This window comes from Streptomyces sp. NPDC096040, from assembly GCF_040303265.1.
Taxonomy (GTDB): domain Bacteria; phylum Actinomycetota; class Actinomycetes; order Streptomycetales; family Streptomycetaceae; genus Streptomyces.
Genome location: NZ_JBEOTA010000025.1, coordinates 55420 through 113090 on the forward strand (window position 1 = coordinate 55420; position 57671 = coordinate 113090).

General features: G+C 70.5%; 49 protein-coding genes and 2 pseudogenes (2 of these 51 only partly in view). 23 read left to right on the top strand and 28 right to left on the bottom strand.

Annotation, left to right across the window (positions count from 1 at the left end; all coding sequences use genetic code 11):
• Positions 1–114: the end of a GNAT family N-acetyltransferase gene (locus ABTY98_RS30295; RefSeq protein ID WP_352224239.1), read on the top strand. Its footprint begins 420 nt before the window's first position; the window shows 114 of its 534 coding nt (coding positions 421–534); the start codon falls outside the window, past its left edge; it ends in the stop codon at positions 112–114.
• Here ABTY98_RS30295 and ABTY98_RS30300 read toward each other — a convergent pair.
• Entirely contained in the window at positions 101–676 is a 576-nt protein-coding gene (locus ABTY98_RS30300; protein ID WP_352224240.1) for an adenylosuccinate lyase, read from the bottom strand. The genes ABTY98_RS30295 and ABTY98_RS30300 overlap by 14 nt on opposite strands.
• Before the next feature lie 377 nt (positions 677–1053).
• Between ABTY98_RS30300 and ABTY98_RS30305 the strand changes: the two genes are divergently transcribed.
• From ABTY98_RS30305 to ABTY98_RS30350, 10 genes are all read left to right on the top strand, one after another.
• The gene (locus ABTY98_RS30305) at positions 1054–2859 is read left to right on the top strand and encodes a 3-hydroxyacyl-CoA dehydrogenase family protein (RefSeq protein WP_352224241.1); all 1806 of its coding nucleotides are present in this window, start codon (positions 1054–1056) and stop codon (positions 2857–2859) included.
• A gap of 160 nt (positions 2860–3019) precedes the next feature.
• Positions 3020–3835, top strand: coding sequence for a TetR family transcriptional regulator (locus ABTY98_RS30310; RefSeq protein WP_352224242.1), 816 nt, complete (start codon positions 3020–3022; stop codon positions 3833–3835).
• Between the two features lie 750 nt (positions 3836–4585).
• Positions 4586–5929, top strand: coding sequence for a crotonyl-CoA carboxylase/reductase (ccrA, locus tag ABTY98_RS30315; RefSeq protein ID WP_352224243.1), 1344 nt, complete (start codon positions 4586–4588; stop codon positions 5927–5929).
• A gap of 17 nt (positions 5930–5946) precedes the next feature.
• Entirely contained in the window at positions 5947–7995 is a 2049-nt protein-coding gene (locus ABTY98_RS30320) for an ethylmalonyl-CoA mutase (protein ID WP_352224244.1), read from the top strand.
• Positions 7992–8957, top strand: a complete 966-nt coding sequence (locus ABTY98_RS30325) for an HpcH/HpaI aldolase/citrate lyase family protein (RefSeq protein ID WP_352224245.1) — start codon at positions 7992–7994, stop codon at positions 8955–8957. Before ABTY98_RS30320 ends, ABTY98_RS30325 begins: the two co-directional genes overlap by 4 nt.
• A gap of 5 nt (positions 8958–8962) precedes the next feature.
• The gene (locus ABTY98_RS30330) at positions 8963–9475 is read left to right on the top strand and encodes a MaoC family dehydratase (RefSeq protein WP_352224246.1); all 513 of its coding nucleotides are present in this window, start codon (positions 8963–8965) and stop codon (positions 9473–9475) included.
• 2 nt (positions 9476–9477) lie between these two features.
• Positions 9478–10683: an acyl-CoA dehydrogenase family protein gene (locus tag ABTY98_RS30335; RefSeq protein WP_352224247.1), complete on the top strand. Its 1206-nt coding sequence runs from the start codon at positions 9478–9480 to the stop codon at positions 10681–10683.
• A 169-nt stretch (positions 10684–10852) separates the two neighbouring features.
• The gene (locus ABTY98_RS30340; protein ID WP_189266580.1) at positions 10853–11509 is read left to right on the top strand and encodes a phosphatidylserine decarboxylase; all 657 of its coding nucleotides are present in this window, start codon (positions 10853–10855) and stop codon (positions 11507–11509) included.
• Positions 11510–11531: 22 nt separating this feature from the next.
• The gene (gene pssA / locus ABTY98_RS30345; protein ID WP_352224307.1) at positions 11532–12356 is read left to right on the top strand and encodes a CDP-diacylglycerol--serine O-phosphatidyltransferase; all 825 of its coding nucleotides are present in this window, start codon (positions 11532–11534) and stop codon (positions 12354–12356) included.
• A gap of 231 nt (positions 12357–12587) precedes the next feature.
• Positions 12588–13814: an alpha/beta fold hydrolase gene (locus ABTY98_RS30350; RefSeq protein WP_352224248.1), complete on the top strand. Its 1227-nt coding sequence runs from the start codon at positions 12588–12590 to the stop codon at positions 13812–13814.
• Between the two features lie 7 nt (positions 13815–13821).
• Here ABTY98_RS30350 and ABTY98_RS30355 read toward each other — a convergent pair whose 3' ends face one another.
• Positions 13822–14940: a glycerate kinase gene (locus ABTY98_RS30355; RefSeq protein WP_352224308.1), complete on the bottom strand. Its 1119-nt coding sequence runs from the start codon at positions 14938–14940 to the stop codon at positions 13822–13824.
• A gap of 160 nt (positions 14941–15100) precedes the next feature.
• On the opposite strand from ABTY98_RS30355, the gene ABTY98_RS30360 reads away from it, so the two are divergent.
• The 3 genes from ABTY98_RS30360 to ABTY98_RS30370 all read left to right on the top strand — a co-directional run bounded on the left by ABTY98_RS30360 (position 15101) and on the right by ABTY98_RS30370 (position 17485).
• Complete coding sequence (locus ABTY98_RS30360; RefSeq protein ID WP_352224249.1) at positions 15101–16204, top strand: ADP-ribosylglycohydrolase family protein; 1104 nt, start codon at positions 15101–15103, stop codon at positions 16202–16204.
• Positions 16201–16695 (top strand): NUDIX domain-containing protein, encoded by a 495-nt coding sequence (locus ABTY98_RS30365; RefSeq protein WP_352224250.1) that lies wholly within the window; start codon positions 16201–16203, stop codon positions 16693–16695. Before ABTY98_RS30360 ends, ABTY98_RS30365 begins: the two co-directional genes overlap by 4 nt.
• A 61-nt stretch (positions 16696–16756) precedes the next feature.
• On the top strand, positions 16757–17485 hold the full coding sequence (locus tag ABTY98_RS30370; protein WP_352224251.1) for an SIR2 family NAD-dependent protein deacylase: 729 nt from the start codon (positions 16757–16759) through the stop codon (positions 17483–17485).
• Between the two features lie 17 nt (positions 17486–17502).
• On the opposite strand, the gene ABTY98_RS30375 is transcribed toward ABTY98_RS30370, so the two are convergent.
• The 3 genes from ABTY98_RS30375 to ABTY98_RS30385 all read right to left on the bottom strand — a co-directional run bounded on the left by ABTY98_RS30375 (position 17503) and on the right by ABTY98_RS30385 (position 20464).
• Entirely contained in the window at positions 17503–17985 is a 483-nt protein-coding gene (locus tag ABTY98_RS30375) for a methylated-DNA--[protein]-cysteine S-methyltransferase (protein ID WP_352224252.1), read from the bottom strand.
• Between the two features lie 11 nt (positions 17986–17996).
• The gene (locus tag ABTY98_RS30380) at positions 17997–19475 is read right to left on the bottom strand and encodes an AlkA N-terminal domain-containing protein (RefSeq protein ID WP_352224309.1); all 1479 of its coding nucleotides are present in this window, start codon (positions 19473–19475) and stop codon (positions 17997–17999) included.
• Positions 19476–19570: 95 nt separating this feature from the next.
• Positions 19571–20464, bottom strand: coding sequence for an SDR family oxidoreductase (locus ABTY98_RS30385; RefSeq protein WP_352224253.1), 894 nt, complete (start codon positions 20462–20464; stop codon positions 19571–19573).
• Between the two features lie 145 nt (positions 20465–20609).
• Here ABTY98_RS30385 and ABTY98_RS30390 point away from each other — a divergent pair, with 145 nt between their 5' ends.
• Together ABTY98_RS30390 and ABTY98_RS30395 are read left to right on the top strand one after the other, a co-directional pair.
• Entirely contained in the window at positions 20610–21491 is an 882-nt protein-coding gene (locus tag ABTY98_RS30390; RefSeq protein WP_352224254.1) for a LysR family transcriptional regulator, read from the top strand.
• A gap of 68 nt (positions 21492–21559) precedes the next feature.
• Positions 21560–22459 (top strand): LacI family DNA-binding transcriptional regulator, encoded by a 900-nt coding sequence (locus ABTY98_RS30395; protein ID WP_352224255.1) that lies wholly within the window; start codon positions 21560–21562, stop codon positions 22457–22459.
• Between the two features lie 10 nt (positions 22460–22469).
• Here the strand turns inward: ABTY98_RS30395 and ABTY98_RS30400 are convergent, their stop codons facing one another.
• From ABTY98_RS30400 to ABTY98_RS30425, 6 genes and pseudogenes are all read right to left on the bottom strand, one after another.
• Entirely contained in the window at positions 22470–22979 is a 510-nt protein-coding gene (locus ABTY98_RS30400) for an O-acetyl-ADP-ribose deacetylase (protein ID WP_352224256.1), read from the bottom strand.
• Positions 22976–24385 carry a phytoene desaturase family protein gene (locus ABTY98_RS30405; RefSeq protein WP_352224257.1) on the bottom strand — a complete coding sequence of 470 codons (1410 nt, stop codon included), beginning with the start codon at positions 24383–24385 and terminating at the stop codon, positions 22976–22978. Before ABTY98_RS30405 ends, ABTY98_RS30400 begins: the two co-directional genes overlap by 4 nt.
• Before the next feature lie 86 nt (positions 24386–24471).
• Positions 24472–25319 (bottom strand): annotated as a pseudogene (locus ABTY98_RS30410) (inositol monophosphatase family protein).
• 148 nt (positions 25320–25467) lie between these two features.
• Entirely contained in the window at positions 25468–27282 is a 1815-nt protein-coding gene (locus ABTY98_RS30415; protein WP_352224258.1) for a gamma-glutamyltransferase family protein, read from the bottom strand.
• Positions 27283–27384: 102 nt separating this feature from the next.
• Positions 27385–29088, bottom strand: coding sequence for an LCP family protein (locus ABTY98_RS30420; protein WP_352224259.1), 1704 nt, complete (start codon positions 29086–29088; stop codon positions 27385–27387).
• Positions 29089–29337: 249 nt separating this feature from the next.
• The gene (locus ABTY98_RS30425; protein WP_352224260.1) at positions 29338–29700 is read right to left on the bottom strand and encodes an ArsR/SmtB family transcription factor; all 363 of its coding nucleotides are present in this window, start codon (positions 29698–29700) and stop codon (positions 29338–29340) included.
• Positions 29701–29937: 237 nt separating this feature from the next.
• Between ABTY98_RS30425 and ABTY98_RS30430 the strand changes: the two genes are divergently transcribed.
• Positions 29938–30216, top strand: coding sequence for a GlsB/YeaQ/YmgE family stress response membrane protein (locus ABTY98_RS30430; RefSeq protein ID WP_352224261.1), 279 nt, complete (start codon positions 29938–29940; stop codon positions 30214–30216).
• 236 nt (positions 30217–30452) lie between these two features.
• Positions 30453–31133 (top strand): hypothetical protein, encoded by a 681-nt coding sequence (locus ABTY98_RS30435; RefSeq protein ID WP_352224262.1) that lies wholly within the window; start codon positions 30453–30455, stop codon positions 31131–31133.
• A gap of 25 nt (positions 31134–31158) precedes the next feature.
• Here ABTY98_RS30435 and ABTY98_RS30440 read toward each other — a convergent pair whose 3' ends face one another.
• From ABTY98_RS30440 to ABTY98_RS30480, 9 genes are all read right to left on the bottom strand, one after another.
• Positions 31159–32679 (bottom strand): NCS1 family nucleobase:cation symporter-1, encoded by a 1521-nt coding sequence (locus ABTY98_RS30440; RefSeq protein ID WP_352224263.1) that lies wholly within the window; start codon positions 32677–32679, stop codon positions 31159–31161.
• A 137-nt stretch (positions 32680–32816) separates the two neighbouring features.
• Entirely contained in the window at positions 32817–33839 is a 1023-nt protein-coding gene (locus tag ABTY98_RS30445; RefSeq protein WP_352224264.1) for a TIGR03842 family LLM class F420-dependent oxidoreductase, read from the bottom strand.
• Between the two features lie 11 nt (positions 33840–33850).
• Entirely contained in the window at positions 33851–35254 is a 1404-nt protein-coding gene (hydA, locus tag ABTY98_RS30450; protein WP_352224265.1) for a dihydropyrimidinase, read from the bottom strand.
• Positions 35255–35366: 112 nt separating this feature from the next.
• Positions 35367–36209, bottom strand: coding sequence for a nitrilase-related carbon-nitrogen hydrolase (locus tag ABTY98_RS30455; protein ID WP_352224266.1), 843 nt, complete (start codon positions 36207–36209; stop codon positions 35367–35369).
• 155 nt (positions 36210–36364) lie between these two features.
• Positions 36365–37948: a PucR family transcriptional regulator gene (locus ABTY98_RS30460; RefSeq protein ID WP_352224267.1), complete on the bottom strand. Its 1584-nt coding sequence runs from the start codon at positions 37946–37948 to the stop codon at positions 36365–36367.
• Between the two features lie 162 nt (positions 37949–38110).
• Positions 38111–39394: an aspartate aminotransferase family protein gene (locus tag ABTY98_RS30465; RefSeq protein WP_352224268.1), complete on the bottom strand. Its 1284-nt coding sequence runs from the start codon at positions 39392–39394 to the stop codon at positions 38111–38113.
• The gene (locus ABTY98_RS30470; RefSeq protein WP_352224269.1) at positions 39391–40233 is read right to left on the bottom strand and encodes a nitrilase-related carbon-nitrogen hydrolase; all 843 of its coding nucleotides are present in this window, start codon (positions 40231–40233) and stop codon (positions 39391–39393) included. Before ABTY98_RS30470 ends, ABTY98_RS30465 begins: the two co-directional genes overlap by 4 nt.
• Positions 40234–40369: 136 nt before the next feature.
• Positions 40370–41791 (bottom strand): hypothetical protein, encoded by a 1422-nt coding sequence (locus ABTY98_RS30475; protein ID WP_352224270.1) that lies wholly within the window; start codon positions 41789–41791, stop codon positions 40370–40372.
• 126 nt (positions 41792–41917) lie between these two features.
• The gene (locus ABTY98_RS30480; RefSeq protein WP_352224271.1) at positions 41918–42169 is read right to left on the bottom strand and encodes a helix-turn-helix domain-containing protein; all 252 of its coding nucleotides are present in this window, start codon (positions 42167–42169) and stop codon (positions 41918–41920) included.
• 44 nt (positions 42170–42213) lie between these two features.
• On the opposite strand from ABTY98_RS30480, the gene map reads away from it, so the two are divergent.
• The gene (gene map / locus ABTY98_RS30485; protein WP_352224272.1) at positions 42214–42993 is read left to right on the top strand and encodes a type I methionyl aminopeptidase; all 780 of its coding nucleotides are present in this window, start codon (positions 42214–42216) and stop codon (positions 42991–42993) included.
• Between the two features lie 246 nt (positions 42994–43239).
• Positions 43240–45783, top strand: a complete 2544-nt coding sequence (locus tag ABTY98_RS30490) for an ATP-dependent Clp protease ATP-binding subunit (protein ID WP_352224273.1) — start codon at positions 43240–43242, stop codon at positions 45781–45783.
• Between the two features lie 18 nt (positions 45784–45801).
• Here ABTY98_RS30490 and ggt read toward each other — a convergent pair whose 3' ends face one another.
• Positions 45802–47595 carry a gamma-glutamyltransferase gene (ggt, locus tag ABTY98_RS30495; protein WP_352224274.1) on the bottom strand — a complete coding sequence of 598 codons (1794 nt, stop codon included), beginning with the start codon at positions 47593–47595 and terminating at the stop codon, positions 45802–45804.
• Positions 47596–47738: 143 nt separating this feature from the next.
• Here ggt and ABTY98_RS30500 point away from each other — a divergent pair, with 143 nt between their 5' ends.
• Both ABTY98_RS30500 and ABTY98_RS30505 read left to right on the top strand, forming a co-directional pair.
• Complete coding sequence (locus ABTY98_RS30500) at positions 47739–48503, top strand: hypothetical protein (protein WP_352224275.1); 765 nt, start codon at positions 47739–47741, stop codon at positions 48501–48503.
• Between the two features lie 117 nt (positions 48504–48620).
• Positions 48621–50219, top strand: a complete 1599-nt coding sequence (locus ABTY98_RS30505; protein WP_352224276.1) for a CocE/NonD family hydrolase — start codon at positions 48621–48623, stop codon at positions 50217–50219.
• 42 nt (positions 50220–50261) lie between these two features.
• On the opposite strand, the pseudogene ABTY98_RS30510 reads toward ABTY98_RS30505, so the two are convergent.
• From ABTY98_RS30510 to ABTY98_RS30540, 7 genes and pseudogenes are all read right to left on the bottom strand, one after another.
• Positions 50262–50776 (bottom strand): annotated as a pseudogene (locus ABTY98_RS30510) (ABC transporter permease family protein); the annotation flags it as partial.
• 134 nt (positions 50777–50910) lie between these two features.
• Positions 50911–51354 carry an ATP-binding cassette domain-containing protein gene (locus tag ABTY98_RS30515; RefSeq protein ID WP_352224277.1) on the bottom strand — a complete coding sequence of 148 codons (444 nt, stop codon included), beginning with the start codon at positions 51352–51354 and terminating at the stop codon, positions 50911–50913.
• A 185-nt stretch (positions 51355–51539) separates the two neighbouring features.
• Positions 51540–51947: a DUF6278 family protein gene (locus tag ABTY98_RS30520; protein ID WP_352224278.1), complete on the bottom strand. Its 408-nt coding sequence runs from the start codon at positions 51945–51947 to the stop codon at positions 51540–51542.
• A gap of 16 nt (positions 51948–51963) precedes the next feature.
• Positions 51964–52743, bottom strand: a complete 780-nt coding sequence (locus tag ABTY98_RS30525) for an exodeoxyribonuclease III (protein ID WP_352224279.1) — start codon at positions 52741–52743, stop codon at positions 51964–51966.
• Positions 52744–52779: 36 nt separating this feature from the next.
• Positions 52780–53415 (bottom strand): MBL fold metallo-hydrolase, encoded by a 636-nt coding sequence (locus ABTY98_RS30530; RefSeq protein ID WP_352224280.1) that lies wholly within the window; start codon positions 53413–53415, stop codon positions 52780–52782.
• A gap of 28 nt (positions 53416–53443) precedes the next feature.
• A complete protein-coding gene (pcaDC, locus tag ABTY98_RS30535) occupies positions 53444–54763 on the bottom strand; it encodes a bifunctional 3-oxoadipate enol-lactonase/4-carboxymuconolactone decarboxylase PcaDC (RefSeq protein WP_352224281.1) in 1320 nt (439 codons plus the stop codon).
• Positions 54764–55255: 492 nt separating this feature from the next.
• On the bottom strand, positions 55256–56473 hold the full coding sequence (locus ABTY98_RS30540) for a site-specific integrase (protein WP_352224282.1): 1218 nt from the start codon (positions 56471–56473) through the stop codon (positions 55256–55258).
• A gap of 1042 nt (positions 56474–57515) precedes the next feature.
• Between ABTY98_RS30540 and cutA the strand changes: the two genes are divergently transcribed.
• Positions 57516–57671 carry the 5' end (the start) of a divalent-cation tolerance protein CutA gene (cutA, locus tag ABTY98_RS30545; protein WP_352224283.1) on the top strand. It continues 171 nt past the right edge of the window, so the window shows 156 of its 327 coding nt (coding positions 1–156); the start codon lies at positions 57516–57518; its stop codon lies beyond the right edge, outside the window.

The window sequence follows — 57671 nt, forward strand, 5'->3', positions numbered from 1 at the left end:
TTCTACGAGCTCGCGGGCTTCCGGGCCGACGGCGCCGAGGAGCCGTACGAGGTCGACGGGGTGCCCGTGCCCGAGGTGCGGTATGTCAAGGACCGCGACCTCACCTCGGCCTAGGGATGTGGGACAGGGCCCGGACCGCGGCCTCGGCGAGGGTGGGGTGGGCCAGGGCCTCGCTCAGGACGCGGCGGGCACGGGTGTCGCCCAGGGTGCCGAGGCCCTCCACACAGGCGAGGGCGACCTTGCGGTAGGGGTCATGGGGGCGCAGCCGGCGCTCCAGAGTGGTGATGAGGGCGGGGACGGATTCCGGGGCGCGGAGTTCGACCAGGAGCCGGACCGGGTGCAGGGCGTAGGCGACACGGAGCTCGTTGGTGGCGAGGGCGGCGGCCGCGCGGGCGGTGCGCGGGTCCTGCAGGCGGGCGAGAGCGTGCGCGGCGGAGGCGCAGCGGGGCGGGTCGCGGTGGTTCAGGAGGAGGACCAGGGTTTCGAAGGCGCGTCGGTCACCGGCCGTCCCCAGCCGGTAGGCCGCCAACTCCCTGGCCCACAGGGGCTGTCCGGCGGCGGTGAGTACCTCCGCCAACTCGTCGTGGTCCTCGGTGGCCAGGAGCCGGTCATAGGCGGCCGTTCCCTGCGACTCCTGGCGCAGACGCTCCGTGAGTGATCGCAACTCTTCGTCCACGAAGCCCAGCGTAGAGGGGTTGCGGGAGCGGAGGGACGTACATCACAAAGTCGGAGGGCTGGCGCGCTCGTTACCCGCCGGTTAAGCTCAATCGAGCGAGTCACCCACTCGCTACCGCTCACTCCGGTTTGGTGACGCAGCCGTCGTGAGCATCAGGTCGGTTCGGTACCTCGTACCGTTCATACGACCCGGCTCCGGGACAGGGCCGGTCGGAATCAGCCGCTCCCGGGCGTGTGCGCGCCCGCGGCGACGGCACCGGGCGTGTGCGCCAGCAGCCCGGCAACACCCGCATTCACGCAGCCCTTTCCGCACCCGGTGCGCCCCTTCGGCGCACCCGGGGGCGTTCCAGTCGTCACCCTCATTCCTGGAGTCCCGCGATGGCCACTCCCCAGTCCGACCCTTCCCTGTCCCCGCTCAGGACCGTCGCCGTCGTCGGCCTCGGCACCATGGGCACCGGTATCGCCGAGGTCCTCGCGAAGGCCGGCCGCGAGGTGATCGGCATCGACGTCAGCGAGGCCCAGGCCGCCGGCTCCCTCGCCGCCCTGGAGGCCTCCACGGCCCGTGCCGTGGCCCGCGGCAGGCTGACCGAGCAGGAGCGCGCCGACGTCCTCGCCCGGATCCGCACCGGCACCGACCTCACGGCCGCGGCCGAGGCCGACCTCGTCATCGAGGTGGTTCCGGAGTCGTACGACATCAAGCACCAGATCTTCCGCGAGCTGGACGGCATCGTCCGCCCGGAGACCATCCTCGCCACCGGCACCAACGCGCTCTCCGTGACCCGTCTGGCCGCCGACTCGGCCCGCCCCGAGCGCGTCCTCGGCCTGCACTTCTTCAACCCGGCCCCGGCGATGAAGCTGGTCGAGGTCGTCTCCTCGGTGCTCACCGCCCCGAGTGCCGTCGCCGCGGTCACCGACCTCGCGGTCGAACTGGGCAAGGAGCCGGTCGCGGTCGGTGACCGCCCGGGGTTCGTCGCGGACGGACTGCTGTTCGGCTACCTCAACCAGGCCGCCGCGATGTACGAGGCGAAGTACGCCTCCCGTGAGGACATCGACGCGGCCATGCGGCTCGGCTGCGGTCTGCCGATGGGTCCGCTCGCCCTGCTCGACCTGATCGGCGTCGACACCGCGCGTACGGTCCTGGAGGCCATGTACGCCGAGTCCCGCGACCGGCTGCACGCCCCGGCCCCGATCCTCAAGCAGCTCAGCGAGGCGGGCCTGACCGGCCGCAAGTCGGGGCGTGGCTTCTACACCTACGAGGCCCCGGGCAGCGCCACGGTCGTCCGGGACGCGCTCACCCCGCTGGACGGCGCCGCCCTCACCCCGGGCCGGCCGGTCCGCTCGGTCGGGGTGGCCGGCTCCGGCACCATGGCCTCCGGCATCGCGGAGGTCTTCGCCAAGGCCGGCTACGAGGTCGTTCTCGCCGCCCGCAGCGAGGAGAAGGCGCAGGCGGCGAAGGCCAGGATCGGCAAGTCCCTGGACCGCTCCGTCGGGAGGGGGCGGATGACCGCCGAGGCCGCCGCGCGCACCCTGGACCTGATCACCCCGGCGGGCTCGTACGACGCCTTCTCCGACGTCGACCTGGCCGTCGAGGCGGTCGCCGAGGACCTGGAGGTCAAGCGGCAACTGTTCGCCACGCTGGACAAGGTCTGCAAGCCGGGCGCGGTCCTGGCCACCACGACCTCCTCGCTGCCGGTCGTGGCCTGCGCCCGGGCCACCTCGCGTCCGCAGGACGTGATCGGTATGCACTTCTTCAACCCGGCGCCGGCCATGAAGCTGGTCGAGGTCGTCCGTACCGTGCTGACGGCCGCGGACGTGCACGCCACGGTCCGCGAGGTCTGCGCGACCGTCAGGAAGCACGCCGTCGACTGTGGTGACCGGGCCGGTTTCATCGTGAACGCGCTGCTGTTCCCGTACCTCAACAACGCGATCAAGATGGTCGAGGAGCACTACGCCTCGCTCGACGACATCGACGCGGCGATGAAGCTCGGCGGCGGCTATCCGATGGGCCCGTTCGAGCTGCTGGACGTGGTCGGCCTCGACGTCTCGCTCGCGATCGAGAAGGTCCTGCACCGGGAGTTCCGCGACCCCGGCCTCGCGCCCGCGCCACTCCTGGAGCACCTGGTGGCCGCGGGCTGCCTCGGCCGCAAGACCGGCCGTGGCTTCCGCGAATATGCCCGCCGCTGAGGGCCTCGGCGACTGGTTCCGGGACGAGCAGGACTGGGGCGGGCTGCTCGACCCGGGCGGCCGTCCCCCGCCCGTCCGGTCCGGCGGTCCCCCGCCCGTCGCAGGCGGGGGAAACCCCGGACATGCCCATCAAGCTGCGCACATGCAGTACGTTCGGGTCATGCCCCAGCCCGCCAAGTCCTCCCGTACACCAGCCACGCCCGACGCGCCGGAAAGTGCCGCAGGCAGTCGCGCGGCCGCCCAGCGGCTCAAGATGCGCCGAGAACTGGCGGCCGCCGCGATGGAGCTGTTCGCGACCAAGGGGTACGAGGCGACCACCGTCGACGAGATCGCGGCCGCGGCAGGCGTGGCCCGGCGCACCTTCTTCCGCCACTTCCGCTCCAAGGAAGAGGCGATCTTCCCGGACCACGACGACACGCTGATCCGCGCGGAGGCCGTGCTCAACGCGGCCCCGGCGCACGAGCACCCCCTCGACACCGTGTGCCGTGGCATCAAGGAAGTCATGAAGATGTACGCGGGCCGGCCGGACATCTCGGTCGCCCGCTACAAGCTCACCCGCGAGGTACCGACGCTCCGCGAGGCCGAGATCGCCTCGGTGGCCCGCTACGAGCGTCTCTTCACCCGCTATCTCCTCGGCCATTTCGACGAGCACGCGCACGCCGACGACGCGAACGACGACCCGCTGCTGGCCGAGGTCGCCGCGTCGGCGGTGGTCACCGCCCACAACCATGTGCTGCGGCGCTGGCTGCGGGCGGGCGGGCAGGGTGATGTGGAGACGCAGCTGGACCACGCCTTCGCGATCGTGCGCAAGACGTTCGGAACAGGGATCGGGGCGGGCCGCGAGACAGCGCCCCGGCCGACCACGACGGCGTCGGTGGCCTCGCAGGGGGAGGTACTGGTGACGGTGGCCCGGACCGATGCGCCGCTGGACGAGGTCATGCGCACGATCGAGCAGGCGCTGAAGGAGCGGTCGTAGGGGGTCGCGGTCACTGAGTCGCCGCTCGGCCACTCAGCCGCAGACGCCGGACGCTGAATTCGACTGCGGGACCAACGCGGTCTGATGGCTCGACGCGCGGCACGGGGAGGGGCGGCCTGGGCCGCCGGAGAGCCGGACCGCGGGGGTCGCGGGACTGCACGGCCCCGCGGGGTCGCGGGGCTGCACGGCCCCTCCCGGGCGCGGCGATGGCACTGCGTGCCGGGTCACGGCCGGAGCCGGGCCGGAGCGTCTTTCCCGTGGCCGACCCGCGCGTGCCGCAGCTCGTGACGGCCGCGGTACGGCAGGAGCCGGCCCGGTACGCGGTGGCACTGCCGGCGGGCATACGCGAGCGCGAGGACCCGGACACCCCTGGCCGACCTGCTCCACATCGGACCCGCCCGACATCGGGACGACTACCGCAAGTCGGGGCGCGTTACCGTACTCGGCGGTAGCTTTGATCGATCATCGCTCATTTGTTACGTAAAGATTTCATTTGAGAGCAAGTTCTGGCACTCAGTGCCTTGCCACCTGACACGCGGTGTCATACGTTGTTGATGTCCGGCCTGTCCCGGCGAGCCCACCAGCCCGCCCGCCGGACGCCTGCGTCACAGGCAACCTCCCGCGCCACAAAGCGCTGCCGAAGCACCACCCACGCCGAACCGACGGCACCTTCCCAAAACCCTCAGCAGCAACCGACGTAACCCTCAGCACCCCTTCCCTCAAGGGGCGCACACCGCCGGAGGCAACACCGTGACCACTCAGGCCATTCTCGACGCGATCCAGTCGCCGGACTCGACGCCGGCCGACTTCGCCGCCCTGCCGCTCCCGGAGTCGTACCGCGCGATCACCGTGCACAAGGACGAGACGGAGATGTTCGCGGGCCTGGAGACCCGCGACAAGGACCCGCGCAAGTCCACCCACCTCGACGAGGTCCCCCTGCCCGAGCTGGGCCCGGGCGAGGCCCTGGTCGCCGTCATGGCATCGAGCGTCAACTACAACTCGGTCTGGACCTCGATCTTCGAGCCCCTGTCGACCTTCGGGTTCCTGGAGCGCTACGGCAGGCTCTCCGAGCTGACCAAGCGGCACGACCTGCCGTACCACATCATCGGCTCCGACCTCGCGGGCGTGGTCCTGCGCACCGGCCCGGGCGTCAACGCCTGGAAGCCCGGTGACGAGGTCGTCGCGCACTGCCTGAGCGTGGAGCTGGAGTCGTCCGACGGGCACAACGACACCATGCTCGACCCCGAGCAGCGGATCTGGGGCTTCGAGACCAACTTCGGCGGTCTCGCCGAGATCGCGCTGGTCAAGTCCAACCAGCTGATGCCCAAGCCGGGCCACCTGAGCTGGGAGGAGGCCGCCGCCCCCGGTCTGGTCAACTCCACCGCCTACCGGCAGCTGGTCTCCCGCAACGGCGCCGGCATGAAGCAGGGCGACAACGTGCTCATCTGGGGCGCGAGCGGCGGACTCGGCTCCTACGCCACGCAGTTCGCGCTGGCTGGCGGAGCGAACCCCATCTGTGTGGTGAGCAGCCCGCAGAAGGCGGAGATCTGCCGGGCGATGGGCGCCGAGGCGATCATCGACCGCAACGCCGAGGGCTACAAGTTCTGGAAGAACGAGCACGAGCAGGACCCGAAGGAGTGGAAGCGCTTCGGTAAGCGCATCCGTGAGCTGACCGGCGGCGAGGACGTCGACATCGTCTTCGAGCACCCGGGCCGCGAGACCTTCGGCGCCTCGGTCTACGTCACCCGCAAGGGCGGCACGATCGTCACCTGCGCCTCCACCTCGGGCTACAACCACGAGTACGACAACCGCTACCTGTGGATGTCCCTGAAGCGGATCATCGGTTCGCACTTCGCCAACTACCGCGAGGCCTGGGAGGCCAACCGGCTGATCGCGAAGGGCAAGATCCACCCGACGCTGTCGAAGGTCTACTCCCTGGAGGAGACCGGTCAGGCCGCCTACGACGTGCACCGCAACCTCCACCAGGGCAAGGTCGGCGTCCTCTGCCTCGCCCCCGAGGAAGGCCTGGGCGTGCGCGACGAGGAGATGCGCGCCAAGCACCTCGACGCCATCAACCGCTTCCGCAACGTCTGAGACACCCGAGGTCATAGATGACTGAGCGTCAGATCGCCGAAGGCAGGCGGGAGAAGGACCGGCCGTGGCTCATGCGCACGTACGCCGGGCACTCCACGGCCGAGGCGTCCAACGAGCTGTACCGGCGTAACCTCGACAAGGGCCAGACCGGCCTGTCGGTGGCGTTCGACCTGCCGACGCAGACCGGCTACGACCCCGACCACATCCTCGCCCGCGGCGAGGTCGGCCGGGTGGGCGTACCCGTCTCGCATCTCGGTGACATGCGCCGGCTGTTCCAGGACATCCCCCTGGAGCAGATGAACACCTCGATGACGATCAACGCCACCGCCATGTGGCTGCTGGCGCTCTACCAGGTCGTCGCCGAGGAGCAGGGCGCGGACATCACCAAGCTCCAGGGCACGACCCAGAACGACATCGTCAAGGAGTACCTGTCCCGGGGGACGCATGTCTTCCCGCCGGGGCCCTCGCTCCGCCTGACGACGGACATGATCGCGTACACGGTCTCCCACCTCCCGAAGTGGAACCCGATCAACATCTGCAGCTACCACCTGCAGGAGGCGGGCGCCACCCCGGTCCAGGAGATCGCGTACGCGATGTCCACGGCCATCGCGGTCCTTGACGCCGTCCGTGACTCCGGACAGGTGCCGCAGGAACGCATGGGCGATGTCGTCGCGCGGATCTCCTTCTTCGTGAACGCGGGCGTCCGGTTCGTCGAGGAGATGTGCAAGATGCGGGCGTTCGGCCGCATCTGGGACAAGGTCACCCGCGAGCGGTACGGCATCGAGGACCCCAAGCAGCGGCGCTTCCGGTACGGCGTCCAGGTCAACTCGCTCGGACTGACCGAGGCGCAGCCGGAGAACAACGTCCAGCGGATCGTCCTCGAGATGCTCGCCGTGACGCTGTCGAAGGACGCCCGCGCGCGTGCCGTGCAGCTTCCCGCGTGGAACGAGGCCCTTGGCCTGCCCCGGCCCTGGGACCAGCAGTGGTCGCTGCGCATCCAGCAGGTGCTCGCCCATGAGAGCGATCTGCTGGAGTACGAGGACATCTTCGAGGGCTCGCACGTCATCGAGGCGAAGGTCACCCAGTTGGTCGAGGACTCCCTCGCCGAGATCGAGCGGATCCAGGAGATGGGCGGTGCGATGGCCGCCGTCGAGTCCGGCTATCTGAAGTCGCAGCTGGTCGCCTCGCACGCGGAGCGCCGGGGCCGGATCGAGTCCGGGCAGGAGAAGATCGTCGGCGTCAACATCTTCGAGACGACCGAACCCAACCCGCTCACCGCCGACCTGGACACCGCCATCCAGACGGTCGACCCGGCGGTCGAGGCACGGGTGGTGGAGGCGATCGGCCGCTGGCGCGACACGCGGTACCAGCCGCCGTTCAACCACCCGCGGCCCTGCAAGGCGCTGGAGCGGCTGAAGGAGGCTGCCAAGGGCACCGGCAACCTCATGGAAGCCACCCTGGAGTGCGCCCGTGCCGGGGCCACGACCGGCGAGTGGGCGGGCGCGCTCCGGGAGGTGTTCGGGGAGTTCCGAGCGCCTACCGGGGTCTCCTCGGCCCCCGTCGCCGTCCCCGTCGAGGCGGGCTCGGCGCTTGCCGAGGTGCGCGCCAAGGTGGACGCCACGGCACGCGACCTGGGCAGCGGCAAGCTCCGCTTCCTGGTCGGCAAGCCGGGCCTGGACGGGCACTCCAACGGCGCCGAGCAGATCGCCGTACGGGCCAGGGACGCCGGCTTCGAAGTGGTGTACCAGGGCATCCGGCTGACGCCCGAACAGATCGTGGACGCGGCCCTCGCCGAGGACGTGCACGCGGTGGGCCTGTCGATCCTGTCCGGCTCGCACGCCCAGCTGGTCCCGGACGTCCTGGAACGCCTCCGTGTGGCCGGTGCCACAGATATACCCGTCATCGCCGGTGGCATCATCCCGAATGGTGACGCCGATCAGCTCCGGGCCGCCGGGGTGGCCGCGGTCTTCACCCCGAAGGACTTCGACATCACCGGCATCATCGGCCGCATCGTCGACGAGATCCGGAAAGCGAACAAGCTCGACCCCCTGGAGGTCCCCGCATGACCACGCCCGTCAACCGTCTCCGCCCGCGGCGCTCCTGCCTGGCCGTGCCCGGCTCGAACCCGCGCTTCCTGGAGAAGGCGCAGGGCCTCCCGGCGGACCAGGTCTTCCTGGACCTGGAGGACGCGTGCGCGCCGCTCGCCAAGCCCGAGGCGCGGCACACCATCGTCAAGTTCCTCAACGAGGGCGACTGGACGGGCAAGACGCGCGTGGTGCGCGTCAACGACTGGACGACCGAGTGGACGTACCGTGACGTCGTGACCGTGGTCGAGGGCGCCGGGCAGAACCTGGACTGCATCATGCTGCCGAAGGTGCAGACGGCCCAGCAGGTCGTCGCCCTTGACCTCCTCCTCACCCAGATCGAGAAGACCATGGGCTTCGAGGTCGGCAAGATCGGCATCGAGGCGCAGATCGAGAACGCGCAGGGCCTCAACAGCGTCAACGAGATCGCGACCGCCTCCCAGCGCGTCGAGACCATCATCTTCGGCCCGGCCGACTTCATGGCCTCCATCAACATGAAGTCGCTGGTCGTGGGCGAGCAGCCGCCCGGATACCCGGCGGACGCCTACCACTACATCCTGATGAAGATCCTGATGGCCGCCCGCGCCAACAACCTCCAGGCGATCGACGGCCCCTACCTCCAGATCCGCAACCTCGACGGCTACCGCGAGGTCGCCCGGCGCGCCGCCGCGCTCGGCTTCGACGGCAAGTGGGTGCTGCACCCGGGCCAGGTCGAGGCGTCCAACGAGATCTTCTCGCCGTCCCAGGAGGACTACGACCACGCCGAGCTGATCCTGGACGCGTACGACTACTACACGTCCGAGGCGGGCGGCAAGAAGGGCTCCGCGATGCTCGGCGACGAGATGATCGACGAGGCCAGCCGCAAGATGGCCCTGGTCATCTCGGGCAAGGGCCGGGCCGCCGGCATGCGGCGCACGTCGAAGTTCGAGATCCCGGAGGCCTGAGCGCGATGCAGTTCGGACGCACGTACGAGGAGTTCGAGGTCGGGGCGACGTACAAGCACTGGCCGGGAAAGACGGTCACGGAGTACGACGACCACCTGTTCTGTCTCCTCACCATGAACCACCACCCGCTCCACATGGACACCAACTACGCCGAGAAGACGACGGACTTCGGCAAGAACGTGGTGGTCGGGAACTACATCTACTCGCTGCTGCTCGGCATGAGCGTGCCGGACATCTCCGGCAAGGCGATCGCCAACCTCGAGATCGAGTCGCTCAAGCACGTGGCGCCGACCTTCCACGGCGACACGATCTACGGCCAGACGACCGTGCTCGACAAGTGGCCCTCCAAGTCGAAGAACGACCGCGGGATCGTCTACGTCGAGACCAAGGGCTACAAGCAGGACGGCACGCTGGTGTGCACCTTCCGCCGCAAGGTGATGGTGCCGACCGAGACGTACATCAAGGAGCGCGGCGGCGAGCAGCCGGGCCGCCCGGAGCTCAAGGAGCAGGAGAAGTAGCCATGGCCCGTCTCGCCCAGACCGCCGGTCTGACCGACGTCCAGCAGGAGATCCTCTCCACCGTCCGCGACTTCGTGGACAAGGAGATCATCCCGGTCGCCACCGAGCTGGAGCACCGCGACGAGTACCCGCAGCAGATCGTCGACGGCCTCAAGGAGCTCGGCCTGTTCGGCCTGATGATCCCCGAGGAGTACGGCGGCCTGGGCGAGTCCCTCCTGACGTACGCGCTCTGCGTCGAGGAGATCGCCCGGGGCTGGATGTCGGTCTCCGGGATCATCAACACGCACTTCATCGTGGCGTACATGCTCAAGCAGCACGGCACGCAGGAGCAGAAGGACCACTTCCTGCCGCGCATGGCGGCCGGCGACATCCGGGGCGCCTTCTCGATGTCGGAGCCGGGCCTGGGTTCCGACGTGTCGGCGATCACCTCGAAGGCGGTGCGGGACGGCGAGGAGTACGTCCTGAACGGCCAGAAGATGTGGCTGACGAACGGCGGCACGTCGTCCCTCGTGGCCGTACTCGTCCGGAGTGACGAAGGACACCCGGAGGGCACGGCGCCCCACAAGTCGATGACGACGTTCCTGGTCGAGAAGGAGCCCGGCTTCGGAGAGGTCCGCCCCGGCCTCACCATCCCGGGCAAGATCGACAAGATGGGCTACAAGGGCGTCGACACCACCGAGCTGATCATGGACGGGCTGCGGATTCCGGCCGATCGGGTGCTCGGCGGCGTCACCGGCCGAGGTTTTTACCAAATGATGGACGGGGTCGAGGTCGGCCGTGTCAACGTGGCGGCACGTGGCTGCGGTGTCGCGCAGCGGGCGTTCGAACTGGGTGTCCGGTACGCCCAGCAGCGTCACACTTTCGGCAAGCCGATCGCCCAGCACCAGGCCATCCAGTTCAAGCTCGCGGAGATGGCTACCAAGGTCGAGGCCGCGCATGCCATGATGGTCAACGCTGCACGCAAAAAGGACTCCGGGGAACGAAACGACCTTGAGGCAGGGATGGCGAAGTACCTCGCCTCCGAGTACTGCAAGGAGGTCGTGGAGGACGCCTTCCGGATCCACGGCGGCTACGGCTTCTCCAAGGAGTACGAGATCGAACGTCTCTACCGCGAGGCGCCGATGTTGCTGATCGGCGAGGGTACCGCCGAGATCCAGAAAATGATCATCGGGCGGAGGCTGCTCGAAGAGTATCGATTCCAGGGCTGATTGTCCGGATACGGGGTGTTTTCTTCGAGAAGAAGATCACACCCCGTCAACGGTCTTCAGCCGCCGACTCGTCTTCCTGGCTTGCCCAGTTGTGGCCCCCGACCGGTACGATCCCGGAAAGCCGCCGTCCCCGTTTCCCGCGCGGCATCATCCGCTACGAAGGTCATCCATGCCCCACAGCCAAACCTCTGCACATCGAGACAGCCTGGCCGGCGTACGCCTCGCGCGCGGAGCATCGCCGTGGCTTCTCCCGACCGTCGCCACCGCAGCCGTCAGCCTCCTGCGCGCCCGTCGCTCCGGCGCCGCGAAGGCCGTCGCTGTGCCCGCCACCGCGCTCGCGGCGGGCATGCTGTGGTTCTTCCGCGACCCCGAGCGTGAGATCGCCCAGGGCCGTGTCATCTCCCCCGCCGACGGTGTGGTGCAGAGCATCATGCCCTGGAAGGACGGCCGCACCCGCGTCGCCATCTTCATGAGCCCGCTCAACGTCCACGTCAACCGCGCGCCCCTCTCGGGCCAGGTGACGTCGGTGGAACACATCCCCGGTGGCTTCGTTCCCGCCTTCAACAAGGAGAGCGAGAACAACGAGCGCGTAGTGTGGCATTTCGACACCGAACTCGGCGACATCGAGATGATCCAGATCGCCGGCGCGGTGGCCCGCCGCATCGTCCCCTACGTCCCGCAGGGCACGAAGGTCGAGCAGGGCGACCGCATCGGTCTGATCCGCTTCGGCTCGCGCGTCGACATCTACCTGCCGGAGGGCGTGGAGGTCGCGGTCGAGGTCGGCCAGAAGACCGTGGCTGGGGTGACTCGCATTGACCGTGATTGATCCTGAGACCCAGGCGGGCTGGGTGCCCGAGGCCGACGAGATCGGCGACGACGAGGAGGAGATGCCGCTCTCTCTCCGCCTCTCGATAGCGGACACCCTCACGCTCGGCAACGCGACGTGCGGCTTCATGGCGGTGTACTTCACCACCACCGGCATCCTGATCCCGCACCTCACCGGGGACGACCAGTCGGCGGGCATGGCACGCCACAGCGCCGCGACCGCGGTCATCCTGATGCTCTGCGCGGCGATCTTCGACCTGTTCGACGGCCTGGTGGCGCGCAAGCTGCGCTCCTCCCCCATGGGCGCCGAGCTGGACAACCTCTCCGACCTGATCAGCTTCGGCCTCGCCCCGGCGTACTTCGTCCTCGTCTACGGCATGGTGGCGGACGACGCGTACCAGAAGGTGGCCGCGGTCGGAGCGGTCGTGGTGCTGCTGGCCGTGGTGCTGAGACTCGCGCGCTTCTCGTGCGTGTCGCCGCCGAACGGCATGTTCCAGGGCATGCCGTCGCCGTTCGGCGCCCTCACGGTCGTCTCGATCGTGCTCCTGGAGCTGCCGTTCTTCGCGACGCTGCTCGCGATCCTCGGCACGGCGTGGCTGATGGTGAGCCGGGTCGAGTACCCGAAGCCGCGTGGCCGCCTCGCGGTCGCGATGCTGTCCTGGATCGTGCTCGGCGTGGGCCTCCTGGCGGCCTGGGCGTTCGACGCCCCGGGCGGCCAGCTGCTCCTCCAGACCGGCTGCGCGCTGCAGCTGGTGACGGGTGCGGTGATCCCGCTGTTCGCCACGGCCCGCCGGGTGAACAACTTCCGCGACAACCGGCGCGAGGCACGGGCGGCACAGCTGCCCTGACCCTCGTCACGACGCGAAACGGGTGTGGCCCGAGCCTGCGAGGCTCGGGCCACACCCGTTTCGCGTTCAAGGGCGTATGGCGTTGGCCTTTGACGGGTCAACCAACCCTGGCAGACGCCGAGTTGCAGAGGGCGAGGCCGCGGAGGACGGTGGAATTGGGCTGAACTTTACGGGGATTTGTCCCCATTCGGGGAGGGGGATTGCCCCCGTCTTACGGATCGGAGGACAGCCATGACCGCACTCACTCACAAGGACTACTCGGTCCCGCACGTCTCGAAGCTGCCGGCGAACGAGGGCGACACCGTGAACCTCTTCGTCCGGGAGTACGACGGCACCGAGGGCAACCAGCCGCACGAGGTGGTGCTGATGCTCCACGGCCGGAGCGTCCCGGTTCTCGCCGGATACGACCTCACGGTTCCCGGGTCCACCATCGACTACAACTGGGCGCAGGACCTGGCCAAGCACCACTACGACGTCTTCCTGATGGACCTGCAGGGCAACGGCCGGTCGCCCCGCCCGAAGATGGACGAGCCCCGCAACGCCGGCCCCGCACAGCGCAGCGTCCTCTCCCCCAATCCGCTGTCGCCCCCGTACACCGGCCTGCCTCTGTACCCGCACCAACTGGGCAACACGGAGAGCGAGTGCGCGGAGCTGGCCACCGTGGTCGACTTCATCAGGTCGCTGCCTCACCGGGAGAAGCCCATGGACTTCATCGGCTGGTCCGCGGCGGCGGCGTCCATGGGGCCGTACACCCTCCAGCACCCCGAGGTCGTCAAGAGCCTGTTCCTGCTCGCTCCCGTCTTCCCGCCCGACGGGCGGTGGTCGGGGGATCCCGCGGATCCCTTCGCCATTCCGGCGGCCACCTCGCTGCCGGTCTCCGACCCACCCACCCTGTACGGCTTCCCCATGTTCGTCAGCGACAAGAAGGGCTTCGTGGGCGCATGGAACAACGAGCAGGGCACCCCGCCCCAACGCGAGCCCGGCATGGAGGACAAGGCGTGGGCCGCCATGATGGCGAACGACCCCGTCGGCAGCACCTGGGGCCGGGAGCTGTCACCCGGCGTGTTCGAGGGCATACACCGGTTCCGGAACTCCTACTTCTGGGGCTGGACCAAGGAGACGGTGCCCTACCAGGACGCGCTGGGCAACTACGTCCTCGGTGACCGGGTTCCCGTCGTCATCGTCTACGGCGAGCTGGACAAGACGGCCAACACCGCGCCGAACGTCCCCGTGCCCCCGCCCCTGCGCTTCTCCGTGCCGGCCCTCTACAAGGCCGTCGGCGGGCCCGAGAAGCTGATGTTCGAGCTGGAGGGGGCGGGACACTCCGTGGTCTGGGAGCGCCCCGCCGAGATCGTGCACGACATCGCGTTCCAGTGGCTCCACAACAAGCACAAGGTGTGGGGCCTCACGAGTGGCAGCTACTACCGTGACTCGACGGGCGTCCTGACGCCGGTCTAGGCCGCCCTCAGCAGAGAAAGTCCCGCGCGATCTGCTCGGCGACCCGCTCCAGGATCGGCCCGGCGTCCGCGATGCACTTCACCACGTCCGGCTCCACCGACGTCAGCGAATACGCCCGCCGGATTCCGGCCCGGCCGAGCTCCGCCGGCGGCAGGGCGAGGCGTCCGCACACCGCCACGACCTCCTTGCCTGCGGCACGCGCCGCGGCCGCCACCCCCGCCGGGGCCTTCCCGTGCAGGGTCTGCTCGTCAAGCGAGCCCTCACCGGTGATGACGAGCGACGCCCGCTCCAGCGCGGGCGCGAAGCCCAGGACGTCGAGCATGACCTCGATGCCGGGCCGGAAGCGGGCGCCGAGCAGCAGGGCCCCGTACCCGATGCCCCCGGCGGCCCCGGCACCCGGCGCGGCCGCGTACTCCACGGCGCGCGGGCCGACCTCGGCCTCCAGGACCATCGCGAAGTGGCCGAGCGTCTCGTCCAGGGCAGCCACGTCGTCCGGCGAGGCCCCCTTCTGCGGGCCGTAGACCGCGGGCGCGCCCTTCGGGCCGGTGAGCGGGTTGTCAACGTCGCTGGCGAGGATCAGGTCGACGGAGGCCAGGCGCGGGTCCAGCCCGGACAGGTCCGCGCGGGCCAGGGCCGCGAGGCCGCCCCCGCCCGGCGGTACCGGTCCGCCGTCCTCGTCCAGGAACCGAGCCCCGAGCGCCGACAGCATTCCGGCGCCGCCGTCGGTCGTGGCACTGCCTCCGACGCCGAAGACGATCGTGCGCGCACCCGCGTCGAGCGCGGCCCGCAGCAGCTCTCCGGAGCCGTAGGTGGAGGCCGTCAGGGGCGCGAAGACCCCGCGGGGCAGCCGCTGCAGCCCACTCGCCTCGGCCATCTCCACGACCGCGGTGTCGCCGCGCAGCGCGAACGTGGCGGTTACCTCCTGGCCCAGCGGCCCGGCGACCGCCCGCTCGTGCCGGTCGAACCCGGCCGCGACCGCCGCGGCCACCGTGCCGTCCCCGCCGTCCGCGACGGGCAGCGCCTCGACGTCGAGGCCGGGCACGACCCGCCTGAGCCCCGCCGTGACCCGCTCGGCGACCTGCACGGCCGTCAGCGAGCCCTTGAACTTGTCCGCGGCGATGAGCACGCGCTGTGTCACCTGTAATCCCCTTGCTCTCCGGGCCTCACGCACGTCAAGGCCAGTCGCGCCGCTGTGACCTTAACCGGAGGACACCCTTGCCGTCATTCCCCGACCGAAGCCTGGGAAAGGCCTGGGAACCGCCTGGGAAAACGGGTAGACCACAGCCATGAGCAACCACGGCACCGCCGGGCCTGACCTCGCCGACCGTGTGCTCGGCGGCTGGCTCGGCCGGATCGCGGGCAACATGCTCGGCAAACCGGTCGAGCGGGGCGACCTGTGGACCCGGGAGCGCATCGACGGCTACCTGCGGCGGGCCGCCGCCCTGCCGCTCACCGACTACCTCCCCGAGCCCGCCGACGAGAGCGACGCCCTGGCACTGCGCCCCGAGTGGCGGCAGTGCGTGCGCGGCCGGATCCACGGCAGCTGCCGTGACGACGACGTCGACTACGCGATCCTCGGCCTGGACCTCCTGGAGACCCACGGCTTCGGTTTCAGCACCGAGCAGGTCGGCGAGCTGTGGCTGCTGCGGCTGCCGTACCTCCAGACCTTCACGGCGGAACGGGCCGCGTACCGCAACCTCGCGGACGGCCTGAAGCCGCCCCTCACCGCCACCTACGACAACCCGTACCAGGAGTGGATCGGCGCCCTGATCCGCGCCGACATCTTCGGCTGGACCTGCCCGGACGACCCGCACCGGGCCGCCGCCCTGGCCCGCCGCGACGCGGTGCTGTCGCACTCCGGGAACGGGGTGTACGGCGCCATGTGGGCCGCCGCGCTGATCTCCGCGGCGTTCACCGCGCCGACGGTGCGGCAGGCCATCTGCACCGCGCTCACCGTCGTACCGGCGAGCTGCCGCCTGGCCCGGACCGTGCGCCGGGTCGTCTCCCTGTACGAGACCCGGCTGAGCTGGGAGGACACCCTCACCACCGTGTCCGAGGAGACCGCGGGCCTGGGCTGGATCCACGCCGTCCCGAACGTGGCCGTGCTCACCGCCGGGCTGCTCTACGGCGACGGCGACTTCACCCGGACCGTCGCCCTCACCGTCCGCGGCGGCCTGGACACCGACTCCAACGGCGCGACGGCGGGCTCGGTGGCCGGGGTGCTGACCGGCGCGGCGGCCATCCCCGACCAGTGGAAGGACCCCCTTCAGGACACGGTCCGCAGCGCCGTCTTCGGCTTCGACGGGGCCCGCATCAGCGACCTGGCGGAGCGCACCGTGCGGCTCGCCCGGACGAGCAGCGAGCCCGCGCTGGTTACTCTTCCTGAGTGACCACGACTGACACCTACGCCGCGTACATCGCGAGCCTCCCCCGGATCCTCGCCGGGGCGGCCGCACTCTTCCGGGACGCCGAGGGACGGGTGCTGCTCGTCGAGCCCAACTACCGGGAGGGCTGGGCGCTGCCGGGCGGAACCGTCGAGTCCGACGACGGGGAGACCCCGCGCCAGGGCGCCCGCCGGGAGACCCTGGAGGAGATCGGCCTCGACCGGGAGATGGGCCGGCTGCTCGCGGTGGACTGGGTGCACGGCACGGGCCGGCCACCGATCGTCGCCTACCTGTACGACGGCGGTGTGGTCACCGACGCCGACCTCAAGGCGATCCGGCTCCAGGAGGAGGAACTGCTGTCCTGGCGGCTGGTCCCGCGCGCCGAACTCACCGGGTACCTGCCGGGCGCTCTGGGCCGCCGGGTGCTGGCCGCGCTGGACGTACTGGACGAGGGCGCGGGTACCGCGGAACTGGAGAACGGCCACCGCGCCGGGTGATCCCGGGGGCCGGGCGATATCCGCTCGCCGCCCGCGCCCGCCCCGCCCTACCCTCGAACGCATGACCAAGCCCCTCGTCGCCATCCTCAGCGGCGCCGGCATCTCGACCGACTCCGGGATCCCCGACTACCGCGGCCCGAACGGTCTGTGGCGCAGGGACCCCGAGGCCGAGAAGCTCGTGACGTACGACTACTACATGGGCGACCCGGAGATCCGGCGCCGGTCCTGGCAGGTGCGGCGCAAGAACCGCACCCTGAAGGCCGAGCCGAACGCCGCCCATCGCGCCGTCGCCGAGCTGGACAGGTCCGGGATCCCGGTGCGGGTCATCACGCAGAACGTGGACGGGCTGCACCAGCTCGCCGGGATGCCCGCCCGCAAGGTGCTCGAACTGCACGGCTCGGCGCGCAGCGTGGTGTGCACCAAGTGCCATGCGCGCGGGCCGATGGTGGACGCGATCGCCCGCGTCGAGGCCGGTGAGGAGGATCCGCTGTGCCTGGAGTGCGGGGGGATCCTCAAGTCGGCGACCGTGATGTTCGGTGAGCGGCTCGACCCGGTCGTCCTCGGCGAGGCCCTCGCCATCAGCAAGGCGTGCACCGTGTTCATCGCCGTCGGCAGCAGCCTCCAGGTGCAGCCGGCCGCCGGGCTGGCGGGTGTGGCCGCCGACCACGGCGCCCGGCTGGTCATCGTCAACGCCGAGCCGACACCGTACGACGACCGGGCCGACGAGGTCCTCCGGGAGCCGATCGGAACCGCGCTGCCGAAGCTCCTCGCGGAGCTGCGAGCCGCCTAAGCCCTGTCGGACGCCGGTCAGAAGAGGCCCGCGCCCCGCTCGAAGTCCAGCAGGCGCTGCTTGCGGGGCAGGCCGCCGCCGTAGCCGGTGAGGCTGCCGTTCGCGCCGATGACGCGGTGGCAGGGGACGATGATGCCGATGGGGTTCTTCCCGTTGGCGAGGCCGACCGCTCGGGAGGCCTGCGGGTTGCCGAGGGCGTCGGCGAGTTCGCCGTAGGTGCGGGTCTCGCCGTACGGGATCCGCGCCAGCTGGGCCCAGACGCTGCGCTGGAACGGGGAGCCGTTCAGGCGCAGTTCGAGGGTGAACTCCTTCAACTCGCCCGCGAAGTAGGCGGTCAGCTGTTCCTCGGCCTCGGTGAAGAGGGTGTCGTCGCGGGCGCCGAAGGTCTCCTCGGGCGGGCGGTGGCGCTGGGCCTCCATGTAGAGGCCGCAGAGCGTGCCGTCCTCGGCGACCAGGGTGAGGGGGCCGTAGGGGCTGTCGGTGACGGTGTGGTTCTTCACGGCAAGGTTCCTTACACGGGAAGGAAGTTGATCGGGTGGCTGTCGGTCGCCCACAGGTACTGGACCGCGTAGGCCCGCCAAGGGCGCCAGGCGGCCGCGCGTGCGGTGAGGGCGGCCGGGGTGCCGGGCAGGCCCAGCTCCTGGGCGGCGCGGCGGATTCCGAGGTCAGTGGGGAGGAAGGCGTCGGGGTCGCCGAGAGCGCGCATGGCGATGACGTCGACGGTCCAGGGGCCGAAGCCGGGGAGTTCGAGGAGCTTGGCGCGAGCCTGGGCCCAGTCGCTCTCCACACCCAAGTGCAGGGTGCCGTCGGCGAGTTGGCCGACCAGGGTGGTGAAGGTGGTGCGGCGGGTGCGGGGCATCGCCAGGGTCTCGGGGGGCAGTTCGGCCAGCGCCTCGGGAGACGGGAAGAGGTGGGTGAGGCCGCCCTCCGGGTCGTCCACCGGAGTGCCGTGGGCGGTCACCAGGCGGGCCGCGTGGGTGCGGGCGGCGGCCGTGGAGACCTGCTGGCCGAGCACGGCCCGCACCGCGAACTCCGCCTCGTCGACCGTGCGGGGCACCCGGCGGCCGGGCGCCTTGTCCACCAGCGGAGCCAGGACGGGGTCAGTGCGCAGCTGGTCGTCGACCGCGACCGGGTCGGCGTCCAGGTCGAGCATCCGCCGGCAGCGGCTGATCGCGACGGGCAGGTCCCGCAGGTCGCTGAGGGTGAGCCGGCAGGCGATGTGGTCGGGCCGCGGGGCGAGGGCGGCGATGCCGTGGCCGTACGGCAGCCGGAGGGTCCGCCGGTAGGCGCCTTCCCGCCACTCCTCGACGCCGGGTACGGCGGTGGCGGCGAGGTGGCCGAAGAGGTTGTCGGGGTTGAGGGGGGCGCGGAAGGGCAGCCGGAGGGTGAGCACTCCCGGGGCGAGATGCGCCGAGCGTGGGCGGCGGTTGCGCAGGTCGCTCGGGGACAGCGCGAAGACCTCGCGGACGGTGTCGTTGAAGGTGCGGATCGAGGAGAAGCCGGCCGCGAAGGCGATCTCGGCCATCGGCAGGGGGGTCGTCTCGATCAGCAGGCGGGCGGTCTGGGCGCGCTGGGCCCGCGCGAGGGCCAGCGGGCCGGCGCCGAGTTCGGCGAGGAGCTGGCGTTCGACCTGCCGGGGGCTGTAGCCGAGGCGGGCGGCGAGACCGGGCACGCCGTCGCGGTCCACGACCCCGTCGGCGATCAGCCGCATGGCGCGGGCGACCAGGTCGGCGCGCTGGTTCCACTCCGGGGAGCCGGGGCTGGTGTCGGGGCGGCAGCGCTTGCAGGCACGGAAGCCGGCCTGCTGGCAGGCGGCCGCGCTCGGGTAGAAGGTCATGTTCTCGGGCTTGGGCGGAACCACCGGGCAGCTGGGCCGGCAGTAGATGCGGGTGGTCAGGACGGCCGTGAAGAACCAGCCGTCGAACCGTGCGTCCTTCGACTGCACGGCCCGCACACAGTGCTCTCGGTCGAGGATCGTCCCTTTCTGCATGTTCTGCATGGGTCCAGCATCGGCCACCGGGTGTGGCCGATGCTGGCGGAAATCCGACACGTAGGTGCGCTGACCTCCAGGGTCCTATGTGACTCTCAGTCGAAGTAGTGGTCCTGGTCGATGTCGGCCAGCAGCCCCGGCTGCTCGGGCCGCCACTCGTAGCGCTCCCGGGTCGCGGCGCTGGACGTCGGGTTGTCGTTACCGACGAAGCCGATCATCCAGCCGAAGTGGGCGGCCGCCTCCTCCGGCGCGAGGGACACGACCGGCAGGCCGAGGCGGCGGCCGATGACCGAGGTGATGTCGCGGAGCGGTACGCCCTCCTCGGCGGCCGCGTGCAGCACGGCACCGGCCGGGGCGGTCTCCAGGGCCTTGCGGAAGAGGACGGCCGCGTCCAGGCGGTGCACGGCCGGCCAGCGGTTGGCGCCGTCGCCCGGATAGGCGGCGGCGCCCTTCTCCCGGGCGAGTTCGATCAGGTGTGGGACGAAGGCGTGGTCGCCGGTGCCGTGTACGGAGGCCGGGAGCCGGATCGCGGAGACGCGTATCCCGCGGTCGGCCAGGGCGAGGGCGGCTCGCTCCGACTCACCGCGGTGCGCGCCGGGCGCCGCCGGGTCGGGGCCGTCCGTCTCGGTGCCGAGACGGCCCGGGGTGAGCAGCCCTGTCACAGAGCTGATGACCAGGGGGCGGTGGGAGTCGGCGAGGGCGTCGCCGAAGGCCGCCAGGGCCGCGAGTTCGGTGCGCAGGGCACCCTGCATGTCGGAGAAGTCGTGGTTGAAGCCCGTGTGGACCACCCCGTCCGCCGATTCCGCCGCGACCCGCAGCCCGTCGACGTCGTTCAGGTCGCCCCGGTGCGCCTCCGCCTCCACCTCCTTCAGGGCCGCCTCGGCCGCGTCCGAGCGGGCGAGGCCGAGCACCTGGTGCCCGGCGCCGAGCAGTTCGCGGACGACCGCGCTGCCGATGAACCCGGTGGCGCCGGTGACGAACACACGCATGACGAATCACCTCACGGAGAGTGAATGTGCTGGGATGACTCCAGCGTGCGTCCGGCCCGCGGCCCCGGTCCAAGACCTGTTCCGCACCCGGCGATGCCTGTCCGGTCATCACCGCAGCTCACGACGGCGGGAGTACAGTCGAGGGGTGCCCGATTCCTTCGTACCGCCGGTGGACCTGGAGCTGCGCCTGGTGCGCTACTTCACCGTGGTCGCCGAGGAGTTGCACTTCGGCCGGGCGGCCGACGCGCTGCATCTGGCCCAGCCGTCGCTGAGCCGTCAGATCCGGCGGCTGGAGCGGGAGCTGGGGGTCCGGCTGCTTGATCGCACCCCGCGCGGCACCCGGCTCACCGAGGCTGGAGAGACCTTTCTGCCGCAGGCCAGGGAGCTGCTGCGGAGTGCCGCCCGGGCCGCCGCGAGCGCGCGCTCGGCCGCCGCGCACGGCCCGTTCACGGTCGGTTACACCACCCACCAGATCGTCACCCCGGCCGTACGGGACGTGCGCCACCGCCACCCGGAGGCCGACGTCCGCACCCTGCACGTGGACTGGAACGAACCGCGTGACGCGCTGCTCGACCACCGGGTCGACGTGGTGGTGACCCGGTTCCTGTTCACCGCCGACGGTCTGGACATCGCGGTTCTGTACGACGAGCCGCGGGTCCTGCTGGTCCCGCTCGGCCACCGGCTGGCGGGCGAGGAGTCGGTCACCCTCGCCGACTTCGCCGACGAGCCGCTCCCCCGCTTCACCGGCGCCGACCGGGTGGGCGCGAATCCCCCCGGTCACACCAACCTGGGCGCCCTGGTGGACACGCTGGAGGACAAGCTGGAGCTGGTGGCGAGCGGTGAGGTGGTGTCGCTGGCGCCGGCGGGCTTCCGGGGCAACCTGCGGCCGGACATCGTCGCCGTGCCTGTCGTGGACGCGGACCCGCTCCAGGTCGTCCTGGCCACCCGGGCCGGCGACCGCCACCCCCTGTTCCCGGCGTTCCGGCGCGCGGCCGAGGCCCATCTGGTCCCGGTCGGCACTGCCTAGACCGAGCGGCCGGAATCGATGACCGGGGCTGGGTGATGAGTGGCTCCGGGAGAGCCACGCTGAACGACGTGGCCGCCGCCGGCGGTGTCTCGCGTGCCACGGTCAGCTTCGTCCTGAACGACGACCCGCGCCAGTCCGTCTCGGCCGCCACCCGCGACCGGGTACGGCAGGCCGCGCGCGACCTCGGCCATGTCCCGCACGGGGTGGCCCGCGCGCTGCGTGAGGGCAGTTCCCGGGTGGTGGTCCTCGACCTGGACCGGGGTCTGGAGGGCAACCACTCACGCAGCTGTGTGCGGGGTCTGGACGACGAACTCGCCGCCCACGGGCATGTCCTCCTGGTGCGGCACGGGCAGCACTCGGCGGAGGCGACCCGGCAGGTGCTCGACGCGATCACCCCGCGTGCCATGATCCGCTTCGCCGAGCCGTATCTGACCGGTCACGACCTGGAGGACCTGGGCGGTGGCCGGAAGGACGGCCTCGCCGCGCACGCGGCCCTGCAGATCCGGCATCCGCCGAGCACGGGCACACCCGGATCGCGCCGGCCCTGCCGGCGGAGGACTCGGCGCCGGGCCCGGGCCCGGCGGCGGTTCGCCGAGCACACCGTGCACAGCCTCGGCCTGCCGCCCCTGGTCCCGGTCACGGTGCCCCGCCCGAAGCAGGCGGGCACCGGCGCGGTCGCCGACCTGCGCGAGGCACACCCGGACGTCACGGCGGTCGCCGCCTTCGACGACGACCTCGCCCTGCGCACCCTGACCGCCCTGCACGACCTGGGCCTGGCCGTGCCCGGCGACATCGCGGTGATCGGCTACGACGACACCGAGTACGGCGAGCTGAGCACGCCCGCCCTGACCGCCGTGCACATCGACGCGGAGGCCCACGGTCGGCCGGCGGCGCGCACCGCGCTGGGGCTGGACTCGGCGGGGCTGGTGCCGGTGCCTGCGCGGATCATCGTGCGGGACCCGGTGTGAGTGCCCGCTCTCAGGTCAGCTGAGCGGCGAACGTCTCGTAGGCCCGTTCGTCGAAGAGCACGAACCGGACCTCCTCGACGGCCGTGTCCGTCTCCCGGACGGTCGCCACGGCGATCCGGGCGCCGTCGTCGATCGGCCAGCCGTAGATACCGGTGGAGATGGCGGGGAACGCGACCGTGCGGGCGCCGAGTTCGTCGGCGCGCTTCAGGGACTCGCGGTAGCAGGAGGCCAGCAGTTCGGAGCGGTCCTCGCTCTTGGAGTGGACGGGGCCGACGGTGTGGATGACCCACTGGGCGTCGAGGTCGCCGGCGGTGGTGGCGACCGCCTGGCCGGTGGGCAGACCCTTGCCGTACTGCGCGGCGCGCAGCTTGCGGCACTCCTCCAGGATCGCGGGGCCGCCGCGCCGGTGGATGGCGCCGTCCACGCCTCCGCCGCCGAGCAGGGAGGAGTTGGCCGCGTTGACGATCGCGTCGGCGGTCTGCCGGGTGATGTCGCCCTGGACGAGCGTGATGCGGGTCATGACTGTCTCAGCCTCCTCCATACGGCCTTGGCCGCGTTGTGCCCCGACATGCCGTGCACGCCCGGGCCGGGCGGGGTGGCCGCCGAGCAGATGAAGACGGCCGGATGCGGGGTGCCGTACGGGAACAGGGAGAGCTTGGGGCGGAGCAGGATCTGCAGCCCGGAGACCGCGCCGGTGCCGATGTCGCCGCCGACGTAGTTGGCGTTGCGGGCGGCGAGTTCGGCGGGTCCGGCGGTGGCACGGACCAGGACGCGGTCGCGGAACCCCGGGGCGTAGCGCTCAAGTTGACGCTCCATCACATCCGTGAGGTCGCCGGTCCAGCCGTTGGGCACATGGGCGTACGCCCAGAAGACCTGCTTGCCCTCGGGGGCGCGGGACGGGTCCACGACACCGGGCTGCACGGTGATCATGAACGGCCGGTCGGGGGCGCGGCCCTCGCGGGAGGCGGCGCGCAGGGCGGTGCCGATCTCCGCGCTGTCCGCGCCGATCTGCACGGTCCCGGCGCGGCGGGCCTCCGGGGCCGTCCACGGGACCGGTCCGTCCAGCGCGTAGTCGATCTTGAAGACGCCCGGGCCGTAACGGTAGTCCTCGTAGTAGTTGCCGAGGCCGGCGATACGGGCCAGGGCGGTCGGCGAGGTGTCGAAGATGTAGGACCGCGCGGGCGGCAGGTCGTCCAGCCGCTTGACCTCGTAGTCGGTGTGGATCGCGCCGCCGAGGTCCTTGAGATACGCGGCGAGGGCGTCGGAGATGGCCTGGGAGCCGCCCCGGGCCAGCGGCCAGCCGCGGGCGTGTGCGGCGAGCGCGAAGACCATGCCGACGGCGCCGGTCGCGAGACCGCTGAGCGGGGCCATGACATGGGCGACAAGGCCGGCGAACAGCGTCCTGGCCCGCTCGTCGCGGAAGCGGCGCAGCAGCAGGGTGGCGGGCGGCAGCCCGACCAGGCCGAAGCGGGCGAGGGTGAGCGGGTCGCGGGGCAGCGCGGTCAGCGGCAGGGACATGAAGTCCCGGGCCAGGGTGTCCCACCTGGGCAGGAACGGCTCGACCAGCCTGCGGTAGGTGCCCGCGTCGCGCGGTCCGAAGGAGGCCGCCGTCTCGGCCACGGAACGGGCCAGCACGGCCGCGCTGCCGTCCGGGAAGGGGTGCGCCATCGGCAGCTCGGGGTGCAGCCACTCCAGGCCGTAGCGCTCCAGGGGCAGGGCGCGGAACGCGGGCGAGTTGACACCGAGCGGGTGCGCCGAGGAGCACGGGTCGTGCCGGAAGCCGGGCAGCGTGAGCTCCTCGGTGCGGGCGCCGCCGCCCACGGTGTCCCGCGCCTCGAAGACGGCGACGGAGAAGCCGCGCCGGGCCAGCTCCACGGCGGCCGTCAGGCCGTTCGGCCCCGCCCCCACCACGACCGCATCGAGCATCGACGGCACCTTCGGACCCCTTCGTCAGCCGATTGGCCACTCGGGTTCAGGATATGCCGCAGGACTGACACCGCCCTCGTCCGGGGTTACCAGTGCGGGTTCAGCAGCAGGTCCACCACGCGGTGGGCAGTGGCGGCGTCGCGTGCCGCGGTGAACGGCAGGGCGTTGTCACCGGTGATCCGGAAGGGCTCGCCGGCGAGTGTGAGGTGGGCGCCGCCCGCCTCCTCGACCAGCAGCAACCCGGCCGCATGGTCCCAGGCGGCCTCCCAGGAGAACGTCGTCGCGTCCAACTCGCCCCGGGCGACGGCGAGATACTCCAGGCCCGCCGAGCCGCAGGCGCGCGGGGCGACACCGTCGACCCACAGGGCGAACAGCGCGCGCTTCTGTGCGTCGGTCGTGTAGTCCGGGTGGGAGGTGGCTATCCGTAGGTCCCGGCCCTCCGCGGGCGGCCCGGCGTGCAGCCGTACGCCGTCGAGGAAGGCGCCCTTCCCCCGTACCGCCGTGGCGAGTTGGTCACGGGCCGGGGCGTAGGTCCAGGAGGCGAGCAGGACGCCCCGGTGGGCGAGCGCGACCAGTGTGCAGAAGCCGTCCTCGCCGCGGACGAACTGGCGGGTGCCGTCGACCGGGTCGACTATCCACACCGGCGCGTCGCCCTGGAGCGCCTCGTAGGTCTCCGGGTCCGCGTGCACCGCCTCTTCGCCGACCACGACGGAGCCCGGCAGCAGGGCGCCGAGCGCCCGGTGAGGTACCTCTCGGCGAGCCGGTCGGCGTCCGTCACCAGGTCGTGCGGCCCGCTCTTCTGGTCGACCTCGTGGTCGGCGAGCCGGCGCCAGCGGGGCAGGATCTCGGTCCGGGCGGCCTTGCGGATGGCGTCCTCGACGTCACCGGCGTGCTGAAGGAGAAACTCGTCGATGGTCTCCGTTGCTTCGATCATGCCTCAATGAGAGCACGCGTCGCTGACAATCCCCGCCGCCTAGATGTACGGCGCATGGAATCCGGACGAACAGGCGGACCCGGTGACGAGGAGGTCACCGACTGCTCAGCCCCGTGAGATCACCGTGTTCCGCGCTCCGCCCCGACGGTCACCGCCCCACCGCATACCCCTGCATCCCGCGCGGGTTCGCTCCCGCCGACAGCACCCCGGTCTCCGGGTCCCGCGCCACCGCGCACAGCCGCCCCTCCGACCAGCCGGGCCCGACCGTCACGTCATGGCCGCGCCGCCGCAGCTCCTCCACCACCCCGGGGTCCGTCCCGGACTCGACGGTCACGCTTCCGGGACGGCGCCCGCGCGGGTGGAAGGAGCTGGGGAAGCTGTCGTTGTGCCAGTTCGGGGCGTCGATCGCGCCTTGGAGGTCGAGGCCGCCGCGCACCTCGCCGCGCAGCGCGACGGCAAGGAAGAAGTGCAGCTGCCACTGGTCCTGCTGGTCGCCGCCGGGCGTACCGAAGGCCAGCACCGGGACCCCGTCGCGCAGCGCGATCGACGGCGTGAGCGTGGTGCGGGGGCGGCGGCCAGGTGTGAGGGAGTTCGGCAGGCCCTCCTCCAGCCAGGCCATCTGGAGCCGGGTACCCAGCGGGAAGCCCAGCTCGGGAACGACGGGGTTGGACTGGAGCCAGCCGCCGCTGGGCGTGGCCGCGATCATGTTGCCCCAGCGGTCGACGACGTCCAGGTGGCAGGTGTCGCCCCGGGTGGTGCCGTCGGCGGCGGCCTGCGGGTCCCCCGGGATCTGCGCGACGGTCGGCTCACCGGCGCCCAGCGGGTCGAAGGCGGTGTCCGGCCGGGTCTCCACGCGCGCGTACCCGGGCAGCCGGGGCGCCCGTCCACCTGGGCTGCCGGGCCGCAGCTCCGCGGAGGCCCTGGCGCCGATCAGGGCGCGCCGCCCGGCGTTGTACGCGTCCGAGAGCAGTTCGGCCAGCGGCACCTCGGCCGCGTCCCCGTACCAGGCCTCGCGGTCGGCCATGGCGAGCTTGCAGCCCTCGATCAGGAGGTGGACGTAGTCGGCGGAGCCGTATGCGGGCAGCTCGGGCGGCAGCAGGGCCAGCTGCTGGAGGAAGGCCGGGCCCTGGCTCCAGGGGCCGGCCTTGCACACCGTCCAGCCGTTCCAGTCGTACGACACCGGGGACTCGTAGCTCGCGGACCAGCCGGCCAGGTCGGCGGCGGTGAGGGTGCCGGTGTGCCGTTCGCCGCTGGTGTCCATGGTGGGGCGGGCGGCCTGCCGGACCAGGGCCTCGGCGATGAAGCCGGTGCGCCACACCTCGCGGGCCGCGTCGATCCGCGCCTCCCGGTCCCCGGTACCCGCGGTCTCGGCGAGCAGCCGCCGCCAGGTGGCGGCGAGGGCGGGATTGCGGAACAGCTCACCGGGCCTGGGCTCGCGGCCACCGGGCAGATAGAGGTCGGCCGACGAGGTCCACTCGGCCTCGAACAGCTTCCGTACGCTCGCCACGGTCGCGCCGAGGTTCTCCACGGGCGGGTGCCCGTGCTCGGCGTAGCCGATGGCGTACCCCAGGATCTCGTCGAGCGGCTTGGTGCCGTGGTCGCGCAGCAGGAGCAGCCAGGCGTCGAAGGCTCCGGGGACGGCCGCGGCCAGCGGGCCGGTGCCAGGGACCAGGTCCAGGCCGAGCCCCCGGTAGTGGGCGACCGTGGCACCGGCCGGGGCCACGCCCTGCCCGCACAGCACGCGCACCCCGCCGCCGGCCGGAGCGAGCAGGATCGGCACCTCCCCGGCGGGCCCGTTGAGGTGCGGTTCGACCACGTGCATTACGAACGCGCCCGCGACGGCCGCGTCGTAGGCGTTGCCGCCGTTCTCCAGGACCGCCATCGCCGACTGGGAGGCCAGCCAGTGGGTGGACGACACCATCCCGAAGGTGCCCTGGAGAGTGGGACGGGTGGTGAACTGCATCTCTCACCTCGGTGCTCGCGTGACCGGCCGACTGCCTGGCGGCTACATCGTTTCCCGGTCGCCGTCACGCGAACCCCACCGTTCGCCCTGCTCCTCCTCGTCCTACCCCTCGTCCGAGTCGGGCTTGCCGCGCGCCGCCGCGTACGCCTGGGCCGGTGTCATCGCGACCCCGTTGAGGCTGACCGTCTTGTAGGTGCTGACCTTGGCGCAGGTCTTGGAGTCGTTGGCGGTCGAGGCGTTGGCGTTGGAGACGGCGGCCTTGGTGTCGCCGGAACTGGCCGGGTAGCTGGTGCCGGACGTCCAGTCGCTGCCGATGACCAGGGTCACGCCGGTGCCGGTGCCCTGCTTGATGTGCGAGCTGGGCACGTCCAGGGCCTTGGCGACGGTCTGTGCCTCGGCCTTGTTGCCGCTGCCGTAGGTCACGGTGGTCGTGGTCGCCGAGCTCGGCGCGTTGGCCGTGGTCGTACCGGTGCTGAAGCCCTGCGAGATCAGCGAGGTCGCGATCGCGGAGGCGCGGCCCGTGATGTCGGTGCCGTTCTCGACGGTCACGGCGATCTGGGCGGCGGGTACGGCCGAGGCGGTGGCCTTCGGCTTCGCGGTGGCCGAGGCGGCAGACGACTTCTTGCCCGAACTGGTCGTCAGCGACTGGTCGTTGGCCATGGTGGCGAACAGGTCCTTGGCTCCGTCGCCCACCACCACGCGGTTGCTGTTGGTCGGGTCGGGGGCGGTCTGCATGGTGGTGAAGGTCATCCGCTTGGTGGGGACCTTGTTCACGTCGGCCGCGAGGGAGATCAGCTTGTTCACGCTGCCGAGGCCGTCGTCCACGGTGAGCGCCTTGGTGGCGGCGTCCGCGAGATCGTAGACCGCGGTGGGGTCGGTGAGCGTGCCCGCGCTCTTGAACTTGCGGATCATCGCGCTGAGGAAGAGGTGCTGGGAGACGGTACGGCCGAGGTCGCTGCCGTCGCCGAAGCCGTGCCGGGAGCGGACGAACTCCAGCGCGGCCTCGCCCTTGAGGGTGTGGGCGCCCTTGGACAGCTTGAGGTGCGAGTAGGTGTCGTACACGTCGGAGCTGACGCACACGGAGACACCGCCGACCGCGTCGGACATCTTGACCACGCCCGAGAAGTCCAGCTTGACGAAGTGGTCGATGGGGATGCCGGTGAGCTGGTGGACGGTGGCGACCTGGCAGGAGGCCCCGTACTCGAGGGCGCTGTTGACCTGGCCGTAGTAGCCGGAGGTGGACTGGCCGCTCGCACTGTCCTTGCAGGCGGGCACGTTGACCATGGTGTCGCGGGGGATGCTCATGACCGTGGCGTTGGAGCGGTCGGCGGATATGTGGACGACCATCTCCACGTCCGCGTTGCCGTTGCCGGTCTGTACCCCGGTGGTCTTGCAGCCGCCGCCGAGTTTGCAGTCCTCCGAGCTGGTACGGCCGTCCGAGCCGATCACCAGGAGGTTGATCGGGGTGCGGCCGAACGCGTCGGCCTTCTCGGTGCCGCCCTTGCCGTCGAGGGAGACGCTGTTGATGTTGCCGTTCAGGTGCTGGTAGAACCACCAGCCCGCGCCGGCCGTGACCAGGAGCAGGACGGACGTGCACAGGCCGACGATCTTCAGCACCCGTTTGCCGCGGCCCGCCGGCTTGGCCCGCCGGCCTCCCCTGCCGCCACGGGATCTTGCCGCCTGCCGGGCCGCGGCCCGGCCACCGGTCGAGCGCGTCCCGTCAGGCAGGGCACCGCGCTGTCCGGGCACCCGGTCGGTACGGCTCCGCGTGGCCTGGCCCCCGGGGCCGTCCCACGGGTCGGTCATGTTCCACTCCCATGAACGGGTCGGGCCCGGGGACAGTACGGTCGTCCCGTACTCGGCGGTGTACGGGCAGGCGTGAGGTGGGCCCACTTGGGTTGCGTGATTGCGCAATCTAACAAACCCACAGCCCCATCAGCACAGACCTCATCCGATTTCACAGGTGAGTGATCTCATGGAAACGCCCGGGCACCCCCGTGGAACCCCGGAGGCGCCCCCGCCGTCGGGGTCGCGTTCCGGTCCGTCCCGGCGCCCTCAGACCCCGGCCTCGCGCAACCGGCGCACCGGCGCGGGGACTTGGTGGGAGCGTGCGGTGAGCTGGCCGACGGTCACCCGCACCACGGTCACGATGTCCGGATCGTCCACATAGTAGATCTGCCGCCGCCCCTCCCGGCGGGACCGCACCAGACCGGCGAGCTTGAGCTTGGCCAGGTGCTGGCTGACCGCGGGCAGGGCGCCGCCGACCCGGTCGGCGAGGCACGTCACATCGCTCTCGCTCTGGGACAGCGCCCACATGAGGTGCAGCCGGGCCGGCGAGGCGAGCAGCCCGAACACCCCGGCCGCCTCCGTCAGCACCCCGTCGGAGGGGTCCGTGAAGCCACCGAAGTCCTCCTCCACAGCCCGCTCCCTCCCCTCACAGTCGCCGCACAGAAGCACACTCAGTGTAGGCGTGCGATCACCGGACTCGGTACGGCCTCCCCGCAATGTCCTCCACGTGTTCCCCGCATTGTCATGAGCGGGTGACAGATCATCGACGGCTCGGCGTCAGGCGCCTCCGGCACCCGCCGCCGTTCCTAAGCTTGCGCAACAAGGCAACTCAGCAAGGCACCACCCCGTACTGGGAGGACAACGAACGTGGGCATCATCAGCTGGATCATCCTCGGCCTCCTCGCCGGAGCCATCGCCAAGGTCCTGCTGCCCGGCCGCGACCCGGGCGGCCTCATCGGCACCACCCTCATCGGTATCGCGGGCGCCTTCGTCGGCGGCTGGCTCTCCGCCCGCTTCCTCGACCGCCCGGTGGAGAAGCAGTTCTTCGACCTCTACACCTGGGGCGCCGCGATCGCCGGTTCCCTGGTCCTCCTCATTGCCTACCGGCTGTTGTTCGGCAACTCGCGCGAGCGCGCCCGGCGGTGACTCCGGTCACCTTCCGGTGCCGGATGCAGTCACGACATTCCGGAAGTACGGGGACCGCGGCCACACGACATTCCGGATGTACGGGGACGGCCCGCGGATGCTGTCAACAGGGCGTGAGCGCCTGCCGCACAGGCAGGGCAACGATTCCGCTTCCACCCCACAGGGACTCGTGTGACACTGGCGTCCCGTCCGCAGTGTGGACACCTCGGCACACCGTCCCCCACGAGAAGTGCGACTTGCGTTCTCTACCACTGCCACTCGCCCTCACCGCGCGCCTGACGCCGGTCGCCGTGCTCGCCTGTGCGGGCTGGGCGATGGCGTCGGGTCCTGACAAGACGTCCACCACCGCCTCCGGTGACACCCCGACCCAGCAGACGGCCGGCCAGTCGGCGAGCGACGCCCCGTCGTCGTCCGCCACGTCGACGGCGGCCACGAAGACGTACGCCGCCGCGCCCGCGCCCTGCGGCAGCATCCCCGTGGCCACCATCAAGTCGCTGGTGCCGGGCGCCAAGACGGCCGGCAAGGAGATCCCGTCCACGGACACCAAGCTGCGCCGTACCTGCTCCTGGAACGCGCTGAAGGGGTACGACTACCGCTGGCTCGACGTCTCCTTCGAGATCATGGACACGGACGCGGCGGCGGCTAAGGAGTACAAGGACCGGGTCGCGGAGAAGAGCGGCGGCGGTGCCGTGCCGGGGCTCGGCGACAGCGGCTACTCCGTCGTGAACCTCACCACCGAGGACAAGCAGCAGACCCGTGAGGGCGTGGTGATGGCCCAGGTCTCCAACGCGCTGGTGGTCGTCACGTACAACGGCAGCGACTTCGAGAACAAGAAGGCGCCGGACACGGACGAGATCAACAAGGGCGCCATCAAGGCGGCGAAGAGCGCGGTGACCGCGCTGAAGGGCAGCCAGTAGCCACGGCCCCGGCCGCCCTTCGCGCTCAGGCCTCCTTGGACCCTGTCAGCAGGGTCAGCCCCAGGTAGAGCACCAGGGACGTGCCGAGGCCGACCGCCCAGCCGTAGTCGGCGAGCGAGGACAGGGCCGGGATCGGGCGGCCGTCGATCAGCGGTTTGAAGCTGGCGCCGCCGATGGCGAGGATGCCGCCGACGAGGAAGGCGACGACCGCCCGCCAGTTCCAGCCGCCGTCGTACCAGTAGCGGCCGCCCGTGCGGTACAGGTCGGCCAGGTCGAGGCGGGTGCGGCGCAGCAGCCAGTAGTCGGCGATGAGGATGCCGGCGACCGTGCCGAGCAGACCGCCGACCAGGCCGAGCCAGGTGAAGATGTAGCCCTGTGGGTCGGAGTACAGCTTCCACGGGAAGATCAGCACACCGAGCACGCAGGTGATCAGGGCGCCGGTGCGGAAACTGATCTTCCGGGGCGCGATGTTGGAGAAGTCGAACGACGGTGACACCAGGTTGGCCGCGATGTTCACGGACAGGGTCGCGACGAGGACGGTGACCAGGGCGTAGAGCAGTCCGACCACGTTGTCCGTCTTGGCGGCCAGCTGGACCGGGTCCCAGATCGGCTTGCCGTACACGGCCTGGGAACCGGAGGTCACCAGGACCGAGAGGAAAGCGAACAGGGTCATCGTGGTCGGCAGGCCGAGGGCCTGGCCCCAGGTCTGCGCCTTCTGGCTCCTGCCGTACCGGGTGAAGTCAGGGATGTTCAGGCTCAGAGTGGACCAGAAGCCGATCATTCCCATCAACGAGGGCCAGAACAGCTTCCAGAAGTCACCGCCCCAGCCGAGCTTGGAGGGCTGGTCGAAGAGCGGGCCGAGACCGCCGGCCTTGTTGCTCATCCAGATCAGCATCACGACCGCGCCGACGATCACGAAGGGCGCGGCCCAGTTCTCGAAGCGCCGGATGGTCTCCATGCCGCGGTAGATGATGACGACCTGGAGCACCCAGAAGATCGCGAACGACAGCCACATGGTCCAGGCGTAGCCGCCGATGTGCGAGGCGTTCGCCCAGCTGTCGCCGATCAGCTTGCCGGCGATGAAGTAGATGGCCTCGCCGCCGATCCAGGTCTGGATACCGAACCAGCCGCACGCCACCAACGCCCTTACGACAGCGGGCAGGTTGGCGCCGCGCACGCCGAAGCTGGCACGGGCGAAGACCGGGAAGGGGATGCCGTACTTCGGTCCGGCGTGTCCGGTGAGCAGCATCGGGACGAGGACGATCAGGTTGGCCAGGGCGATGGTGAACACGGCCTGTTTCCAGTCCATGCCGACCGCGATCAGTCCGGAGGCCAGGGTCCAGGACGCCGTGTTGTGGGCCATGCCGACCCAGAGCGCGGAGAAGTTGTACGTGGTCCAGGTGCGCTTTTCGACGGGGACCGGCAGCAGGTCCTCGTTGGCGTACGGACCGGTCGGCGGCGGGGAGCCCGGGGTGAGCTCGACGCGCCCGTCGGAGGTGGTGACTTGGCCGGACGGCGGTATGGCCGTGGGAGCGGTGTCGGTCATGGGCAGGCCAATCGGGAGGAGACGGGACGGGAGAAAGGCCGTGCGGGTGGCGTCGAGGGGGGATGTGAGCGGGGGGTGTGCGGGGGGACCCCCTTCCCGGGACGGCGGGAAGGGGGAGATCAACTGGTGTGCGGGGGTCAGCCGTTGACGGCCGGGATGACCTTGCTCCCGTACGCGTCGATGGTGGCCTCCTGCGCGTCGTGCATGTCGTAGACGGCGAACTGGTCGACGCCCAGCTCGCGCAGCGCGTTCAGCTTCTCGATGTGCTTCTCCGCCGGTCCGATGACGCAGAACCGGTCGACGATGTCGTCCGGTACGAACTCGGTGTCGGGGTTGCCGCTGCGCCCGTGGTGCGAGTAGTCGTACCCCTGGCGGGACTTGATGTAGTCGGTGAGTTCCTCGGGGACCTGGGCGGAGTGCTCGCCGTACTTGGCGACCAGGTCGGCCACGTGGTTGCCGACCATGCCGCCGAACCAGCGGCACTGGTCGCGGGCGTGCGCCAGGGCCTCGGGCGAGTCGTCCTCGGTGACATAGGCGGGGGCGGCGACGCAGATGGTCACCTCGGACGGGTCGCGTCCGGCGGCGGCCGCCGCGTCCTTCACCGCCTTGACCATTGACTCGGTGAGGTAGAGGTCGGAGAGCTGGAGGATGAACCCGTCGGCCTCCTCACCGGTCATCTTCAGGGCCTTGGGCCCGTACGCGGCCATCCAGACGGGGAGCTGGGCGTCCGGCTTGATCCACGGGAACCTGATCGCCGTGCCGTCGCCCAGGTCGGCCTCGCCCCCGCTGCCGAGGGCGCGGATGACCTTCATGGCCTCGCTGATCCGGGCGAGGGTGTTGGGCTTGCGTCCGGCCACCCGCATCGCGGAGTCGCCGCGGCCGATACCGCAGACGGTGCGGTTGCCGAACATGTCGTTGAGGGTGGCGAAGGTGGAGGCGGTGACCTCCCAGGTGCGGGTGCCCGGGTTGGTGACCATCGGCCCGACCGTCAACCTCGTGGTGTTGGCGAGGATCTGGCTGTAGATCACGAACGGCTCCTGCCAGAGCACGGCGGAGTCGAAGGTCCAGCCGTACGAGAAGCCGTTGCGTTCGGCCCGCTTCATCAGGCTGATGACCTTCGAGGCCGGCGGGTCGGTCTGCAGGACGAGTCCGAAGTCCATTGGCGCCACTCCTAGTTGAGGTACTGACAGGTGGAGCGCGGGGTATAGACGCCGTGCCCGGCGTGGCCGGTGTACTCCCGCTCGGTGATGACGGGTTCGCCGCGCGAGAGGACCGTCTCGACCCGGCCGGTGAGCCGCTTTCCCTCGTACGCCGAGTAGTCGACGTTCATGTGGTGGGTCTCGGCGGAGACGACCTGCTCGGCATGCGGGTCGTAGATGACGACGTCGGCATCGGCACCCGGGGTGATGGTGCCCTTCTTCGGATACATCCCGAACATCCGGGCCGGGTTGGCGCAGGCGATCTCGATCCAGCGGCGGCGCGAGATGTGCCCGTCGACGACGGCCTGGTGGAGCAGGTCCATCCGGTTCTCGACACCGGGCAGGCCGTTGGGGATCTTCGAGAAGTCCCCGCGGCCCAGCTCCTTCTGGCCCACGAAGCAGAAGGGGCAGTGGTCGGTGGAGACCACCTGGAGGTCGTTGGTCCGAAGGCCCTGCCAGAGCTTGGCCTGGTGCTCCTTGGGGCGCAACGGGGTCGAGCACACGTACTTCGAACCCTCGAAGTCGGGCTCGGCGAGGTTGTCCGTCGACAGGAACAGATACTGCGGGCAGGTCTCGCCGAAGACGGGCAGCCCCTCGTCACGCGCCCGCGCCAGCTCGGCCACTGCCTCCATGGCCGAGACGTGCACGACGTACAGGGGCGCTCCGGCGACCTGCGCGAGCCTGATGGCCCGGTGGGTGGCCTCGGCTTCGAGCAGGGCCTTGCGGACCTCCCCGTGATAGCGGGGGTCGGTCTCGCCGCGGGCCAGCGCCTGCTCCACCAGCACGTCGATGGCGATGCCGTTCTCGGCGTGCATCATGATCAGGCCGCCGTTCTCGGCGGAGCGCTGCATGGCGCGCAGGATCTGGCCGTCGTCGGAGTAGAAGACGCCGGGGTAGGCCATGAACTGCTTGAAGGAGGTGACCCCCTCCTCGACGAGCAGGTCCATCTCCTTGAGCGTCTCCTGGTTCACATCGGAGACGATCATGTGGAAGCCGTAGTCGATCGCGCAGTTGCCCTCGGCCTTGGCGTGCCAGGCGTCGAGCCCCTCACGCAGACCGTGTCCGACGCTCTGCACCGCGAAGTCGACGATCGTCGTCGTACCGCCCCAGGCTGCGGCCCGGGTGCCGGTCTCGAAGGTGTCCGAGGCGAAGGTGCCGCCGAACGGCAGCTCCATATGGGTGTGGGCGTCGACACCGCCCGGGATGACGTACCTGCCGGTGGCGTCGATGGTCCGCTCGGCGGTGAAGGCCTCGGCGGCGGGGGTTGCGGAGGCGGCGAGGGCGGCGATACGGCCGTCCTCGATCAGGACGTCGGCGTGGATCTCGTCGGACGCGGTGATGACGAGACCGCCGCGGATGACGGTACGGGCGCTCATACTCCCTCTCCTTGTCGGCGATCGGAACAGTGCGGGTGCGTGGGGGCTGGTCGCGCAGTTCCCCGCGCCCCTGAAGGGGCTTCGCCCTTCATGCGGCGCGGGGGCGGCGACGTTACGGCGCCGTCAGGGGGCCGTACGCGTCCGGTCGGCGGTCCCGGAAGAACTGCCAGCGGTCGCGGACCTCGCGCAGCTTGGCCAGGTCCAGGTCGCGGACGACGAGTTCGGTCTCCTTGTCGGAGGCCACCTCCCCCGCGAACTGGCCCTCCGGGTCCACGAAGTACGAGGTCCCGTAGAAGTCGTTGTCGCCCAGCTCCTCCACGCCGACCCGGTTGATCGCGCCGACGAAGTACTCGTTGGCCACGGCCGCCGCCGGCTGCTCCAACTGCCAGAGGTAGCGGGAGAGTCCGCGTGAGGTGGCCGACGGGTTGAAGACGATCTCCGCACCGCCGAGGCCCAACGCCCGCCAGCCCTCCGGGAAGTGCCGGTCGTAGCAGATGTACACGCCGATCTTCCCGACGGCGGTCTCGAAGACCGGCCAGCCGGCGTTCCCCGGACGGAAGTAGAACTTCTCCCAGAATCCCGGAACTTGGGGGATGTGGTGCTTGCGGTACTTGCCGAGGTACGAGCCGTCCGCGTCGATCACGGCCGCGGTGTTGTAGAGGACGCCGGGCTGCTCCTCCTCGTACACCGGCAGGATCAGGACGATGCCCAGCTCCCGGGCGAGGGCCTGGAAGCGCTGGACGACCGGGCCGTCCGGTACCTGCTCGGCGTACTCGTAGAACGCCTTGTCCTGGACCTGGCAGAAGTAGGGTCCGTAGAACAGTTCCTGGAAGCACAGGACCTGGGCGCCCTGCGCGGCCGCGTCGCGGGCCGCCTGCTCGTGGACCTGGATCATCGACTCCTTGTCGCCGGTCCAGGCGGTCTGGAACAGGGCGGCACGAATCACTCGGCTCATCGGGACCTCCGGTCGCTCGGTGTGCGAGGAGCCTAGAAAGTCCGAAAGCAGGCTTTGAGTGCCAGCGTGTCACGTCTGCGGGCGTTCCGCGTGTCACCGTGTCACGCGGTCGTCGGCTCATGTTTCACCGCCGTTTTCCCAGGTCGTCGCATGTTTCACCCCTGTTGCGCGTCATGTGCGAGGAGGGCGATGTGCACGGAGGCCGCCTGTTCGAAATCGTCGAGGTCGACGCCGAGCCGGGCCTGTATCGCCTCCAGGCGGCGGTACAGCGCGGGCCGCGAGACATGGTGCAGCTGGGCGGTGCGGGACTTGTTGCGCCCGGTGGCGAGATACGTCCGCAGGACGCCAAGGAGATCCTGGTCGGTACCGACCGGACACAGCAGCCCGTCCAGCTCGCGCTCGGCGAAGGCCTGGACGTGCGGGTCGTCGCGGAGCAGCCGGACCAGGCCCCGCAGGTGTACGTCCCTGAGCCGTACGACGGGCGGCAGGTCGAGGACGACCGAGGAGTCGGCGACCGCGTCGGCCACGTGCTGGGCCTCGCGCAGGCCGACGGGCACGTCGTCCCAGGCGGTCCGTGGGCCCGCGGCGGCGACCACCGTCTGCGGCTCCGCGAACTCGCCGTGCAGCCGGACGGCGAAGTGCGTGGCGAGGGCGTCGGCATCCTGGTCGCGGGCGAGGCTGAGCAGGACGGCGGTGACGCCTTCGGCGAGCTCGGCGACAAGCCCGGTCAGCCCCAACAGGCGCAGGACTCTGTCCAGTTGGACCGGTTCGGCGTCCCGAACGACGAGAGGGACAAACGTCCGGCGGTTGACCGGCAGTCCGGCCGCCCGCGCCCTGGGCAGCAGCTGCCGTGCCGGTACGACTCCGGAGACCAGGTCGGTGAGCAGGCTCTGCGCGGACTGCTCCTCCCAGCTGTGGGCGGAGCCGCCGCCGAGCATGCGGTGCAGGACGAGGGCCTCGGCGCCGCGGTCGGCGAGCAGCCGCCCGGTGGCGGTGTCGCCGCGGTATCCGCAGAGCATGATCTGGCCCCAGCGCTCCCCTCGGCCGCCCAGCTCGGCGTGGATCCAGCCGTCGCCCTCGCCGCCGCCGGCCTGCCGGGCGATGCGCTCCCAGTCGCGCAGCACGTCGTCCACGGCCGACCGCTCCCCCGCGGTGGCGAGGACCCGGTGCGCGAGGTTGGTGACGACGACCGGGCAGGCGCTGTGCACGGCGACCTCGTCGAGGAGGCGTTGCAGGGGGGCGCCGGCGGTGATGAGGCCGGTGAGGGCAGTGCGGACCGACTCGGAGAGGCTGACGGCGGCGAATTTCCGCCGTACGAGCCGGGACTGGACCTCCTCGGTCAGTTCGGCGAAGGGGAAGGGACGGTGCAGGACCACCAGGGGGAGGCCGCAGCGGTCCGCCGCGCGGCGCATGGCGTCGGGTGGGGACGGGAAGGCGCGGCCGAGGCCGAGGACGACCGCGGCGGCCTCGGCCCGGTGCAGGGACTGGATGTACTCGGCCTGCTTGTGCGCGTCGCCTGCCAGCAGGACGCCGGTGGTGAGGACCATCTCGCCGCCGGTGAGCATGACGCCGACGTCGGGGGCCTCGGCGACGTGCACCCAGCGGACGGGGCGGTCGAGGTGCGCGGCGCCGGCGACCACCTCGGGGTCGCCGGCCAGGACCCGTTCCAGGGAGAGGATCTGACGGACCGACAGTATGGGGCTGTCCGTGGTGTTGGGGGGATCCCAAGTGGCGGTCATCTTGCGTGGTCCCTTGGTTGGGTTCTGTGCGTTCGTAGCCTGCGGGCCGGCGGGGGCTGGTCGCGCCCACGCGGCGGTAGCCGCATATCCAATACAGCCCCGCCCCTTACGGGGCGCTCCAGTGCGGGGCATCTACCAGGGACCCCTGCCAATAGGAACTCCCTAGTAAGCGCTCCTCAGCGCCTGTTCGAGGATCGTCGCGCCCTCTTCCGCCTCTGCCACCGTCAGGGACAACGGGGGCGCGATACGCAGCGCGCTCGTGTTGTGGCCGCCGCCCTTGCCGATCAGGAGACCGGCCTCGCGCGCCGCCTCCAGGACCGTCGACGCGGACTTCGGGTCGGCCTCGTCCGTGCCGGGTTTGACCAGTTCGACGCCGATCATCAGGCCGCGACCCCGGACCTCCCGTACACCGGGCAGCTGGGCGGCGACGGCACGGAGGCGTTCGATGAGGAGGCCTCCCACCCGGCGGGCGTTGCCCTGGAGGTCGTGGTCCAGGAGGTACGAGAGGTTGGCGAGGCCCGCCGCCATGGTGATCTGGGTGCCGCCGAACGTCGAGATGCTGTTGGAGTCCAGGCAGTTCATGATCTCGGAGCGGGCGATCACCCCGCCGATGGACATGCCGTTGCCGATGCCCTTGGCGAAGGTGACGATGTCCGGCGGGCCGCTCTGGGCGTGCGCCTGCCAGCCCCAGAAGTGCTCGCCGGTGCGGCCCCAGCCGGTCTGCACCTCGTCGGCGATCCAGAGGATGCCCTGCTCCTGGAGGACCTTGCGGAAGGCCGCGTACAGCCCGTCGGGCGGGGAGGTGAAGCCGCCGACGCCCTGGATGGGCTCGGCGATCAGCGCGGCCGGCGGGCGGGTGTGGCCGAGGAGGTCGCGCAGGTCGTCGACGCAGGCCGCGATGAAGTCACGGTCGTTCAGCTCGGCGAGCGGGCCTCGGGTGCGGACGCCGCCGTGGACGTACAGCGTCTGGAGCGGTGAGAGGGAGGTCGGGGACCAGCCCTTGTTGCCGGTGATGCCGACGGCGCTGAAGGAGCGGCCGTGGTAGCTGTTGCGCATCGCCAGGATCGTGTTGGTCCGGCGGTATGTCGTCGCGAGCAGCAGGGCGGTGTCGTTGGCCTCGGTGCCGGAGGTGGTGAAGAACACCCGGGCGTCCGGGATGCCGCTCAGGTGGGCGACGCGCTCGGCCAGTTCGACCATGGGGCGGTTGAGGTAGAGCGTGGAGGAGTGGATGATCCGGCCGGCCTGCTCGCTCACCGCCTTCGTCACCTCGGGGAGCGCGTGCGCGGTCATGGTGGTGAGGATGCCGCCGAAGAAGTCGAGGTAGCGGTTGCCGTCGGCGTCCCAGACATGGCGGCCCTCGCCGTGGGTGATCTCGAGGGGCTCGTCGTAGTAGAGGGCCAGCCAGTCGGGCAGGACCTGGCGGTGGCGGGCGAAGAGGTCGTTCACGGCTGTACCAGCCCTTCGTAGGCGTCGGGACGGCGGTCGCGGTAGAAGGCCCACTGCTGCCGTACTTCTTCGATGAGGTCGAAGTCGAGGTCACGGACGACGAGTTCCTCGCTCTTGTCGCTCGCGACCTCCCCCACGAACTGCCCACGCGGATCGACGAAATAGCTCGTGCCGTAGAAGTCGTTGTCCCCGTACTCCTCCTGGCCCACCCGGTTGATGGCCGCGACGAAGTACTCGTTGGCGACGGCGGCCGCGGGCTGCTCCAGTTGCCAGAGGTAGGCCGAAAGGCCGCGCGAGGTGGCCGACGGGTTGTAGACCAACTGGGCGCCGTTGAGACCGAGTTGCCGCCAGCCCTCCGGGAAGTGGCGGTCGTAGCAGATGTACACGCCGACCTTGCCGACGGCGGTGTCGAAGACCGGCCAGCCGACGTTGCCGGGCTTGAAGTAGTACTTCTCCCAGAAGCCCTTGACCTGCGGGATGTGGTGCTTGCGGTACTTGCCGAGGACGCTGCCGTCGGCGTCGATCACGACGGCGGTGTTGTAGTAGAAGCCGGACTGCTCGACCTCGAAGACCGGGACGACGATCACCATGCCGGTCTCGCGGGCCAGTTCCTGCATACGACGGACCGTGGGGCCGTCCGGGACCGGCTCGGCCCAGCGGTAGTGCTCGGGTTCCTGGACCTGGCAGAAGTAGGGGGCGTTGAAGACTTCCTGAAATCCGATGATCTTCACACCCTGGCGGGCCGCCTCGCGGGCGTACACCTCGTGTTTCGCCACCATGGACTCGGTGTCGCCGGTCCAGGTGGCCTGGACCAGAGCGGCGCGTACGACGTTGGCCATGAGCTGCTCCTTCTACGCCCGTAGAGGGTCGAAAGTAAGCCTCCTGGGAGTCCTTGCCAAGACCATCGTCGTTAAGCCGCCGAGTCGATCTCGTTTCTTACCTGGCTGGCGGATGCGGGGCGGATTCGCGCGTCCCTCAGGAGCTGAGGCCCGCCACCCGCAGGGCGTGCAGCAGGTCCCATTGGCGTTGGTCCGAGATCGCCTGGGCCGCGCCGAGGAGCAGCGGAACCAGTCGGTGCGGGTCGGGTTCCGCGCTGTGCGCCGCCTCTTCCGGGCTCCTGACCTCGACGTAGGCGTCGAGCAGGGCCCGGGCCTCGCGGTGGCGGCCCGCCGTGTCCAGGGCGAGGACGGCCTCGCCGATCTCCGTGGCGGGGCGGACGACGCCCTGGCGGAGGATCTGCCGGCCGTCGGCGGTCCGGCCCGCGGCGGTCAGGGCATCGGAGGCCGCCACCAGCCGGTCGGGCGGCAGCGAGGCGGCCTCCCACAGCAGCGTGGCCCAGTCGGCGCCGAGCCCGGCCCGCTGAAGGGCGTCCGCGAACAGGGGGAACCGGGCGGCGGGCCACCGCGCGGCCTCGGCCAGGAGTGCGTGCGCCTCGCCGGTGCGGCCCTCCGCACGCAGCCGTTCGAGCCGCTCCACGGCCCCCGTCACGGCCTGTCCCGCCTCCTCGTCGGCCTGCTCCGCGACCGGCTCCGGCCGCACCGGCGCCTCGGCTGCCCCGGCGAACCGGGCCCCGCGGGGGGTGCCACGGCCACCGGGAGCCGCGGGTACGGCCACCTCCGGCGTCTGCGGTACGGCGGTGGGCGCTGCCTCCTCCTCCGCCATCCCGGCGAACCGGGCGCTGCCCCGCCGCCGCTTGCGCTGCTTGGCGGGGGCGGGAGCGGGGGCGGCCTCCGGGGCTTCGGGCGGCTCCGGGACGGGAGCCGGCGCGGCCGCTGCGTCGTCGGGCGTGAACCCGCTCAAGCGGCCGTGTGTCGGGGTGCCGGCAGCGGACACGTGCACGGTCGCCGCCGGTTGGGCGGCCGGGCCGGGGGGCAGTGGCCCCAGCTCGGCCTGCTGCTCCATCCTCCCCATCCGGGCCCCGAGTTCGGCGCACCGGGCGGAGGCCCGTTCGTGGTCGTCGCGGGCCCAGGCGAGGTCGATGCCGAGGGACTCGGCCTCCTCACGGGAGCGTGCGGAGTTGAGCGCGTGGCCGAGCTGGGCCAGCCGCTCGGCGGCGTAGCGCTGTTCACGGAGCATCACGTCGAGGCGGTCGCTCAGGTCCTCCCGGGCGCCCGGCCGGTCGTCGTAAGCGGCGAGGGCGCTGGTGTGCAGCTGCCGGGCCTGGTCGGCCGCACGGGCGGCGGCCTCGGGGCCGTAGGCGGCCGCGAGATCCTGGAGAAGCGCCTCCATGACGTCCCAGGGCGGGACCTCCCGCCCGCCGAGGCAGGCCTGCATACCGTCGGGGTCGCGCTGCCAGAACACCGCGCACCAGCCGGCGCCCTGGTCCAGGCGTGCCAGCAGGCCGTTGAGGTAGTTCGCGAACTCCCGCACCCGGCCGGGGAGCTGATCCACAGTCATCGCTCCACTCCCGCCCGACCGGAACACTCCGGTTCCGTAGGCAACACCAGTTGTGTTACAGGGCTGCTACGGGGAGTTTTCAGTGGGCGCGCAGAGCTCTCATTACGGGATCTTGACCGATGCGCGTCACACCACGGCAAGGGCGCAGCGGGCCACCAGTTCGTCCATCGACAGGCCGAGCGCGCGGGCCAGCGCGGCGACGGTGAAGAAGGCGGGTGTCGGGGCCCGGCCGGTCTCGATCTTGCGGAGCGTCTCGGCCGAGATACCGGCCTCGGCCGCCACCTCGGTCATGCTCCGGCCGCCGCGCGCCTCGCGCAGCATCTGCCCGAGCCGCTCGCCGCGTTCACGCTCTTCCGGGGTGAGAGGGGTGCGCACCATGCCGTCATTCTAACCCGGTCGAGAAAACCGGTATATTAATTGGCATGGTGGAACTCAAGACAGACGTATCGATCGACGCGATGTACGAGGCGGGCCAGGTCCTCGGCCGGGCCCTGACGGCCGTACGGGAGGCCGCCGACGTCGGCGTCTCCCTCCTCGAGCTGGACGAGGTGGCGCGGGAGGTGCTGCGGGCGGCCGGGGCCTCCTCCCCCTTCCTCGGCTACCGGCCCTCGTTCGCGACCACCGCGTTCCCCGCCGTCATCTGCGCCTCCGTCAACGACGCGATCGTGCACGGCATCCCGACCTCCTACCGGCTGCGCGACGGCGACCTGGTCTCCATCGACTGCGGCGCCGAACTCGACGGCTGGGTCGGCGACTCGGCGATCAGCTTCACGGTCGGCAGGGCGCGTCCGGCGGACGTACGGCTCGTCGAGACGGCCGAGCGGGCCCTGGCGGCGGGTATCGCGGCGGCGGTCGTCGGCAACCGCATCGGCGACATCGCGCACGCCGTCGGCAGGGTCTGCCGCGAGGCCGGGTACGGCATTCCGCAGGGCTTCGGCGGGCACGGTGTGGGCCGCCGTATGCACGAGGACCCGGAGGTGCCGAACGAGGGCCGTCCCGGCCGCGGTCTCCCCCTCAGGCACGGGATGGCCCTCGCGATCGAGCCCATGCTGATCGGCAGTGGCCGGGACGGCTACCACGAGGCTCCCGACGGCTGGACCCTGCGCACGAACGACGGCTCCCGCGCGGCCCACGTGGAACACACGGTGGCGATCACGGAGGCGGGGCCGCGGATCCTCACGGCACGGAACCAGGAGAACTGACACAGGTCGGCGGCGCCGGCCCGCGTGGCCGGGTGACACGGACCGAGCGGAGATCGGTCTGCCTTCGCCGGTCCGCGCCGGCGCCACGGCAATGCAGGTCTTGCCCGAAGTGCTGGACATGCCCCCCTCCGGCGGGCGTGCGAAGGTGGTGTGACCGGGCCCTGCAGGGGCACCCGCGTGGACCGGCACGTCGATCAGCGAGCGCGTCCTGCCAGGCGCCGGGACGCCGGAACGGAACGAACGCTCATGACCAGCGGCTACCCCGGACCGAGCGACCACGGACAGGATCCTTTCGGAGAGTTCCTCGCACGCTTCTTCGGCGGAGGGGGAGCGCAGCAGGGGCCCCGCCAGATCGACATCGGGAGGCTGCTCAGCCAGCCCGCCCGGGAGCTGGTCCGGGGCGCCGCCCAGTACGCCGCCGAACACGGCAGCCGGGACCTCGCCACCGAGCATCTGCTGCGCGCTGCCCTGACGGCGGAGCCGACCCGCTCCCTGCTCAGCAGGTCCGGGGCGGATCCCGACTCGCTGGCCACGGCGATCGACGACCGCGCCGGCCCGGTCCAGCACCCGACCGGCGAGGCACCCCCGCCGACCTCGCTGTCCCTGACCCCGGCCGTGAAGCGGGCCCTGCTGGACGCGCACGACCTGGCCCGGGCCAGCGGCGCCGGATACATCGGCCCCGAACACGTCCTGGGCGCGCTCGCCGCCAACCCGGACTCGGCCGCCGGTCACATCCTGCACGCGGCCCGGTTCGCCGCGGGCCCGCCGCCGGACGCGCCGGAGACCGACCGCGCCCTGCACCCCGGCACGGACAGCCGCCGCCGGTCGGGCACACCCACGCTGGACAAGTACGGCCGAGACCTCACCGAGCTGGCCGGGGAAGGCCGGATCGACCCGGTCATCGGCCGTGAGGACGAGATCGAGCAGACCATCGAGGTGCTCTCCCGGCGCGGCAAGAACAACCCCGTGCTGATCGGCGACGCCGGTGTCGGCAAGACCGCGATCGTCGAGGGCCTGGCCCAGCGGATCGCCGACGGGGACGTGCCCGACATCCTCACCGGGCGCCGGGTGCTGGCGCTCGACCTGCCCGGCGTGGTCGCGGGCACCCGCTTCCGGGGCGACTTCGAGGAACGCCTCAACACCATCGTGAACGAGATCCGTGCCCACTCCGACCAGCTGATCGTCTTCATCGACGAACTGCACACCGTGGTCGGCGCCGGAGGCGGCGGCGAGGGCGGTTCGATGGACGCGGGCAACATCCTCAAGCCCGCGCTGGCCCGGGGTGAGCTGCACATCGTGGGCGCGACCACGCTGGAGGAGTTCCGCAAGATCGAGAAGGACGCGGCGCTGGCCCGCCGCTTCCAGCCGATCCTGGTGCCCGAGCCGACGGTCCCCGACACCATCGAGATCCTGCGCGGCCTGCGGGACCGCTACGAGGCCCACCACCAGGTCCGCTACACGGACGAGGCCCTCGTCGCCGCCGTGGAGCTCTCCGACCGCTATCTCACCGACCGCAGGCTCCCGGACAAGGCGATCGACCTGATCGACCAGGCCGGCGCCCGCGTCCGCCTCGGCTCCCGCGCCAAGGGCAGCGACGTAAGGGCGATGGAGCGCGAGATCGAACAGCTCACCCGGGACAAGGACCAGGCGGTCGCCGGCGAACAGTACGAACACGCGACCCAACTCCGTGACCGTATCGGCGAGTTGAAGACACGTATCGCCGAACTCTCCGGCGATGACCAGGCGGACGAGGGGATGAACCTGGAGGTGACTGCCGAGGCGATCGCCGAGGTGGTGTCCCGCCAGACCGGTATCCCGGTCAGCAGCCTCACCCAGGAGGAGAAGGAACGGCTGCTCGGCCTGGAGTCCCATCTGCACCAGCGGGTCATCGGTCAGGACGAGGCGGTCGCGGCCGTCTCCGAGGCGGTGCTCCGCTCCCGCGCCGGGCTCGCCAGCGCGGACCGGCCGATCGGCAGCTTCCTCTTCCTCGGTCCGACCGGAGTCGGCAAGACCGAACTGGCCCGCGCGCTCGCCGAGGCCCTGTTCGGCAGCGAGGACCGGATGGTGCGGCTGGACATGAGCGAGTACCAGGAGCGCCACACCGTCTCCCGCCTGATCGGCGCCCCGCCCGGCTACGTCGGCCACGAGGAGGCGGGACAGCTCACCGAGGTGGTCCGGCGCCACCCCTACTCGCTCCTCCTCCTCGACGAGGTGGAGAAGGCCCACCCGGACGTCTTCAACATCCTGCTCCAGGTCCTGGACGACGGCCGTCTGACCGACTCCCAGGGGCGCACGGTGGACTTCACCAACACGGTCATCGTGATGACGAGCAACCTGGGCTCGGACGTGATCACCAGGCGCGGCGCCGGCGTCGGCTTCGGCCCCAGCGGGGAGGAGGCGACGGAGGAGGCCCGTCGCGAACAGGTCCTCCGCCCGCTCCGGGAGCACTTCCGCCCGGAGTTCCTGAACCGCATCGACGAGATCGTGGTCTTCCGCCAGCTCAGCAGCGACCAGCTGCGCCAGATCACCGAGTTGCTCCTGGAACACACCCGCCGCATGCTGCACGCCCAGGGCATCACGGTCCACTTCACGGACGCGGCGGTCAACTGGCTGGCAGAACGCGGCTACCAGCCGGAGTACGGCGCACGGCCGCTGCGGCGGACCATCCAGCGGGAAGTCGACAACCAGCTGTCGCGCAGGCTCCTGGACGGCACGATCACGGAGGGCAGCGAGGTGACCGTGGGCGCGGTGAACGGCCAGTTGGAGTTCCGGACGGACAAGAAGCTTTAGGGGCGCCGCGCCGGGCTGTTACGGCGCGGGATCCACCACCTGTGCCGCCCCTCCGCCACGCCGCACGGTCTCCGCCGCCGCCAGCCACTTCCCACCCGGCAGCCGCTGCACACCCGTAGCCGCACCGATCTCGGGATTCAACGAGAACGAGTGCCCGATGGCTTCCAGCTTCCCTCTCACCGCAGGGTCGTTGTACAGCGCAGGTTCGAGCTCGGTCTGGGCGGCGTTCCGCTGAGACGCCCGAGGCGCGGCGATCGCATCCACCAACGGCAGGTGCCGGTCCAGGAACTCGGTCAACACCTGGAGCACGGTGGTGATGATGGTCGCTCCGCCGGGCGAACCGACCGCCACCACGGGCCTGTTGGTCTTGTCGAGCACGATCGTCGGTGAGATGGAGGACCGCGGCCGCTTCCCCGGCCCCGGCAGATTCGGGTCGTGCACCGCGGGGTTGGCCGGTGTGAACGAGAAGTCGGTCAGCTCGTTGTTGAGCAGGAACCCCCGCCCCGGAACCGTGATCGCGCTGCCACCGGTCTGCTCGATGGTCAGCGTGTAGGAGACGACGTTCCCCCACTTGTCGGCGACCGTGAGGTGCGTCGTGTTCTCACCCTCGTACGTGGTCGGCGCCGCCGTACCGGTCGAACCCGGACGGTTCGGGTCCCCGGGCGCGACCGGGCTCGTCAGCACCGAGTCGTCGTGGATCAGCGCGGCCCGCTCGTCGGCGTACCGCTGCGACAGCAGCCCCTTGGTCGGCACGTCCTCGAACGCGGGGTCGCCGACCCACCTCCCCCGGTCCGCGAACGAAATCCGGCTCGCCTCGATGAAGTGGTGCAGATACTGCACCTCGTCGGCCTTGGAAAGGTCCGTGTTCTCAAGGATGTTGAGGGCTTCTCCGACTGTCGTCCCGCCGGACGAGGACGGTGCGATGGAGTACACCTTCAGCCCGCGGTACGACGTCTCCGTCGGCGCCTGCGACTTCGCCCGGTACGCGGCCAGATCCTTCGCGGACAGCTTGCCCGCTCGCGCCTTCCACCCCGAACTCGCGTCCACCGGCGGATTGTTCACCGTCGACACGATGTCCTTGCCGAGGTCGCCCTTGTAGACCGCCCCGATCCCCTTCCTCCCCAGCTCCTGATACGTCCGAGCCAGGTCGGGGTTCTTGAAGGTGGACCCCACCACCGGCAGCTGCCCACCCGGCAGGAACAGCTTCGCCGTGTCGGGGAAGTACCGGAACCGTGTCTCGTTGGACGCGGTCTGCGACCGGAACGTGTCGTCGACGACGAAGCCGTTGCGGGCGATCCGCTCGGCCGGCTTCAGCACCGTACCGAGCCGTTCGGTCCCCCACTGGTCGAGCGCGGTCTGCCAGGTGGCCGGCGTCCCCGGGGTGCCGACGCTGAGCCCGCTGCTCACGGCGTCCGCGAAGGCGAGTGGCTTGCCGTTCTCCACGAAGAGGTGGGAGTCGGCGGTCAGCGGTGCGGTCTCGCGACCGTCGATCGTGTGCACCGTACGGGACTTGGCGTTGTAGTAGACGAAGTAGCCGCCCCCGCCGACGCCGGAGGAGTAGGGCTCGGTGACCCCGAGCGCGGCGGCGGTCGCGACGGCCGCGTCGACCGCGTTGCCGCCCTTGCGGAGCACCTCGATACCGGCGGCGGTGGCGTCCGCGTCGACACTGGCGACCGCACCGCCGTAGCCGACGGCCACCGGGGATTTCGCGACGGTCGCACCGCCGGCGGCCGGTGGCGCTGCCGCCCCGACGGACACCACGGCGGCCGAGACCGCCAGAACGGTCAGTTTCCGCGTGACAGGGCGACGCATCCGCACCTCCAGTTCCGGAACGTCCGCGCAGCGTATCGGCGAGGCCCAGGCCCCGACAGCCATATTCAGGGCACTGTCATATGACCGCCACACTTCGAACACGGGTACGTTCCGGCCATCTGTGACCGCTACCATGCGCGCCCATGAATGACGACCTGCGCAACATTATCCTTGGCGTCGTGGCCGCCGGCATCAGCGCGGCGCTCGGCTGGCTGGCCCGCACCTCGCTGTGGCGGCGCAGTCTACGCCGCAAGCAGGCCTTTTTCGGGCTCCCGGAGAACTCGGAATCGCTGATGGTCGTCAACCGCGATCCGGCCACCTCCGAACCGGCGGTCCACCGCTTCGACGTGTTCGCGCTTCTGGAGCTGGCCGCGCTGATCAAGGACTGCGGCGCCAACCTCCAGATGGTGACCCAGGACAACGTCCAGCAGGGTTTCGGCGAACGCACGGAGTTCTGCGTGGGCGGGCCCGGGTCGAACCGGCGCATGCTGGCCCACATGTCGGCGATGCTGCCGGGCGTGCGGGTCAACATCGACCCGGAACCGGGCCCGGACCGCGGCGCCTTCCAGATCGGCACCGAGCGCTACCGGCTCGACCCGGGCATCACGGAGTACGTCCTGCTCGCCCGCCTGACCGCCGGCCAGCGCCCGGACGCCCGCCCGGTGTTCCTCTTCTGCGGGCAGCGCGCCATCACCAACCAGGCCGCCACCCGCTACCTCGCCCGCAACCACGAGCGGCTCGCCCGCAAGCACGGCAACAACACCTTCGTGCTGCTCCTCAAGGTCGTCAACTCACAGGCGTACGGCCCGGACGTGGTCGAACTCGTCTCGGACGTCACCCGCGCCGCCCAGGCGCCGCTGCCGCCCGCGACGACCGAGACCACGCGCTCCTCGGACCACGCCTCCTGAGTAGCTGCAGCATTCAACAATCGTTACCCGCACGTAACTTACCGACGGGTTACTTCCGGTAAGGGGTCGCGGTTACCGTCTGGTCACTTTGCACTTACACGAGTGAGGAGTGACCCCATGGGACGAGGTCGCACCACCACGAGCCGCCGTGCCGACCGACGCACCGCCACTCTGCGCACGACCGCCGCGGGAGCCGTCTCGGCGGCCCTGATCGCCGCCGGTGTCGTCGGCCTGGCTCCGGCCGCCCAGGCCGCCGCCTCCGTCCGCTTCGTCGACATCACCGGCGACGGCGGCACGGTCCTCAAGGCGAACGTCGTCACGCCCGCGGGCGCCGACGCCACACACCGCTACCCGCTCATCGTGCTGCCCACGAGCTGGTCGCTGCCCCAGGTCGAGTATCTGGCCCAGGCGCAGAAGCTCGCGAACTCCGGTTACGTCGTGCTCAGTTACAACGTGCGAGGGTTCTGGCAGTCCGGCGGCCAGATAGAAGTGGCCGGTCCGCAGGACGTGGCGGACGCGTCCAAGGTCATTGACTGGGCGCTCGCCAACACCGGCGCCGATCCCCAGCACATCGGCATCGCCGGGGTCTCGTACGGCGCCGGGATCAGTCTGCTGGCCGCCGCCCATGACAAGCGGATCAAGGCGGTCGGCGCGCTCAGCGGCTGGGCGGATCTGATCGACTCGATCTACTCGGGCCGTACCCAGCACGTCGAGGCGGCCGCCCTCCTCGACGGCTCGGCGACCCTCACCGGGCGCGAGAGCCCCGAAGTGCGGCAGATCTTCAAGGACTTCTACGCCTCGAACCTGGACCGGGAACAGGCCATGATCGCCTGGGGGGCGAAACGTTCCGCCGCGACCTATGTCGACCAGCTCAACAGGAACGGCGCGGCCGTCCTCATGGCCAACGCCTGGAGCGACACCATCTTCCCGGCCAACCAGTACGCCGACTTCTACGGGAAGCTGACCGGCCCGAAACGCCTGGAGTTCCGCCCCGGCGACCATGCCACCGCCGAGCTGACCGGCCTGCTCGGGCTGCCCAACGACGTGTGGACCGACACCGAGCGCTGGTTCGACCACTACCTCAAGGGCGAGGACAACGGCATCGACCGCGAGCAGCCTGTCCAGCTCAAGTCCCGTACCAGCGGAGACTACGAGGGCTACCCGGACTGGAAGTCGGTGGGCGCCACCCACGAGAAGCTCGCCCTGGCCGGCTCGACCACGATCCACGCGAACGTCGACTCGGGCGCGGACGGCGGGATCGTCCTCCTCTCCGGCCTTCTCGACCAGTTCGCCCAGCTGCCGCCGGTCGCCTCGATCCCGCTGCTGCCCCGCCGTTGGGCCGCCGTCTGGCAGTCCGAGCGATACGGCAGCGCCCGGCAGGTGCGCGGCACGGCCCGGTTGCACACCACCCTCACCCCCACCAAGGAGAGCGGCACCCTCGTCGCCTACCTGTACGACGTGGGCCCGCTCGGCCTCGGCAAGCTGGTCACCAACGCGCCGTACACCTGGTACGGCCGCACGCCCGGCAAGGCGTTCGACGTGGACCTGGACCTGTTCTCCACGGCCTACGACGTACCCGCCGGGCACCGGCTCGCGCTGGTGGTCGACACGGTGGACCCGCTCTATGTCGAGCACAACCCGTCCGGCGCGCAGCTGACCTTCTCCTCGCCGGTGGACAACCCGTCGTACGTGTCCGTTCCGCTGCGCGAGCAGTGATCTCCGGCTGCCGCCGGCCGGGCCTGGCCCTGGCTGCCGCCCCTACGGCAGCAGCGTCCCTGGTTCGGCCGGGGCCACCTCGACGGCCTCGGTCCTGGGACCGTGCTGCTCCCGTCTGGCCACCCGGCCGGCGGACCAGGAGAGCAACATGCACATCCCGATGCAGATCGGCGAGTTCACCATCACCACAGGGATGAAGGGCAAATCGTAGTCGAGGTTGGATGCGATCGGTTTCCCGGCATGGAGGAACTCCTCGTAGGTGATGAGACAGCCGAGCGAGGTGTCCTTGGGGGCCACCACGAGCTGGCTGTTGACGGCGGGCACAGCATGGCCCGTACGGCCTGCGGCGCCAGGACGTACGACATGACCGGGGACTTGCGCATGGCGAGCGCGAACGCGGCCTCCCGCTGGCCGCGTTCGACGCGGTCCACCCCGGAGTGGAACACGCGCACCGCGCGGTGCTCCGAGAGCCGTCCGGTGGCCGGCAGGCCGCCCAGTGCGAGGGAGAGGACGGCGGCCGTCACAAAGGCCTTGGGCGTGTTGCCGAGGCCCCGCAGCGAAGTGGCCGCGCTGCTTCTCCCGGGTCCAGGTCCTGGAGCCGGGCAGCCGGAAGCCCTGCACCGCTTGGTGGCGCGGAAGCCTCTCGGCCGCGGGCGCACGGGGGGTACGGAACATGGATCGCGCTCCCCGCTCAGTGCTTGAGGATCTTGGCGAGGAAGTCCCTGGCACGCTCGCCGCGCGGGGCGGTGAGGAACTCCTCCGGGGCGCGGTCCTCGACGGTACGGCCGTCGGCCATGAACACGACGCGGTGGGCGGCGCAATGGGCGAAGCCCATCTCGTGGGTGCCGACGACCATGGTCATGCCGTCCCGGGCGAGCTGCCGCGTCACTTCGAGGACCTCGTTGGTCATCTCGGGATCGAGGGCCGGGGTGGGCTCGTCGAAGAGGAGGGTCTTGGGCTCCATGGCGAGGGCGCGGTCGAGGAGTTCACGCGAGCGCCGGTCGGCCTGCTCCTTCTTGCGCCTGCGGGCCTTGGCGAGGGCCCTGCCCTCCTCGGGGAGCGGCTGCCCCTCGATCGTGATCCTCCCGGACTGGATGGTGACGTCACGCAGCTCGATCAAAGGATCGACAGCCATACGCAGCCCTACTCACTCTCAGCTGTGTCGTGGTTGCCGCAAACTATCCAGCCGCGAGGGCACTTAAGTCACGACACGCACTTTTCGGGCATTAGCCGTATTTACACCGTCTTTATTGCCGTAGCCATTGCCGTGGTTGTCGCTGCAGTTGTCGCCCTGGTCACCGGCGTCCGTACGGCCGCCGGTCAGGACTCTGCGACCTCCGCGTAGAGCTGCGAGAGCTCGGGGACCCCGCTCGCGGCCCAGTCATGGCCGGACTCGACGACATCGAACTCCCGCCCGGACTCCAGTCGTACGACCGGCTCCCCGTCCGCACGGATCTCCCATTCCGCGCCGGGAACGGTCCGGATCAGGACGGTGCCCAGGTACAGGCCGGCGTCGGTGCCGAGCCACGTCAGGGTCTCCTCGTCGTCCCGCCAGCGCGGGACCAACTGGTCGAGGGCCTCCAGCGAGGCCGGGGTGTCGTCGAGCGTGACACCCTCCTCGGCCGCCTGGGCGCGCAGGAACTCGCACTCGGCGAGCAGATCGGGATCGGCGGTCAGGGGGACGTCACCGGTCTTGGCGTGCCTGTTACCCAGAAAGGGGATGTTCATGGACCCAGGTTGACACCTACACCTCCAGGTCCACCACCACCGGAGCGTGATCGGAAGCGCCCTTCCCCTTGCGCTCCTCGCGGTCGACGTAGGCGTCCTTCACGGCCTTGGCAAAGGGTGCGTTCCCGTACACCAGGTCGATGCGCATGCCACGGTTCTTCGGGAAGGCGAGCTGGCGGTAGTCCCAGTAGGTGAACGGATGGTCGTACTTCAGGGGGCGCGGGACCACGTCGGACAGGCCGGTCTCGCGCAGGGCGGTCAGGGCGGCGCGCTCGGCCGGGGTGACATGGGTGAGGCCCTCGAAGGCGGCCGGGTCGAAGACGTCGTCGTCGGTCGGTGCCACGTTGTAGTCGCCGAGGACGGCGAAGGGGCGGCTGCCGTCCGCGTCCCCGGCCACGGCCCCCTTGAGGGCCTCGAACCACTGGAGCTTGTAGGCGTAGTGCGGGTGGTCCACCTCGCGGCCGTTGGGCACGTACACCGACCAGACACGGACCGGGCCGCAGGTCGCCGAGATCGCGCGCGGCTCGGTCACGCCGTCGTAGCCGGGGTCGCCGGGCAGGCCCCTGACGACGTCCTCGATGCCCACCTTCGACAGCACCGCCACGCCGTTCCACCGGCCGGTGGCATGGACCGCCGCCTCGTAGCCCAGCTCGCGCAGCTGCTCGACCGGGAACTGTTCCTCGGCGATCTTGGCCTCCTGGAGGCAGAGCACGTCGGTGCCGCTGCTCTCCAGCCAGGCGAGGAGCCGCGGCAGGCGGGCGGTGATCGAGTTCACGTTCCAGGTCGCGATGCGCATGCCCCACAACCTACCGGGCCCCTCTGACAACGTGTCTCAGACGTCCGCCGAGGCCCCCGGGGCCAGCCGCTGGTGGTCCGCGCCGCCCAGGGCGCCGATCTGGCGGTCGTAGATCGGGCGGGCCAGATCGGTGAGCAGGGCGTCGTGGATGTCGTAGGCGCGCCGCGGCTTCACCTCGCGGACGTAGTCGATGACCTCGGAGATCTTGTTCCAGGGGGCCATCACCGGGAGCATCAGCGTCTCGACGGGCTGGTCAGGGACGGTGAGGGCGTCGCCGGGGTGGAAGACCTTGCCGCCGTCGACTAGGTAGCCGACGTTGGTGATGCGCGGGATGTCGGGGTGGATCACCGCGTGCAGTTCGCCGTGCACCTGGACGTCGAAGCCGGCGGCGGTGAACGTGTCGCCGTGGCCGACGGTGTGCACCCGGCCCGGGAAGGCCGCCGCGATCTGGTCGGCCACGGACTTCAGGGTCCAGATCTCGGCGGCCGGGTCGGCGTCCAGCGCGGCCCGCAGCCGGCCTTCGTCGAAGTGGTCGGGGTGCTCGTGGGTGACCAGGATCGCGTCCGCGCCGACGGCCGCGTCCTCCTCGCTGAACCCTCCGGGGTCGAGGACGAGCGTGCGCCCGTCCTTCTCCAGGCGTACGCACGCGTGGGACTTCTTCGTGAGCTTCATGGTCACCATCCTGCCCCCGAGCCGCCCGTCAGGCCTCGGGAGTGGTCTCCTCGCGGATGACCTGCTGGGCGACCCGGAACGCGCTGTTCGCGGCCGGTACCCCGCAGTACACCGCCGCCTGGAGCAGGACTTCCTTGATCTCGTCCGGGGTGAGGCCGTTGCGCAGGGCCGCCCGGACATGGAAACGCAGCTCCTCCAGGTGGCCGCCCGCGACCAGCGCGGTGAGCGTGACACAGCTGCGCGAGCGCCGGTCGAGTCCGGGCCGGTCCCAGATCTCGCCCCATGCGTAGCGGGTGACGAACTCCTGGAAGTCCCCGGAGAACTCGTCGGCCTGCGCCAGCGCCCGGTCCACATGCGCGTCCCCGAGCACCTCCCGGCGGACCTTCAGCCCCGCGTCGTACGGATCGGGCCGCCCGAGCGGCTGCGCCGGTACGGCGGCCGGGGCGATCTCGGCGATCGGCGTGACCTGCGGAGCGACCTGGGGTACCGCCTGTGGTGCGGCGGCCAGGACCGGCTTCACCGGCGCGGCCGGGATGGCCATCTGGCCGGTGGTCGAGTCGTAGGCGGGCTGCCAGGCTGTGGAGAAGTGCCGCACCAGCAGGTCGGTGACGGCGGCGGGCTGCTCGACCGGGACCAGATGGGAGGCACCGGGTACGACCGCGAGCCGGGCGTCCGGGATCCCGGCGACCAGGGTGCGGGCCTCGGCGGGGCCGGTGACCTGGTCGTCCGAGCCGACCAGGACGAGCGTGGGCACACCGATCCGGGCGAGTTCGTGCCGTACGTCGAAGCCCGCCAGGGCCTCGCAGGCGGCGATGTAGCAGCCGGGGTCGGTGGTGCGCACCATCTGGACGGCCCACTCGGTGATCGCGGGCTGCGCGGCGGCGAACCCGCCGGTGAACCAGCGGTCGGGCGAGGTCCGGGCGATCGGGTCGAGGCCGTTCGTCCGCACGATCACACCGCGCTGACGGAACTCGTCCGCCGTCCCGAACCGGGGTGAGGCGGCGACCAGCGCGAGCGAGGCGATCCGCTCCGGGTGCCGCAGAGCCAGCTCGATGCCGACGGCGCCGCCGAGCGCGCAGCCCGCGTAGCCGAAGCGCTGCACTCCGAAGGCGTCGAGCGTGGCCAGCAGCCGGGCGGCCAGCTCGGAGACGGAACCGGCCGGGTGCGCCGGGGAACCGCCGTGCCCGGGGAGGTCGTAACGGAAGACCCGCCACTGCTGGGTCAACTCCGGGACCTGCCGGTCCCACATGTGCCATGTGGTACCCAGTGAGGGACCCAAGATCAGGACCGGAGCGTCTTCTGGCCCGTCAAAGCGGTATTGCAGGGTGTTCGGGGGTGTCTCACTCACGCCCCAGACCCTCTCACGTCTCACGAAATCTCACACGGCCAGGTGAACCCGGCGGCTCGTGACCCTCGCGGCGCGGCACGCCCGGCACCGCCGAGACCCTCATGGGTCCACGTACGGGTTCTTCGATGTGCACGCCTGACCGTGGGGACAGCGCATCCTGCCGGCTCGCGCACCCTCCCAATCCCTGCGCCGCACAACTTCCCACCCTCGGCACGGCTTCCAGACGGTCTGGTTTGCAGCAAAGCGTGTAGTGCCGTCCCCAAGCATCGGCATGACGCACCTGAAAACCTTCCGGGATTCACCGACGAACAGCCCGAACGCCACACGGCGGGCAAGCTCTGCCTTGCCTCGCAGGAGGGGAGACGTTGGCCGTAGCCTGGCCGCCCCTCCCCCCTTGCCGTCGCTGGTCCACAGCCAGCAGCGGCCTCCGGGTCCACTCGATTTGACTGCCATACGGCTGGGCAGGTCCGCTAAATCGGCAGGCCGCCTGAGTCACGCTTGCCCCTCCGTCGCAGCACCGTGCAGGCCGTCCCACGTTGTGGCGGCTCCGCGGAGGTCCTCCACGTCCGGCTTCACGTACCACTTCTTGGTGGTCTTGACGTTCGTGTGTCCGGCCCACCGGGCAAGGATGTGATCCGGCACGCCTTTGTTGGCGAGGTATGTGAGGCAGGAGGAGCGAGCGTCGTAGAGGCGCACTCTGCGGAGTTCAAGGATCTCCATGAGCCGGTAAGCGCGTCTGCGGAGCTGCTTGATCGTGAAGGCTTCCCCGGTCTCGTGCACCACGACGTATCCGGAATCCGAGTGAGCCTCACCGAGGATGAGCTTCTCCTTGGCTTGGAGAGCCCTGAACGACTTGAGGGCAGCCAGCACCGGTGCCGGCAAAGGAAGATCCCGTTCCCCGGCCAGGGACTTGGTGTCCTTCTCCACAACGTACCGATTCCCCATCATTGTCCGCGTGTTGGCTATGGTGATCGTGGCGGCTTCCAAGTCCACGTCTTCCCATCGGAGTCCGCAGACTTCAGCCGGACGTAGACCCATGAGGGACAGCAAGAGAGCAGCGTAAAGCCGTTCTGTCCGGACACCGTGAATGAACGTCTGAATCTCCTGCACGTTCCACGGCTTCACCTCCTGCTTCTTCTTTCGCTCTTCTTTACGTGCCCTACGTGGGATGGTCACATGTTGGGCTACATTCATGGTTACTAGCCGACGCGTAACGGCTCGATTCAGGGCGTCCTTCAATCGGGCGAGACTCATCTCCACGCTGGTCACTCCAAGCGGAGTACCTGCTTTGTCACCGCGCACCCGTCCATGCTTCAACGCCCAGTGCATCCAATTTTCTACATCTTCCTCGGTGAGTTCTTGAAGCCGGATGCGCCCCAACCTCCCCCGAACTCGATCGAGGGTAACCCGATAGTTGTAAATAGTGGTCTCTTCCAGATCCTCTGCCTTCATGGCCAGCCACTGATCAAGCCACTCATTTACATTTATCTGGTTGGGCGGTACGAACGTCCCTTCCTCGCGGCGGTTGGTGATGCGCGCGTACTCAGCCTTCGCCTCCTTGAGAGTGGCGAACGTACGAGTCAGCTGTTTGCGCCTCCCGGTGGCAGGGTCGATGCCTACGTCGACTACGAACCGGTAGCGCACCTGTCCCCTGGAGTTGGGTGGAAGCTTCTTGATCGGAACGGACAGGGGGTACTCACTCTCCTTCAAGGGGACCTGCACGAGCAGGGCGCCGGATCATCTGGCTGGCACCAGACCAGTGCCATTCCGTTTCACGGGCTGCTGAGTTCGCTGCAGCTCCGCCGCCAAGCACAGCCGCGCATGCGAACGTCCTCAAGGAACCTCACGATCGCCGGTTTTGCTAACCGGCGATCGTCGTCTATGTTGCGCACCGCATCACGAAGGCACCATCGGCTTAGGCTCGCCGCAGCCAGGGCCAGCCGACGCGCAACCAGGTGCGCGCCGTCCGTGGCGAGCACGAGCAGACCGTCATCGGTGAGGCGGTCGAGATTCCGGGCAGCGAGTCGCTCGTCCTGATGGCGAGTGCCACTTGCCGTGTTGCGGCGCCAAGACGTGCCGCACGGTATGCGAGGGCGGCACTGACGCTGCGATAGCCGGGTTGCAACAGGTCCTCGCCGAACAGGCCAGCCACGCAAAGGCAGACGTACAGCTCGGCGGAAAGGGTCCGGTAGTCGCCGGCTGCCTGGCTGTACCAGGCGTTCAGACGCGCCGCGGGTATAAAGAGCGGGTGCAGTGAAGTGAGCGGATCGAATAGCGGGATCAGACAGGCGGACCTCCCCAAGTAGGAGCCCTGCCAGCAAGGCAGTCAAACGGGTGCAGGATTCCAAGGCATTTCGCAACCCGAGCCGCAGTGGACCATCTGCACATCCTGGCCTGGTGTTTTCCGGGACGTTGTACGTTGACATGGTCCGGACGGAGGTATCCAGTCCTGTGGTCCTATTTCTCGTCTGCCGTGAGCGAATGGCCGCCGACAGCCAGCAAATCCTCCTGTCGTGGGCTTGTGAAGCGCACGAGCCCCGGCGCCTGCCTCATGCAGCCGCACGACCTCGTTGATGAGAACCTGCCACCGCGGTGCCGAAGCGACGCGCCACCCCGCATGGCCCGCCCACCGGCACCTGACTGGTACAGGCACGTGGTCGAGCCTCACTCGCCTTGAGGGGTGGCTACCAGCTTTCGGTGTGCCCTGGACGGCTGGGTAGGGTCGCGGTACCCAAGCTGGAGAGGTAGTTGCATGGCCCACGATATTGTGATTGCGCAGACGACCAGCGGCGACGAGGGGCAGGCGACGATGCTGGCCCGAGGTGCGGTCGAGAGCAAGCTTGCAGCGGGAGTTCACATTGATGCGCCAATCACCGCCTTCTACTGGTGGAAGGGGAAGGTCGAGGCG

Coding starts and splice junctions, on each gene's coding strand:
- ABTY98_RS30305 (WP_352224241.1), top strand. CDS start 1,054: ATGGCCACTCCCCAGTCCGACCCTTCCCTGTCCCCGCTCAGGACCGTC.
- ABTY98_RS30310 (WP_352224242.1), top strand. CDS start 3,020: ATGCCCCAGCCCGCCAAGTCCTCCCGTACACCAGCCACGCCCGACGCG.
- ABTY98_RS30320 (WP_352224244.1), top strand. CDS start 5,947: ATGACTGAGCGTCAGATCGCCGAAGGCAGGCGGGAGAAGGACCGGCCG.
- ABTY98_RS30325 (WP_352224245.1), top strand. CDS start 7,992: ATGACCACGCCCGTCAACCGTCTCCGCCCGCGGCGCTCCTGCCTGGCC.
- ABTY98_RS30330 (WP_352224246.1), top strand. CDS start 8,963: ATGCAGTTCGGACGCACGTACGAGGAGTTCGAGGTCGGGGCGACGTAC.
- ABTY98_RS30335 (WP_352224247.1), top strand. CDS start 9,478: ATGGCCCGTCTCGCCCAGACCGCCGGTCTGACCGACGTCCAGCAGGAG.
- ABTY98_RS30340 (WP_189266580.1), top strand. CDS start 10,853: ATGCCCCACAGCCAAACCTCTGCACATCGAGACAGCCTGGCCGGCGTA.
- ABTY98_RS30350 (WP_352224248.1), top strand. CDS start 12,588: ATGACCGCACTCACTCACAAGGACTACTCGGTCCCGCACGTCTCGAAG.
- ABTY98_RS30360 (WP_352224249.1), top strand. CDS start 15,101: ATGAGCAACCACGGCACCGCCGGGCCTGACCTCGCCGACCGTGTGCTC.
- ABTY98_RS30370 (WP_352224251.1), top strand. CDS start 16,757: ATGACCAAGCCCCTCGTCGCCATCCTCAGCGGCGCCGGCATCTCGACC.
- ABTY98_RS30380 (WP_352224309.1), bottom strand. CDS start 19,475: ATGCAGAAAGGGACGATCCTCGACCGAGAGCACTGTGTGCGGGCCGTG.
- ABTY98_RS30385 (WP_352224253.1), bottom strand. CDS start 20,464: ATGCGTGTGTTCGTCACCGGCGCCACCGGGTTCATCGGCAGCGCGGTC.
- ABTY98_RS30400 (WP_352224256.1), bottom strand. CDS start 22,979: ATGACCCGCATCACGCTCGTCCAGGGCGACATCACCCGGCAGACCGCC.
- ABTY98_RS30405 (WP_352224257.1), bottom strand. CDS start 24,385: ATGCTCGATGCGGTCGTGGTGGGGGCGGGGCCGAACGGCCTGACGGCC.
- ABTY98_RS30415 (WP_352224258.1), bottom strand. CDS start 27,282: ATGCAGTTCACCACCCGTCCCACTCTCCAGGGCACCTTCGGGATGGTG.
- ABTY98_RS30420 (WP_352224259.1), bottom strand. CDS start 29,088: ATGACCGACCCGTGGGACGGCCCCGGGGGCCAGGCCACGCGGAGCCGT.
- ABTY98_RS30440 (WP_352224263.1), bottom strand. CDS start 32,679: ATGACCGACACCGCTCCCACGGCCATACCGCCGTCCGGCCAAGTCACC.
- ABTY98_RS30445 (WP_352224264.1), bottom strand. CDS start 33,839: ATGGACTTCGGACTCGTCCTGCAGACCGACCCGCCGGCCTCGAAGGTC.
- hydA (WP_352224265.1), bottom strand. CDS start 35,254: ATGAGCGCCCGTACCGTCATCCGCGGCGGTCTCGTCATCACCGCGTCC.
- ABTY98_RS30455 (WP_352224266.1), bottom strand. CDS start 36,209: ATGAGCCGAGTGATTCGTGCCGCCCTGTTCCAGACCGCCTGGACCGGC.
- ABTY98_RS30460 (WP_352224267.1), bottom strand. CDS start 37,948: ATGACCGCCACTTGGGATCCCCCCAACACCACGGACAGCCCCATACTG.
- ABTY98_RS30470 (WP_352224269.1), bottom strand. CDS start 40,233: ATGGCCAACGTCGTACGCGCCGCTCTGGTCCAGGCCACCTGGACCGGC.
- ABTY98_RS30475 (WP_352224270.1), bottom strand. CDS start 41,791: ATGACTGTGGATCAGCTCCCCGGCCGGGTGCGGGAGTTCGCGAACTAC.
- ABTY98_RS30480 (WP_352224271.1), bottom strand. CDS start 42,169: ATGGTGCGCACCCCTCTCACCCCGGAAGAGCGTGAACGCGGCGAGCGG.
- map (WP_352224272.1), top strand. CDS start 42,214: ATGGTGGAACTCAAGACAGACGTATCGATCGACGCGATGTACGAGGCG.
- ABTY98_RS30490 (WP_352224273.1), top strand. CDS start 43,240: ATGACCAGCGGCTACCCCGGACCGAGCGACCACGGACAGGATCCTTTC.
- ggt (WP_352224274.1), bottom strand. CDS start 47,595: ATGCGTCGCCCTGTCACGCGGAAACTGACCGTTCTGGCGGTCTCGGCC.
- ABTY98_RS30500 (WP_352224275.1), top strand. CDS start 47,739: ATGAATGACGACCTGCGCAACATTATCCTTGGCGTCGTGGCCGCCGGC.
- ABTY98_RS30505 (WP_352224276.1), top strand. CDS start 48,621: ATGGGACGAGGTCGCACCACCACGAGCCGCCGTGCCGACCGACGCACC.
- ABTY98_RS30515 (WP_352224277.1), bottom strand. CDS start 51,354: ATGGCTGTCGATCCTTTGATCGAGCTGCGTGACGTCACCATCCAGTCC.
- ABTY98_RS30520 (WP_352224278.1), bottom strand. CDS start 51,947: ATGAACATCCCCTTTCTGGGTAACAGGCACGCCAAGACCGGTGACGTC.
- ABTY98_RS30525 (WP_352224279.1), bottom strand. CDS start 52,743: ATGCGCATCGCGACCTGGAACGTGAACTCGATCACCGCCCGCCTGCCG.
- ABTY98_RS30530 (WP_352224280.1), bottom strand. CDS start 53,415: ATGAAGCTCACGAAGAAGTCCCACGCGTGCGTACGCCTGGAGAAGGAC.